The sequence below is a fragment of the Stenotrophomonas sp. NPDC077421 genome, assembly GCF_049545505.1.
Classification (GTDB): domain Bacteria; phylum Pseudomonadota; class Gammaproteobacteria; order Xanthomonadales; family Xanthomonadaceae; genus Stenotrophomonas; species Stenotrophomonas nematodicola.
This window is the reverse complement of record NZ_JBMWDP010000016.1, coordinates 1-54,489: the sequence shown is the minus strand read 5'-3', so window position 1 is coordinate 54,489 and position 54,489 is coordinate 1. Positions and strand designations below refer to the sequence as shown.

The window sequence follows — 54,489 nt, the reverse complement described above, 5'->3', positions numbered from 1 at the left end:
TGTTTTTCGAACGGGCTGTTGTACAGCTCGTTGTCCTGCAACAGCAAACCCAAACCCTTGAACAAAGCGATCATGACGTGCTCCTTCTGGAACGTGCGGCAGCGCATTGGACGAACTTGAGGCGGATTCAGTTCTAGCACTTCCAGCGGCCGGTGCAATGGGGAGAACGCGAAGGGCGGCCGACCGTTTTTCTGAATGCGGGTGGCGTGATGCAGTGCATCATTGCGCGCGCAGCCTGCGACAAGATGTCGCAGGGTGATTCATGTTGCGGGTGCACATGAAACGCGCGGTGACCGGGGTGGGTCGCCGCCCCGGCCGGGATCGGCCAGAATCGAGGCCGACCGCGCAGCCAGCGGTCGTTTCTCCCGCCGACCGGACCTGCGATGCCGCCGCTGCTCAACCGTCTCTCCCGCCCCATTGCGGCGCCCATCCGACGCTGGGTCCTGGACGCGTTCCCGCGCGGCCAGAGCAACATCGATTACGACCATCCGCAGGGCGATCCGGGCTGGTTTGGCCCGGACAGCGCCACTTGGCGCGTGCATGCGGAGCTGCCCGGGATGCTCGCCGGCGGCCTGTGCGCGCTGATGCTGCAGACCCTGCACCCGTTGGCCCTGGCGGGGGTGTACGACCACTCCAACTTCCGCGGCGACCTGGTCGGCCGGCTGCGCCGCACCACCGCTTTCGTGGCGGGCACGAGCTATGCCCCCGCCGGCGAAGTGGAGACGCTGGTTGCCCGGGTCAAACGCATTCATGCGCAGGTGCGCGGGCATACCCCGGACGGGCAGGCCTACGCCGCCGACGATCCGGATCTGCTGACCTGGGTTCACGTCACCGAGGCGTACGGCTTCCTGCAGGGCTGCCGCCGCTATTGCCGTGAGGTACCGGCGTCGGTTGCCGACCGCTATTACGACGAGTACCGCCGCGTGGCCGAGGCATTGGGGGCGACCGCAGTGCCGGCCTCGGAAGCGGAGGTGGCGGCGTACTTCGTGCGGGAGCTGCCGCGGTTGCGCTTCGATGCGCGCTCGCGCGAGGTGCTGGCGGTGCTCGCCGGCATCCGACTGCCGGTGCCGATGGCGGGGCTGTCGCGTGATCTGTTCCTCGGTGCGGGCGCCGCGTTGCTGCCGCCGTGGGCGGTGTCGATGCTGGAACGCACTGCGCTGCAACGGGCGCAGGCGCAGACCTCGGCCCGCCTGTTGCGTGGCATGGCGCCGCTGTTCCGCCGCGCGCTGCCGGATGGTGTGGCCACCCGCGCCTGCGCCCGCGTCGGTGTGCCGGCCAGCGTGCTCACGAGGTGGTGACAGAGTGGCGCGCATAAAAAAACGGGCGCGGAAGCGCCCGTTTTCCGATCATCGCACCGCGATGATCACCACACTTTGACCCGCTTGTCCGGGGCCAGGTACAGCTTCTGGCCTTCCTTGACGTCGAACGCCGGGTACCACGCGTCCAGGTTGCGCACAGTGAGCGCGCGGAACTGGCCGGGGGCATGCACGTTGGTCAGCAGCGCGTTGCGCAGCGCCTGCTCGCGGGCCTTGCTGCGCCAGGCCTGGGCGAACCCGAGGAAGAAGCGCTGGTCCGGCGTGAAGCCTTCCAGCGTCTGTGCCGGCTTGCCCTGCAGCGAGAGCTGGTAGGCATCGTAGGCGGTGGCCAGACCGGCCACGTCGGCGATGTTTTCGCCCAGCGTCAGGCGCCCGTTGACCGACACACCCGGGAAGGGCTGGTAGCTGCTGAACTGCGCGGCCAACGCGTCGCCGGCGGCGTTGAACTGCTTGAGGTCATCGGCAGTCCACCAGTTGTCCAGCTTGCCGGTTTCGTCGAACAGCGCACCGGCGTTGTCGAAGCCGTGGCTGATCTCGTGGCCGATCACCGCGCCGATCGCGCCGTAGTTCACCGCGTCGTCGGCGGCCCCGTCGAAGAACGGCGGCTGCAGGATCGCGGCCGGGAACACCAGGCGGTTCTCCAGCGGCACGTTCATTGCATTGATGGTCTGCGGCAGCATCGCCCACTCGGTGTGGTCCACCGGCTTGCCCAGCTTGGCGATGTTGCGCTGGTACTCGAACAGCTCCGCACGCGCGGCATTGCCCAGCGCATCGTCGCGCTTGACCTCCAGCCCGCTGTAATCGCGCCAGGTGTCCGGGTAGCCCATGCCCACGGTAAGGCCGGCAACCTTGGCCTTGGCGCGGGCCTTGGTCTGCGGCGACATCCATGCCAGCGCATCGATCCGCTTGGCGAAGGCGGCGATGATGTTCCTGGCCATCTCGTCGGCGCGTGCCTTGGTGGCCGGGTCGAAGTGACGCTCGACGTACAGCTTGCCGATCGCTTCGCCGACGGCGTGGTTGCTGTCGTCCACCGCGCGTTTCCAGCGCTCGCTCTGCTGCGGGGTGCCGTTCAGCGCGGTGCCGTGGAAGGCGAAGCGCGCGTCGGCGAATGCCTTCGGCAGGTAAGGCGCGGCGCGATCCAGGGCATGGAAGGCGAGATAGTCCTTCCACACTTCCAGAGGCTCGGTGGCGACCAGGCGCGAGATGCCCGCCACGGCCTTGGGCTGCCACACGATGAAGTCCTGCTGCCCGCCCAGACTGGCGCCGGCCAGGAACGCGCTCCAGTCCATGCCCGGCGCCTTGGCGCTCAGGTCGGCCTGCGTCCAGGCGTTGGCGCCCTTGGCCACATCGTTGGTTTCTTCCTGGGTGGCGTGCGCCTGGGCGATCCGCGTTTCCAGGGCGAGGATGCGCTGTGCCTTGCCGGCGGGATCGGCAACGCCGGCAAGCTGCAGCACCTGGGCGATGTAGGCCTGGTATTGCTTGCGCAGTTCGGCCATGCGGCCGCCCTGCAGGTAGAAGTCGCGGTCCGGCATGCCCAGGCCGCCCTGCACCAGGTACGGTGCGGTGCGGTCCGGCTGCAGCAGATCCACCGAGACCCACACGCCGAACAGGCGGTCGGTGTAGAAGTTGGTCGCGTTCAGCAGGTCGACGTCGGCGCGCAGGGTGCCGCCCAGGGTGGTGGCCAGCGCGGATTTGTCGGCAACGGCGGCGATGGCATCCAAGGTGGGCTTCACCGGGGCCAGGCCCCGCGACTCGATGCCCGCTTCGTCCATGTAGGCCGCGTAGTAGTCACCGATCAGCCTGGCTTCGCCTTCGGCCTTGGCATCGGCGGCAGCGCCTTCGAGGATCGCGCGGGTGTCGGCCAGGGTCTTTTCGGCGATGACGTTGAAACTGCCATAGCTGGAGCGGTCGGCGGGGATCTCGGTGGTCCTCACCCAGGTGCCGTTGGCGAAGCCGAAGAAGTCATCGCCTGCGGCGAGGCTGCGGTCCATGCCGGCGATATCGAAACCAAAGCTGCCCAGCTGCGGCTTGGCCGGGGCGGGCGCGGCGGCGGTGTCCGTGGCGGGGGAGGCCGGCGGTGCGGCCGGTTCACGGTCGCAGGCAGCCAGGCTCAGCGACAGGCTGGCGGCAATGGCGAGCATCAGGGTGGGGCGGCGCAGCTTGGACATGGACCTTCTCAGGCAACGGAAAGAACCTAGTTTAGTCCTCCGGCGCAGGTCGGATCGGGCCGCATGCCCGATCGCCCATTGGCCAGATTCCGCTCTTCCCGCACGGCTGCCGCTGGTGCATGCTGGGGCCGGCAGGACCGTTCCGCGCCAGGGTGCCAGGGGAGGCATCGCGTGGACACGATTGCAGGCGTCAAGAAACGGGGGCTTCGGCCGCTCAGGTTTGGGGGAAACCAGGAAGCGTTTGCGCATGAAGTCAGCCCGCTATGAAGGGAGCCGTTTGCGATGCCCGCGTTGAACCGTGTGATGGCTCGGCCACTGCGGACGATCGTCTGGTTGGGCAGTGCGCTGGCCGTGCTGCTGGCCGCTGCGTTGGGCGTCATGCTGGCCAACGACTACCAGCGGCGCCTGGAAGCCGCGCAACGCCAGAGCTCCGCGCTGGCGGCGGGCTCGCAGCGCCTGTTGCGATTGGAACTGCGCAACCTGGAACGGGCCATGCTGGGCATTGCCGACGACGGCGCCAAACTGTTCCAGCGCGTGCCGGAGCAGGCGCCGGAGCTGCTCGATGACGCCATCGCCGGGGTGCTGCAGCGGCATGCCGAGCTGGACAGCATCGTGGTGGTGGACCAGCACGGGCGCGCGCTGACCAGCGGCAGCGGTGATCTGCACCTGCCGTTGTGGGCGATGGAGTCCAACCGGGGCACCGGAAGCGCGCTGTACATCGGCCCGCCGCAGGCATTGGACGGCTATCGCTGGGTGCTGCCGCTGGCGCTGCGCATGGGCGAGGACCGCTGGCTGCTCAGCCGCCTGCACACCGACGAGCTGACCTCGATCATCAGCGGCCTGGACACCGGCGAGTACGGGGTGATCTCGATCACCGACGCCCAGGGCTATGTGCTGGCACGCAGCCCCGACCCGCTCGGGGCCACCGGACAGCGCTTCGGCCTGGCCCGGCGCGAGATGCTGCGCACCGATGCGGTGACGCCACTGGGCATCGAAACCAGCGCGGTGGACCAGATCGAACGCATCTCCACGCTGACCACGCTCGGCCAGTATCCGCTGGCGGTCTACGCCGGCCTGGGCCGTCGCGATGTGCTGGCACCGTGGTGGCCCTACGCGTACGCATCGATGGGCGTGTACCTGGCGTACTGGGTGGTCTTTCTCGGGGTGTACTTCAGCCTGCGCCGCGCCAGCGTGCACCAGGATGTGCTGACCGAGGAACTGCGTACCGGCCACGCCGAGCTGCGCCTGGCCCACCAGGTCGGCAAGGTCTGCACCTGGTACGTGGACGAGGATGCGTGCGTGCTGCGCTGGTCACCGTTGGCGCGCGAGATCTTCGGCGTGGAGATCGACAGCCTGCCGGTTGCCGATTTCTTCGCGCGCGTGCACCGCGACGACGCACCGCGCATGCAGGCCGCCTTCGACGCCGCCTTCGCCGGTACGGCGGTGCTGGATGAAATGTTCCGCGTGGTGCTGCCTGGCGGGGCCGTCCGCTGGGTGTCCGCGCGCGGCCAGCGGGTGGCGGTGGTGGATCGGCAGCGGCGCATGATCGGCGCGCTCACCGATGTCAGCGAGCGCGTGCAGGCGCTGGCACGGGTACAGCAGGCCGAGCGCCAGTTCCGCCTGCTGTTCGACCGCAATCCGGCACCGTTCTGGGTGTTCGACCCCGATACGCTGCGCTTCCTGGAAGTGAACGAGGCCGCGGTACGCCAGTACGGGTTCAGCCGTGACGAGTTCCTGTCCATGAGCATTCTCGACATCCGCCCGCGCGAAGGCTGGGATGAGATCCGTGGCGCCATCGCACAGGCGCGCATCGGCGATGTGCAGGACGCCACGGTGCGCATGCACCGGCGCAAGGACGGCACTGTGTTCGAGGTCCGCGCCCACCTGGCACGGCTGGACTTCGACGGGCGCCAGGCGTGCCTGGTCCTGGCCGAGGACGTCAGCGAGCGTCTGGCCTACGAGCGCGACCTGGCCTACCACGCCACCCACAACCCGGCCACCGGCCTGCTCAATACGCGTGCGTTGGCCGAACAGTTGGACGCCGCCGGCGGCGGCTACACCATCGCCTATGTGCAGTTCCGCGGGTTGCAGCTGGTGGCCGATACGCTGGGCCGCGAAGTGGGCGAGGTGGTGCTGCAGGCGATGGCCAAGCGCCTGGGCGGGCTCGGTGCGCGTTATGGCGCGCTGGCGTTCCAGCCGGCCGAGGACTTCATCTTTGCCATCGACGACGGCCACGACCGCCAGTCGGCGCTGGACACGCTGGTGCAGACCGTGTCCGAACCGGTACGCGGGCAGGATTGGCTGCACCAGTTCGAGCCGCGCATCGGCGTGGCGGTGAAGTTCGACGGCGATGTGCTGCCGGCCGAACAGGTGATCGGCATGGCCGCGCAGGCCGCGCACGCGGCGCGCGACGAAGGCAGCGTGATCGCCTGGTACGACAACACGGTCAGCTCGCGGCTGGCCGAGCGGCTGCGCCTGGCCGGTCGCATCCACAGCGCGATCGATGCCGAGTTCGAGCTGTACTTCCAGCCCATCTGCCATGCCAGCGACGGCACCCCGGCCGCGCTGGAGGCACTGCTGCGCTGGCCGCAGCCGGATGGCAGCTTCATTCCCCCGGGCGAGTTCATCCAGCTGTGCGAAGACACCGGGTTGATCCTGGCGCTGGGCCGCTGGGTGATCCGTGCGGCGGCACAGGCGCAGCGGCAACTGGTCGATGCCGGCTGGGGCGTGCTGCCGATCGCGGTGAACGTCTCGGCGGTGCAGTTCTTCAACAGCGACCTGGTGGCCGAGTTCACCCGCGCCAGCCAGGAGTTCGGCCTGGCGCGGGGCGCGCTGCAGGTGGAACTGACCGAGAGCAGCCTGATGCGCAAGCCGGCGCAGGCCAAGCAGACCATGCAGCGCCTGCACGAGCAGGGCATCTGCATTTCGCTGGACGATTTCGGCACGGGTTATTCCAACATGTCCTACCTGCAGCATCTGCCGCTGGACATTCTGAAGATCGACCGCAGCTTCGTGGCCGATGTGGAAACCAATCCGCGCAACGCCTCGATCTGCCGTGCGCTGTTGTCGCTGGGCCACAGCATGGGGCTGACCATCATCGCCGAAGGCGTGGAAACGCCCGGGCAGCACCAGTGGCTGGCCGCGCACGGCTGCGACCAGGTGCAGGGCTACCTGCTGGGCCGGCCGGCGCCGCTGTGCGAAGTGATCGCGCGGCTGGAGACCGCCGACGCGGTGTAGCGCCGCGCGCTGCGCTTCACGCGGTTCAGGCCAGCGCTTGGACCAGGTAGTCGATGAAGCTGCGCACCTTCGGTGCGAGGTGGTTGCGGCTGGTGTAGACCGCATGGATGCCGACGGGCGGCACTTCCCAGTCGGGAAGAATGCGTTGCAGTCGGCCATCGGCCAGCGCATCGTCAACCAGGAAATCCGGCTGCAGGATGATGCCCAGGCCGGCGATCGCCGCGTCGCGCAGCACATCGCCGTTGTTGGCGCGGATGCCGCCGCGGATGGCCACGCTGACCTCGCCGCGCGGGCCGCGCAGCTGCCAGGCATCGCCGCCGCCCCAGTAGCTGTAATTCAGGCACTGGTGACCGGCCAGGTCCTCCGGCTGCTGCGGGTGGCCATAGGCGGCCAGGTAGGCCGGTGACGCGCACAGGGTGATGCGGGCGTCGGCGAGTTTGCGCGCGATCAGCGTCGGGCCCGGCTGCCGGGTGATGCGGATGGCCACGTCGAAGCCCTCTTCGACCATGTCCACCAGGCGGTCGGACAACGACAGATCCAACTGCACCTGCGGATACCGCGCGCGGTAGCCGGCCAGCAGCGGGCCAAGCCGGGCGATGCCGTAGCTGACCGGCGCGTTGACCCGCAGCAGGCCGGAGGGCTCCAGCGCCTGCGCGCCGATGCTGGCCTCCAGTGCGTCGAACTGCGCCAGCAGCTGCACGCATTGGGCGTAGTAGGCCGCGCCGGTGCTGGTCGGGCTCACCCGGCGGGTGGTGCGGTTGAGCAGGCGCGTGGACAGGCGCTGTTCCAGCGCCGCGATCTGCCGGGTGACCCCGGCCGTGGACATGTCCAGCGCCTGCGCGGCGGCGCTGAACCCGTTGCGCTCGACCACGGCCACGAACACGCGCATTGCATCCAGAGTGTCCATTGTTGCGGTTCCGGTAATAAACAGCGTCGGGTGATCGTATTTATTGGTGCTGGTGTGCGCAATAACCTGTCCACACCGCACTCCGCCGAGGTTTCCCATGCACGCCCCCGCCCACCGTACCGCCTCCCTGGCCCCCTATGGCGCGACCGCGCTGCGCTGGGTGCTGGGGGCGCTGTTCCTCGTCCACGGGCTGACCAAGCTGCTGGTGTTCACCCCGGCCGGCACCGCCGCCTATTTCCAGTCGCTGGGCCTGCCCGGTGCCTTGGGCTACGCCACCATCGCCCTGGAGCTGACCCTCGCCGCCGCGCTCCTGCTGGGCCTCTTCGCGCGCTGGGTCGGCCTGATCGGCGTGCCGCTGCTGCTGGGCACCATCGTTACCGTTCACGGCGCCAACGGCTTCAGCTTCGCCAACGCTGGGGGCGGTTGGGAATACCCGGCGTTCTGGGCGCTGGCCCTGCTGGTGCTGTTCTGCATTGGCGACGGCAAATGGACGTTGGCCTCGCGCTGAATCTGCCCACGCCCCCCGCCTCTTACTGGAGCTTCCGATGACCCGTCTGCCGTCGCTGTACATCTCGCACGGTTCGCCGATGACCGCGCTCAACCCCGGCCTGGTCGGTGAGCGCCTGGCCGACCTGGCCGCCACGCTGCCGCGCCCGCGCGCGATCGTCATGGCCTCGGCCCACTGGCTGACCCGCCAGCCGGCGGTCGGCGGGCACCCGCGGCCGCCGACCATCCACGATTTCGGCGGCTTCCCGCAGGCGCTGTTCGACCTGCAGTACCCGGCGCCGGGCGATCCGACGCTGGCCCGCGAGGTTGCCGAGCGGCTGGGGGCGGCCGGACTGCCGACGGTGATCGATGCCGCTCGTGGCCTGGACCACGGCGCGTGGGTGCCGCTGCGCTTCCTCTACCCGCAGGCGGACATTCCGGTGGTTCCGCTGGCGATCCAGCCGCTGCTCGGGCCGGCCCATCAACTGGCGCTGGGCCGCGCGCTGGCACCGTTGCGCGAGCAGGGGGTGCTGGTGATCGGATCGGGCAGCATCACCCACAACCTGCATGACTGGGGCCACTACCAGGACGGCAAGGACGCACCCTATGTGCGGCCCTTCATCGACTGGGTGGAGCAGCGGCTGGCGGCCGACGACAGCGCCGCGCTGCTCGACTACCGCCGCCAGGCACCGTATGCCGAGCGCGCGCATCCCACCGATGAACACCTGCAGCCGCTGTACGTCGCGATGGGCGCGGCCGGTGCGGACACGTTGGGCGCGCAGCGCATCGATGCCGGTATCGATGCCGGTTTCCTGGCGATGGACATCTACCGCTTCGATGGCGGTGATGTCGCCCGGCCGGCTTCAGCCAGTGCGGGACCATGAGCCCCGGCATCGCCACGCGTGATGTGCAGGGCCACCCGGTGTGCGGCATGCGGCAACGGACTATCCGATGGACCACGCAGCATCGGCTGTCCCTCCACTGAGCCGACGCGCACGCGCGCGTTCGCGCGACGGCAGGGGTGTGGTACGTTTTTTCCGTTTCCGGCGCCGGCTGTCCGCAGCCTCCCCCCGCGCTGCCCACTGGAAAATGCATGCATACCATTGAAGTCGTCCTGGCGATGCTGGTGGCCGTGGTGGCCAGCGGCTACCTCGTCCGGGTCCTGCCGCTGTCGCTGCCGTTGCCGCTCGTGCAGATCGGCCTCGGGGCGGTGATCGCCGGCGTGTTCAACCGCGGCCACGCGCTGGAACCGGAGATGTTCTTCCTGTTGTTCCTGCCGCCACTGCTGTTTCTGGATGGTTGGCGCATTCCCAAACAGGGCCTGTTCCGCGACAAGGGCGTGATCCTGGAACTGGCCTTCGGGCTGGTGGTGTTCACCGTGATCGGTGCGGGCTTGCTGATTCACTGGATGATTCCGGTGATGCCGCTGGCGGTGGCCTTCGCATTGGCCGCGATCATCTCGCCCACCGATCCGGTGGCGGTCGGGTCGATCGCCGCGCGTGCGCCGATTCCCAAACGCCTGATGCACATCCTGGAAGGTGAGTCGCTGCTCAACGATGCGTCCGGACTGGTCTGCTTCCGCTTCGCGGTGGCGGCGGTAATGACCGGAACGTTCTCGCTGGCCAGCGCCTCGCTGACCTTCCTGTGGGTGGCCGTGGCGGGCCTGGCGATCGGCGTGGCGGTGACGCTGGGCGTGTCCACCTTCCAGCGCTGGCTGTGGCGGCGCTTCGGCGAGGAGCCGGGCGCGGCGCTGCTGGTCAACCTGCTGATTCCCTTCGCGGCCTATCTGCTGGCCGAAGAAGTCAATGCCTCGGGCATCCTGTCGGCCGTCGCCGCAGGCATCACGATGAGCTATGTCGAGCTGACCGGCCGCGTCTCCGGCAGCATGCGCGTGCAGCGTGCCGCGGTGTGGGGGATGCTGCAGTTCAGCTTCAACGGCATCATGTTCGTGCTGCTCGGCGAGCAGCTTCCGGGCATCGTCGAGCGCGCGATCACCACCGTCAGCGAGAGTGGCCATCACAGTCCGTGGTGGCTGCTGGTGTACGTGGTGGTGATCAACCTGGCGCTGGTGGTGCTGCGCCTGGCCTGGGTATGGTTGTCGCTGCGCTGGAGCCTGCTGCGTGCGCGCCACCGTGGCGAAGTCCAGCAGGGCACGCCGTGGCGGGTGGTGGTGGCAACGTCGGTCGCCGGCGTACGCGGCGCGATCACCCTGGCCGGCGTGCTGACCCTGCCGCTGTTCCTGCCCGATGGCAGCGCCTTCCCGGCGCGCGATCTGGTGATCTTCCTGGCGGCGGCGGTGATCCTGGTGTCGCTGATCGGCGCCAGCGTGGCCTTGCCGCGTCTGTTGAAGGGACTGGAGCTGCCCGCCGATTCGGGTGACCGCAAGGCCGAGGACCTGGCCCGCAAGCTCGCTTCCAAGGCGGCGCTGGCCGGCGTGGAGCGCATGCGCCAGCAACTGGTGCAGAACCAGACCACCGAGAACGTGCAGCTCTACAACGATGCCGCCTCGCGGGTCAGCCTGCTGTACCAGCGCAACCTGGAGAAGGACAACGGACCCGATGCCGATCCGGAAAAGGTGAAGCGGATGGAGCAGGGCTACCGGCAGCTGCGCACCGCCGGTCTCACCGCCGAGCGTGAAGAGCTGTTCCGCCTGACCCGGCGCGGCAAGATCTCCGATGAGGTCTCGCGCCGGCTGATCCGCAACCTGGATCTGCTGGAAACCCGGCAACGGGATTGACGGCCCAGCCGCCAATCCCGGGCAGCCACCGACCGCGGGCCGGTGGACCGGTTACTCGGCCTTCTGGTCCAGGTAGTAAGCCACCACGGTGCCCTTGACCTTGATCGTCATCGGGTTGCCGCGGCGGTCACGCGCCTTGCCGGCCTGCACGCGGATCCAGCCTTCGCTGACCGAATACTCCTCGACGTTGTCGCGCTCGACGTCGTTGAAGCGGATGCCAACCCCGCGCTCCAGCGCGGCGGCGTCGTGGAAGGGGCTGGCCGGGTTGATCGCCAGGTGATCGGGAGGGGTATCGCTCATGGTCATCGGGTACTGACGGCCACCACGGCCATCTTCTGCCGTACAGGATAAACCGCAGCGGCGCCCAGGCCGAATTTCGCTTCCTGCCAACGCCATCCCACGGCAGAATGCGCCCCTGCCTCCAGGAATACCGGTCATGCCCGACAACAGCGATTATTTCGACTTCGAAGAAGAAGAACGCGATTTCGACGAAGACGACTTCGAGGCGCGCATCTGGAACCTGTTCGTCCTGATCAACCCGGGCGACGAGGAACTGGCGTTGCAGCAGTTCAACCGCTGGCGCGAAACGCTGCTGGAAAGCGGCGAGGAGATCGATGAAGAGGCCGAGTGGCTGCCCCCGCTGCTGACGGCCATCGCCTGGCAGTCCGGCTTCGAGGTCGAACGCGGCGATGCCGATGCGCTGATGTCGGCGGTCAACGAACTGTCCGCGCGCTGGAACCTGCAGCTGGACTGGGGCGGCGACCTGGACGACGAAGACTTCGCTGCCGGCGTGGACGCCCCGCAGCTGATGGCCACGGCGTACGACCGCCTGCGCGAGCACAACTATTCGTTGTGGAGCGTGGATGCCGGTACCGATGGCCTGGCCGGCTGGATGGCGCTCAGCCGCGACGATGACGCGATGCTTGCGCTGTGCTCGCTGCTGGGCGTGGAAGTGCGGCCGGGCAGCGATCCGTTCTGACACCAGCGGAGGTGCCGGCTGTGGGGCGGCCGAGTGTGGCCGGCAACCACGCGATGGGGGTCAGGGCGCGTACTGCGCGCGGGCGTTGGCGATCACTGCTTTGACCAGGGCGCGGTCGGTGTGGCGCGAAATCGGCCGCGCGCCCAGTGCGATGGCCTGCAGGCGCATCGGGGCGGTTACGTCGTAGTGCGCGCCGCTGCGGCGGTTCTGGAAGGCCCGCCGCGGAATCCCGAGCTGCGCCGCCAGGGCGTGCAGCTCGGGCAGGGTGTCGGCCATCAGATGCGCCCAGCGCTCGCCGCGCCAGGGGTGTACCGCATCGTCCACATAGACCGTCACCGGGGGCCGCAATCAGCCCTTGGGCTGCGCGTCGGCGTCGGCCGGGGTGGCGTCGGCAGCCGGAGCGTCAGCGGCATCGGCAGCCACCTCGGTGCCGGCATCGGCGTCGCCGTCGGCGGCTTCGTCTTCACCGTCCACACCTTCGAACTCGGACACCAGCTGGGCCAGGTACTCGTCGGCGGTCTTGCCTTCTTCGGCGGCCAGGTCGTCGATCATCTGCTGCATCTGGGTCGAGTATTCCAGAGTGACCTTGCGGCCTTCCTTCTCCTGGACATTGGACAGGTGCTTGAGCATGGCCAGCATCGGGATCGGGTTGTCCGCGTTGCCCATCGTCTGGCCACCGATGGCCAGCAGCCATTCGGTGCCTTGCAGGCCGATCGCGGCAACCACCTGGCCTTCCTCGTTCTGCAGGACGGCGTGGTTCTGCACCGGCTGCTGGGCGTTCAGGCGCTGGATCGGACGCTTGGGCTGCTGCTTCTTGCGCTTGTCGCGCTTGGCCTTGGACTGCTTGGACATGGGAACGGTCTATCTGTACGGGAAAGACCGTCATTGTAGTGCCGGCCGTCGGCCGGCTCCACGGATTCCACACCCGCGTCGCCGGCCAGCCCGTCTCAGGGCGAGACGGGCGCCGGTACCACCGGTGCTGCCGGCCGCGCCGGCACGCCCTGGGTCGCCTGGATGTCGGCGTCCTGGGCGGTCGGCGACAACGCCACTTCCTGGCCCGCACCGGCCAGCGCCGCTGCCTCGGCGGCCTTGGTCATCACCACGATACTGATCCGGCGGTTGATCGGATTGTCCGGCTGGGTCTTGTCGAACAGCACCGACGACGACAGCCCGACCACGCGGGTGACCTTGTCCTCGGTCATCCCGCCATCCAGCAGCGCGCGCCGGGCCGCATTGGCGCGGTCGGCACTGAGCTCCCAGTTGCTGTAGCCATGCACGGCGGTGTACGCGGTGGTGTCGGTATGGCCGGTGATGCTGATCCGGTTCGGCACGTGGTTGATGAACTGCGACAGCTCGCGCAGGATCTCGCGCGTGTACGGCTTGAGCGCGGCACTGCCCATGTCGAACATCGGCCGGTTCTGCTTGTCCACGATCTGGATGCGCAACCCCTCCGGGGTGAGATCGAGCAGCAGCTGGTCCTTGAACGGCTCCAACGCCTGGCTCTTGCTGATCGCCTCCTCCAGCTCCTTCTTCAGCGCTTCCAGCTGCTGCTGTTCCCGTTCGCGCTCGGTCTGCGGAACCGGCTTGGCAGCCTGCTGGTCATGGAAGGGATCGTTGCTGTTGCCGCGCGAGATGTCGGTGGCGCCGCCCAGCTTGATCATCGAGGTGCTGGCGCCGCCAGGGCCGGCCATGCCCGGCGCTGGCGTGGCGCTCTGGCCGGCCAGCGGACTGGGATTGCGGAAGTACTCGGAAATGGCGGCGCGCTCGGGCTTGGTGGTGGCCGCCATCAGCCACAGCACGAGAAAGAACGCCATCATCGCGGTCACGAAATCGGCGTACGCCACCTTCCAGGCACCCCCGTGATGGGCGGCGTGGCCGGCCTTCCTGACCCGGCGGACGATGACGGTGGGTTTGTTCTCGGCCATGAGGATGCCTTACTTGACCGTCTTGAGATGCTGCTCGAACTCGCTGAAGCCCGGACGCACGTTGGACGGCAGGGTCTTGCGGGCGAATTCGAGGGCGATCTTCGGGTTGTAGCCACGCAGGCAGGCCAGCAGCGCGGTCTTGACCGACTCATAGATGCGGCTGTCCTGCTCGGCGCGGGCCTCCACGGCCGCCGCCAGCGGGCCGACGAAGCCGTAGGCCAGCAGGATGCCCAGGAACGTACCGACCAGTGCGCCGGCCACGTGTGCGCCCACTTCGGTGATCTCACCACCGATCGAGCCCATCGTGATCACGATGCCCAGCACGGCGGCCACGATGCCGAAACCGGGCAGGCCGTCGGAGACCTTGTTGAGCACGGCCGCAGGCTGCATCGCTTCGGCATGGTGCTTTTCCAGCTCCATTTCCAGCAGCGGCTCCAGTTCGTGCGGCTCGATGTTGCTGCCGATCATCAGGCGCAGGCAGTCGGTCATGAAGTCGACCAGATGGTGATCGGCCTGCACCTTGGGGTAGTTAGCGAAGATCGCGCTCTCGGCCGGCCGCTCGACATGGTCTTCCAGCGCCATGAAGCCTTCGCGACGGGCCTTGTTGAGCAGTTCGTAGAGCAGGCTCAGCACATCGATGTAGTCCTGCTGCTTGTAGCGCGGGCCCTTGAACACGCCCACCGTGGCCTGCAGGGTCTGTTTGACGGTCTTGATCGGCGTGCCGATCAGGAACGCGCCCAGCGCCGCGCCACCGATGATGACCAGTTCATAGGGCTGCCACAGGGCAGCCAGTTTGCCGTGCGCGCCGACATAGCCGCCAAGCACGCTGAGGATGACGACGAGGAGTCCAACGATGATGAGCATGGGGCGGACGCGGGGAGGGGATACCTCCATGTCGGCCCGGCCCCCGCTTTTCTGAAGGGGGGCGTTGGTTGGACGTCACAGTTTTCAGGACGCGGAGATCCTCGCCGCCACCCCGGGTCCGTCAGCTGGCGGGGCCGGCCTCGGCACCGCCCCGCCGCAGCGGGTCCGGATACGGCGTGCCATTGGGCGTGAACGACAGCGAGACCGAGTTCAGGCAGTGCCGCTCATGGGTCGGCGGCGGGCCGTCCGGGAACACATGGCCCAGATGGCTGTCACACCGCGCGCAAACGATTTCGGTCCGGATCATGCCGTGACTGATGTCACGGATTTCGCGGACATGGGCCGGGTCGAACGGCGCGAAGAAGCTCGGCCACCCGGTCCCCGAGTCGAATTTCGTGCTGGAGCGGAACAGCGGCAGACCGCACAGCCGGCAGCCGTAGACGCCGTGCTGCTTGTTGTCCAGGAAGACCCCGCAGAACGGGGCCTCCGTGCCGTGGTGCAGCAGCACGCGCTGCTCGTCGGCACTGAGCCCGGCAATCAGTGCCTGGCGCTGGTCGGCGCTGGGCGGGGCAAGGTCGAAAGCGGTCATTGGCGGTTCCTCGGGGGCGTACCGGCAAGATTGGGCCGGCGGGCAGGGCGTTCAAGCGGCTGCGTTCATCGTGCTGATACCCGCGCGGGCGCAAGGTGACGTCCTGTCCCCCCAACCAGGAGCCCGCCATGAACCGCCCACGCCGCCTCGGTGCCGTGCTGCTGCTTCTGCTGCCGCTCCCGGCATTGGCGCAGATCGGCCCCCCGCCATCACCCACCGCCACCCGACCGGTGGTCGCGCCGCAACCGGCCCCGGCGCCGCTGCCCACGCCCGTGCGCCCCGCACCGGCCGACAGCCTTTCGGGCGAGTTGGCCCCGGTGAAGTCCAACAGCCAGGTGCAACAGCAGCTGCGCACCCATCCCATCCAGAGCAAAGGCCCGGCCGGCACGGCCCCCCTCCGGGGCCCCGCGTTGCAGCCCAAGGTCTACGACCGTCACGGCCGCATCATCCCCGGCGCCAGACAGGTCGGCCCCAACCGCGTGCTGGATACGCGCACCGGCAGGTATTACGACTCGGTTCCCAGCGCTGGCGGACAACAGATCCGGCCATAGAGCGTCGCAGACTGCGTGGGAGCGAAGCAGCGCACGCCCGTACGTGCGCACACCGTCATCCTGATGGTCGCGCACGGCCCCTGCGGCAATCCCGGACCCTGGGTTCTGGTTCCGATGCGGTGTGCATGCGTGCACGAGTGAGTGAGCAGGCCAGCGCATGAACGCTTCACAACCGCGTCCCCCAGTCATCCGCATCAACGCGCAAGCTCACCGCTTTTTCGCCTGCGATTAACCGTTTTTCACGGACGCTGTGCGTGCGCCGCACTACACAGCGCATCTCCCAGGCATTTCGAGAAGAGTGCAATCATGGCTAACCAGCAGAACCGCAATCCCGGCAAGGCACCGCAGGAACAGCAGGGTCAGCAGCAGAACCAGAAGGCGGGCCAGCAGAACCAGCAGCAGTGGGATCAGCAGAACCAGAAGGGCGGCAAGCAGCAGGACCAGCAGCGCCACCCGGACTCGAAACAGCAGCGCTGACGCGTTACACGCAATGATCAAGGCGGTGCGCACCCTGCGCGCCGCCTTCTGCGTCTGTCAGTCGGGAATCGGCAGCGTCAGCGTCTCTTTCACTTCTTCCATCACGATGTAGCTCTTCGACTCGCGCACGTGCGGCAGTGTCAGCAGCGTGCTGCCCAGCAGCTTGCGGTAGGAGGCCATCTCGCTGATCCGTGCCTTCAGCAGGTAGTCGAAATCGCCGGACACCAGATGGCACTCAAGCACGTTCGGCAGCTTCAGCGCCGCCCGTCGGAACTCCTCGAAAATGTCGCCGGATTTGTACGCCAGGCTGATTTCCACGAACACCAGCAGGCTCGCCTTGAGGTAGTGCGGATCCAGCTTGGCGTAGTACCCGGTGATGGCCCCGTCGCGCTCCAGCCGACGTACCCGCTCCGTGCAGGGCGTCGTCGACAGGCCCACCCGCTCACCCAGCTCGGTGAAGGAAATCCGGCCCTCGGCCTGCAGAATGCGCAGGATCTTCCGGTCGATCTTGTCCAGCTCGCGCGCGCGTACGGCCATCGTGTCAGCCTCTCGAGGATGTTTGCAGGACAATATCCTGCCTCAACTCCCAAAAACAGGCGAATTGATTGGTTTCGGCTGACTATACTTCCTCAATTGTGGTCCCGGCACGCTTATGTGCAGGGAATGATCGGGTTGGAGAAGTGTCATGCGCGTTCTAGTCCTTGGCAGTGGGGTAATCGGCACCACCAGTGCCTGGTACCTTCGGCAGGCCGGGTTTGAAGTCACGGTCGTCGACCGCCAGCCCGGTCCGGCGCTGGAAACCAGTTTCGCCAATGCCGGCCAGCTGTCATTCGGCTACACCTCACCGTGGGCCGCCCCCGGCGTGCCGCTCAAGGCGGTCAAATGGCTGTTCTCCGAACATGCCCCGCTGGCCATCCGGCCCGGCCTGGACTGGCACCAGTACCGCTGGCTCGCCCAGATGCTGCGCAACTGCACCCACGCGCGTTACGCCATCAACAAGGCGCGCATGGTGCGCATGTCCGAGTACAGCCGCGACTGCCTCAATGAACTGCGCACCCAGACCGGCATCCAGTTCGAAGGCCGCGACCTCGGCACCACCCAGCTGTTCCGCACCCAGCAGCAGCTGGATGCCTCGGCCCAGGACATCGAAATTCTCGCCCGGTACGACGTGCCCTACGAAGTGCTGGACCGGGCCGGCATCATCGCCCACGAACCGGCGCTGGCTGCCGTTGCCGACACCCTGGTCGGCGCGCTGCGCCTGCCCCGTGACCAGACCGGCGACTGCCAGCTGTTCACCCGTCGCCTGGCGCAGATGTGCGTCGATGCCGGTGTCGAGTTCCGCTTCGACCAGGACATCGCCGGCCTGCAGACCCAGGGCGACCGTATCACCGGAGTGCACATCGACGGCGCGCTGGAAACCGCCGACCGCTATGTGGTCGCGCTGGGCAGCTATTCGCCGGCCCTGGTCGACCCGCTCGGCCTGCGCCTGCCCGTGTACCCGCTGAAGGGCTACTCGCTGACGCTGCCGATCACCAACCCGGCAATGGCGCCTACCTCGACCATCCTGGACGAAAGCTACAAGGTGGCCGTGACCCGCTTCGACGACCGCATCCGCGTCGGCGGCATGGCCGAGGTCGGCGGCTTCGATCTGTCCCTGTCGCCGCGCCGCCGCGCCACCCTGGAGAAGGTCGTGCGTGACCTGTACCCGGAGGGCGGCGATCTGAGCCGCGCCGAGTTCTGGACCGGCCTGCGCCCGGCCACGCCCGATGGCACCCCGGTGATCGGCGCCACGCCGTACCGCAACCTGTTCCTCAACACCGGCCACGGCACCCTCGGGTGGACGATGGCCTGCGGCTCCGGCCGTTACCTCGCCGACCTGATGAGCGCGCGCCAGCCGCAGATCAGCACCGAAGGCCTGGATATCTTCCGTTACGGCCACGCGGCCGCATCCGTACGTCATAGTGAGCCTGAAGCATGCGTCCCGCCCGCGCGTTGATCGACCTGGATGCATTGCGCTCCAACTACCGTCTGGCCCGTGAACTCGGTGGCGGCCGCAAGACCCTGGCCGCGATCAAGGCCGACGCCTATGGCCACGGTGCCGTGGCCTGCGCGCGCGCGCTGCAGGACGAGGCCGCCGATGCGTTTGGCGTGGCCTGCATCGAAGAGGCGCTGGAACTGCGCGAGGCCGGCATCACCACCCCGATCGTGCTGCTGGAAGGCTTCTTCGACGCCGACGAACTGCCGCTGATCGTCCAGCACGACCTGTGGTTCGCCGTGGCGGCGCCCTGGCAGGTCGACGCCGTCGCCGCGTTCCAGACCACGGCCACGCTGAGCATCTGGCTGAAGCTGGACAGCGGCATGCACCGGCTGGGCCTGTCGCCGGCCGACTTCCGGGCCGCGCACGCCCGTCTCGGCGCGCTGCCGCAGGTCGGGCCGATGGTACTGATGAGTCACATGGCCCGCGCCGACGAACTGGACAGCCCGCGCACCCGCGAGCAGGCCGCCGTCTTCGCGGCCGCCATCGAGGGGCTTGCCGGTGAGACCAGTCTGTGCAATTCGCCCGCGCTGCTGGGCTGGCCGGATGTGCGCAGCGACTGGGTGCGCCCGGGCCTGATGCTGTATGGGGCCAACCCGTTGCCGGTCGCATCGATGGCGACCGAACGCCTGCGCCCGGTGATGACGATGGAATCGAAGATCTTCGCCGAGCGCTGGATCGAAGCGGGCGAGCCGGTCGGCTATGGCGCCCGTTTCGTCGCCGAGGAGCGCACGCGGGTCGGCGTGGTCGCCCTGGGCTACGCCGATGGGTACCCGCAGTTCGCCCCCAATGGCACCCCGGTGCAGATCGATGGCCAGCCCGGCCGGGTGATCGGGCGGGTGTCGATGGACATGCTGACCGTGGACCTCACCGATCTGCCGCAGGCCGGCATCGGCAGCACCGTGACCCTGTGGGGCGCGTCGCCGCGGCTGGATGTGCTGGCGCCGCTGTGCGGGGTGAGCGCCTATCAGCTGCCGTGTGGGGTCAAGCGCGTGCCGCGCCGTTTTCTGCACGCCTGAGCCGCAGCGCCGGCCCGGTAAAAAAAAGGCGGCACCCGCAGGGGCGCCGCCTTTTTCCGGTGTGCCACGCCCGTTCAGCGGCTGGCAGTGGCCGGCGCGCGCACGTCACGCTGGATCCAGTCGTCCAGCAGCTTCTTCTCGTACCGCAGCGGGTCGGTATCGCTCTGCAGGCCGATGTTGTGCAGGTAGCCGGTATCCACCAGCGTGCGCTCGCCCTGGGACACCACCGTACCCTGCGCATCCTTCAGGGTGAATGTCAGCGAGATGCGCGGCGGGTAGATGTCGCGCATGATCCGCACGTCGCTGGCGCGCGGGCCGTGCCACGGCTCATAGTCGCCGGCGCGCTTGATGTCGGTCAGCGTCACATCCAGCGTCTGACCCGGCTGCAACTGCTTTCCGGCGGCGGTCTGCACGTACTGGCCCAACTGCTGCACCCAGTTCCCGCGCTCCGCATCAAACCGATTGGTGCTCTTGCGGATCTCGGTGAACTGCGCCGGATCGGTCCACTGCACGCGCACCGGGCCATCGCCGCTCAGCGCCCGCGGGGCCTGCGGGTCCGTCACGGTCCTTGGGCCCGCGGCCTGGGCCGCCCCCATCGCCAGCACGCACGCCAGCGCGGTGCTGATGATCATCGAACGTTTCATGGCATGTCCTCCTGCGTCATTGAGACAGGGAATACGAAAGGCAGTGTGATCCTGATCCGGGTGAGGGACAATCCTTCCACCGCGCCCGCTCCACCGGCGTTGCCGCCAATTCATCGGCGTCAATCCCACCCTTGGCGCTTGACGCTGCGAATACGCGCTCTGGAACATCCTGTGTCCCTCTGTTACGCCAGTTGCCCACTTGACGCCTTTGTCCAGCCTGCCCCCTACCACCCTGGAACGTCCCCCGGTCATGATCCCGGCGTCTGACCCCGTCCTGCACCGCGGGGTGCTGGAACGGATGAATGCCGGGTTCTGCATCATCCAAGTGCTGTTTGATGGCGATCATGCGGTGGATTACCGCTTCCTGGAGGTCAACGACGCCTTCGAGCGCAATACCGGTATCACTGATGCCGTCGGCAAGCGCATGAAGGCGCTGCAGCCGCAGCATGAACCGGAGTGGTACCGGCTGTACGGGCAGGTGGCACGCACCGGCACACCGCTGCAGTTCGAGCTGGAGGCCCGCGCGCTGTCACGCTGGTATTCGGTGGAAGCGGTGCGGGTGGGCGATCCGGCCGATCACCACGTGGCGGTGCTGTTCTTCGACGTGACCGCACGCAAGCAGATCGAAGTGGAGCTGGCCGAAAGCGAGGCGCGCTTCAGCGCGCTGGCCGATGGCCTGCCGATGCCGGTATGGGTGCTGGACGAGCGTGGCCACGCCCGCTTCGTCAACAGTGCCTTCACCGAGTTTTTCGGCGGCGACGAACAGCGTGTGCCCGAGGATGTCTGGCGCGGCCTGGTGCACCCCGACGATGCCTCCGTGTTCGAGTACGAACTGCAGGAAGCGCTCAAGGCGCAGCGGTCGATGCATGCACTGGTACGCGCGCGGCGCGCCGATGGCCAGTGGCGCTGGCTTGAAATGAACGCGCGCCCGCGCTTCTCGCGCATGGGTCGTTTCATCGGCCTGGCCGGCAGCAGCCCGGACGTGACCGAACGGCGTGAAATCGAAATGGCGCGCGAGGAGCTGCTGCAGTCCGAACGCGCCGCGCGTAGCGCCGCAGAGAACATGGCGCGGGTCAAAGATGAATTCCTGGCCACGCTGTCGCATGAGCTGCGCACACCGCTGACCACCATCCTGGGCTGGAGCGAACTGCTGCTCCAGCGCATCGATGAGACCAGCCCGATGTACAAAGGGCTGGGCGTGATCGCCAACAGCGCAATGGCACAGAAGCGCCTGATCTCGGACATGCTGGACCTGAGCAGCATGCTGCTGGGCAAGGTGCAGCTGGAAGTGGAAGTGCTGGACCTGCGCGCGCAGCTGATCGAGGCGATGCGCGCCCAGGAGCTGGTAGCCGAGGGCAAGGCGCTGAACACCAGCCTGGTGCTGCCCGACGACCCGTGCCTGGTGCTGGGCGATGCCACGCGCCTGCAGCAGATACTGTGGAACCTGCTCTCCAACGCAATCAAGTTCACCCCCGCCGAGGGCACCGTCGCGGTGACCTTGGCTGCCGATGCCGGGCACTGGTCGATCACCGTGACCGATTCCGGCGACGGCATCGCCCCCGAGTTCCTGCGCCACCTGTTCGGCCGTTTCCGTCAGGCCGACGGCACCACCACCCGCCGGCATGGCGGCCTGGGCCTGGGCCTGGCGATCGTGCAGCAGCTGGTGGAACTGCATGGGGGTGCGGTGGCGGCCAGCAGCGATGGTCAGGGCCACGGCGCAACGTTCACCGTGCGTCTGCCACGTTACCAGCCGCAGGCCGACGGGCGCCCGCTGCGCGAGGTGTTCAGTGGCCCGATCAACGAGCAGATCATCGAGCCCTTCCCGCTCAAGGGCCTGCACCTGCTGGCCGTGGAGGACCAGCCGGAAGTGCTGGAGTACCTGCGGCGACTGCTCGAAGAGCAGGGGGCCCAGGTCACGGCGGCCGCCTCGGCCGGCGAGGCCTTGGTCCTGCTCGATGCGGGTGGACACACCGCGATTGACGTGCTGCTGACCGATATCGGCATGCCCGGCATGGATGGCTACGGCCTGGTGCGGACCCTGCGCGAGGACATCGGCGTGGACGCCCAGGTGCTGCCCGCCGTGGCGGTCACGGCGCTGGCCCGTGCCGACGACCGCAAGCGGGCATTGGCCTCCGGCTTCCAGGAGCACGTGGCCAAGCCCTATTCGGTGGCGCAACTGGTCTCAGCGGTACGGACGGTGCTGGCCGCGCGCTAGCCGCGTTGCCGGGCCGTATACGCCCGGCTTGGCACACTGGGCTGCCGTAGTCCGGAGAACGCCATGTCCCGCCTTGCCCCCGCCGTGCATACCGACCCCGCCGACATCGCCGCGTTGGAGGCGCTGCTGCCGCAGCTGCGTGGCCAGACCCAGGTGGAGCTGACCCTCGTCGATGGCCGTCGCCTGCTCGGCACGGTGGCGGTGCAGCCCACCGTGCAGCAGTACCGCGACGCCGCGGAGAACGAAGGCAGCAATGGCCAGTTGCGCCTGGATGACCTGGATGCGCCGGTGCAGCAGCACCTCGTATGGCTTGACAGCATCGCCGCCGTACGCCAGCTGCCGCCGCGCGAGTGAGCCTGCGCCCGGCACCGCAGTGCCGGGCACCGCGTCGTTCAGTGCGTGAAGACCTCGGCTTCGGCCTCGAAACGGCGCGCATAGGCGCGTTCGTCGGCGATCCTGCCTACTTCGTCATCGGCCATGTCCGGCGCGCCGTACACCGCATATGCCACGGTGCCATCGGCGGTCTTGCCCACCTGGTGCAGCCGGTAGCGCGAATGGCCGCCGCCGGTGTCCTCGGGGTAGTGCACCGGCGGGTGGTTGCCCTCCAGGTCCATTTCGCTGTTGTCCACCACGCCGCCGACAAACAGTGCACGCATGAGTCATCTCCATCTCGAGGGGAGCCTCCACCCTGACGGCACGGGTGTTGCCGTGGCATCAACGGGACGTTGAATAAACGCAAAACCGGGCCGTACGGACGAACCGGTAGAATGGCCCCCTCTTTTGACGATGTGCCCCCCTGCATGGCTGCCCAGCACGACGCCCCCCTGGAAACCCTGTTCCTGCCGTTCGCCAACGGCGCGCTGTCCTGGCCCGCCGGCCCGGTGCTGTTCCTGCGCGCCCGCGACGGCTGGCCGCTGCGCGAACACGCCCAGCCGGCGCAGCTGGTCTGCGAGCAGAGCTTCCGCCCCTTCGCCGATGCGCTGGAGGCCAGTGGCTGGCAGGTGCGCGATGAGCAGCAGCTGATCGATGACACCACCCGCTATGCGCTGGTGCTGGTGCTGCCGCCGCGCCAGCGCGAGGAGGCACGCGCCCTGTTCGCACGCGCGCTGGCGCTGGCGGCGCCGGGCGGCACCGTCGTGGCCTGCCAGCACAACAACGAAGGCGCGCGCTCCGGCGAAAGCGATCTGCAGTCGCTGGCCGGTCTGGGCGGAAAACTCACCAAGAACCATTGCCGTGCCTACTGGACCGCACCGCTGAACGGCCAGCACGACGTGGCGCTGGCACAGCGCTGGGCCAGCCTTGACGCACCGCGCGCCATCCTCGGCGGGCGCTTCCAGAGCCGCCCGGGCATCTTCGCGTGGGATCGCATCGATCCGGCCTCGGCGCTGCTGGTCGAGCAGCTGCCGGCCGACCTGGCCGGCGTCGGCGCCGATCTGGGCAGCGGTTTCGGTTACCTCTCGGCCGAAGTGCTGGCCCGCTGCCCGGGCGTGACCGCGCTGGACCTGTACGAAGCCGAAGGCCGCGCGCTGGCACTGGCGCGCGCCAACCTGGCCGCGCTGGGCAAGCCGGCCGCGCTGAACTACCACTGGCACGATGTCACCGCCGGCATCGAAGGCCGGTACGACTTCATCGTCACCAATCCGCCGTTCCACACCCCGTCCCGTGCCGACCGCCCCGACATCGGCCAGCGGTTCATCGCCGTGGCGGCGGAGGCGCTGCGCCCGGGCGGGCGCATGTGGCTGGTGGCCAACCGCCACCTGCCGTACGAGCAGATCCTCAATGAGAGCTTCGGCCAGGTGCGCGTGGCGGCCGAGCGCGACGGTTTCAAGCTGATCGAGGCCACCAAGGCCAGCAGGAGCCCCACCCCCGTCAGGACCCCGCGCAGCACCGAGCCGACGTGGGGCCGCGGAGGCCGCGCATGAAGCTGGTCAAGCTGTTGGCGAACCTCGGCTATGGCAGCCGCAAGCAGGTGCAGGGGATGTTCCGTGCCGGGCTGATCACCGACGCTGACGGCGAGGTGCTGTACGCCGACGACGTGGTTGCGCATGAGGCGATCCGTGTTGAAGGCGAGCCGCTGGACCCGCCGCAGGGGCTGACCGTACTGTTGCACAAGCCGCGCGGTTACACCTGCTCCACCAAGGACACCGGCCGGTTGATCTACGACCTGCTGCCGCCGCGCTTCCGCGAGCGGTCGCCGGTGCTGTCCTCGGTGGGCCGGCTGGACCGCGATACCAGCGGGATGCTGCTGATGACCGACGATGGCGCGCTGCTGCACCGGATCGTCTCGCCGAAGTCGCGCCTGGACAAGGCCTACGAGGTGACCCTTGCCGAGGACCTGCGGGGCGATGAAGTGAGCCGGTTCGCCAGCGGCACGCTGCTGCTGGAATCGGACGACAAGCCCTTGCTGCCCGCTGAACTGGACGTGCGGTCACCGCGCCAGGCGCAGCTGGTGCTGCATGAAGGTCGTTACCATCAGGTGCGTCGCATGTTCGCCGCCGTCGGCAACCATGTAGAAGCGCTGCACCGCAGTCGCATCGGCGGGTTGTCGCTGGGCGACCTGGCCGAAGGCCAGTGGCGCATGCTCGATGCCACCGACCTGGACACCCTGTTCGACGTCCCATGACCGCCATTGCCGCGCTGCCGTTCCTGCCCGACGCCGTCATCTTCGATATGGATGGCCTGATGATCGACAGCGAACGCGTGTCGATCGCCTGCTGGTCGGCGGCGGCGCGGGAGCTGCAGCTGCCGTTCGCGGAGGACTTCTGGCTGGGGATGGTCGGCCTGGGTGACCGTGACTGCGAGCGCCTGCTGCTGGAGCACATCCCTGCCGGGCAGGTCGCCGCGCTGTTCGCGCGCTGCCACGCTCTGTACGAGGCGCGTACCCAGGCGGGCCTGCCGCTGCGGCCGGGCATCGTGGACATCCTTCAGTTGCTGCAGGCGCATGACATTCCGCGCGCGGTCGCCACCTCCACGCGGCAGCCGCGTGCGTCGCGCAAGCTGCACGCGGCGGGGCTGCTGCCGTTCTTCGAGGTGGTGGTCACCAGCAGCGACGTGGCCCATCCCAAACCGGCGCCGGACATCTACCTGCTGGCCGCGCAGAAGCTGGGCAAGGCACCCGCGCGCTGCCTGGCCCTGGAAGATTCGCCGGCCGGCATCCGCGCCGCGGTAGGCGCCGGCATGACGGCCATCCAGGTCCCGGACCTGGTGCGCCCTGACGACGCGCTCCGCGCCCTGGGTCACCGCATCGTCGACTCGCTGCTCGACGCCCGCACGCTCCTGCTGCCTTTGCTGCCCACCAGGTAGAGCCGACGTCCAGTCGGCTGCGCTGCGCCGCGCGACCAGCCGACCAACGGTCGGCTCGACCGGTGCACGCGGATGGCCCCCACCTGGCCGCGCAGAAAAAAGCCCGGCGCTTGGCCGGGCTTTCCTTCGCGCGTGGTCCGCCTGGATTCACACCCGGCCGAACACCAGCGCAGCGTTGGTGCCGCCGAAGCCGAAGCTGTTGGACATCACCGTGTTCAACTGTGCATTGTGGCTTTCGCGCACGATCGGGAAACCTTCCACCAGCGGGTCCAGCTCGCCGATGTTGGCCGAGCCGGCGATGAAGCCGTCGCGCATCATCAGCAGGCAGTAGATCGCTTCGTGCACGCTGGCGGCGCCCAGCGAATGGCCCGACAGCGCCTTGGTCGACGACAGCGGCGGCACGTTTTCGCCGAACACCTCGCGCACCGCCTTCAGCTCGGTGACATCGCCCAGCGGGGTCGAGGTGCCGTGCGTGTTGAGGTAGTCGATCGGGGCGGACAGATTGGCCATTGCCATGTTCATGCAGCGCACCGCGCCCTCACCCGACGGTGCCACCATGTCGGCGCCATCGGAGGTGACGCCATAGCCGACCAGCTCGGCATAGATGCGTGCGCCACGCGCAACGGCATGGTCGTAATCCTCCAGCACCAGCATGCCGCCACCACCGGCGATGACGAAGCCGTCGCGGTCCTTGTCGTACGGGCGCGAGGCACTGGCCGGGGTTTCGTTGAAGCGGGTGGACAGTGCGCCCATCGCATCGAACATCACGCTCATCGACCAGTGCAGGTCTTCGCCGCCACCGGCGAACATCACGTCCTGCGCGCCGTGCCGGATCAGGTCCGCGGCGGCGCCGATGCAATGTGCCGACGTCGCGCAGGCGGCCGACAGCGAATAGCTCAGGCCCTTGATCTGGAACGCGGTGGACAGGCATGCCGACACCGTGGAGCACATCGTGCGCGGCACCATGTACGGGCCGACCTTGCGCACGCCGCGCGCGCGCAGGATGTCGGCCGATTCGACCTGCCACTGGCTGGAGCCGCCGCCGGAACCGGCGATCAGGCCGGTGCGCGGGTTGGCGACCTGGTCGGCCTCCAGGCCGGCATCGGCGATCGCATCGCGCATGGCGATGTACGCATACGCCGACGCGTCGCTCATGAAGCGCTTGAGCTTGCGGTCGATCTGCGCGTCCAGGTCCAGTTCGATGTTGCCGCCCACGTGGCTGCGCAGGCCGGCGTCAGCGTGGTCGGGCAGAGTGCGGATGCCGGCGCGGCCTTCACGCAGCGCGGTGGACACGGTGTCCAGATCGTTGCCCAGGCACGAAGTGATGCCCATTCCGGTAATGACGACGCGACGCATCAGAAGTTCTCAGTGGAAGTGAACAGACCCACACGCAGGTCCTTGGCGGTGTAGATTTCGCGGCCGTCCACCAGCATGCGGGCGTCGGCCTGCGCCATCACCAGCTTGCGGTTGATGACGCGGGTGATGTCGATTTCATAGCTGACCTGCTTGGCCTCGGGCAGCACCTGGCCGGTGAACTTCACCTCGCCGCAGCCCAATGCACGGCCGCGGCCGGGAGCGCCCAGCCAGGTCAGGTAGAAGCCGGTGAGCTGCCACATCGCATCCAGGCCCAGGCAACCGGGCATCACCGGGTCGCCGATGAAGTGGCACCCGAAGAACCACAGGTCCGGGCGGATATCCAGTTCCGCGCGTACCAGTCCCTTGCCGTGTGGGCCGCCGTCCTCGCGGATATCGGTGATGCGATCGAACATCAGCATCGGATCGTTGGGCAGGCGACCGCTGCCCGGGCCGAACAGTTCGCCGCGGGCGCTGGCCAGCAGCTGTTCGCGCGAGAACGCGTTGAGACGAGTCATGAAAAGCGCAATCCTGAAGTTGTCATCGGGTACATCCGAGCGCCGCTCGGCTGCTCTTGATAAAAGACAAGTGTTCAAGAGTGCAGAGGAAAATCGTTTCAATCAAACGTTTTAACCGTACGCCAGCGTAGTGTTTTCAGGTTCAAAAACGCATGTTGTTGTTATGAAAAGACCATACTCAAGCGTGTGGCTGTAATCTTGTTCATCTGACCCGAGTCCGTCACGCCGTGCCCGCCCTTCGCAAGATCATCCACGTCGACATGGACGCGTTCTACGCGTCGGTGGAGCAGCGCGACGACCCCGCGCTGCGTGGCCGGCCGGTGGTGGTGGCGTGGAAAGGCGCGCGCTCGGTGGTGTGCGCGGCGTCGTACGAGGCGCGGGTGTTCGGCATCCGCTCGGCGATGCCGGCGCTGCGTGCCGAGCGGCTGTGTCCGGACGCGGTGTTCGTGCCGCCCGACTTCGCCCGTTACAAGGCTGTGTCGCGCCAGGTGCGTGAGATTTTCCTGCGGCATACCGACCTGGTCGAACCGCTGTCGCTGGACGAGGCCTACCTGGACGTGACCGTGCACAAAGGCGGCATGACGGTGGCGACCGAGATCGCGGCGATCGTGCGGGCGCAGATCCGCGAGGAAACGCAGTTGACCGCGTCGGCCGGGATCGCGCCGAACAAGTTCCTGGCCAAGATCGCCTCGGACTGGCGCAAGCCGGATGGCCAGTTCGTGGTGCCGCCGCATCGAGTCGAACAGTTCCTTACGCCGTTGCCGGTCAAGCGGGTACCCGGCGTGGGCAAGGTGATGGAAGGCAAGCTGGCCGAACTGGGCATCGTCACCGTGGGCGATCTGCGCGCGTTGCCGCTGGAGGTGCTGGAAACGCGTTTCGGCAGCTTCGGCGCCAGCCTGTACCGGCGCGCACGCGGCATCGACGAGCGCCCGGTGGAACCGGACCAGCCGGTGCAGTCGATCTCCTCGGAGGACACCTTCGCCGAGGACCTGCCGCTGGATGCGCTGGACGCGGCCATCGTCGAGCTGGCCACGAAGACCTGGCAGGCAACGCGCAGAACCGAGCGGGTCGGGCATACGGTGGTGCTGAAGCTGAAGACCGCGCAGTTCCGCATCATCACCCGCAGCTTCACGCCGGAGTCGCCGCCGGACACGCTGGAAGAACTGCGCGATATCGCGCTGGCGCTGCGCGCGCGCGTCGACCTGCCGGATGACACGCGCTATCGCCTCGTTGGCGTCGGGCTGGGGGGGTTCCGCGAGCGCGAACCGGTGCGCCAGCCCGGCCTGTTCGATCACCTCGACGAGGCGTGACCGCCGCTTACGGCCAGCGCATCTCGCCTTTGGCGACCTTGGCACTCAACGCCAGTGAATCCACTCCCTGCAGGCGCGGGTAGCGCGTTTTCATCGCCGCGACCAGGGCATCGGCGTCGGCACTGCGCGCGGCTTCCGCATCGAAGGCACGGATATAGGCTGCGGTGAAGTCCAGCGCGCCGACATCCAGCGCCGCGCCCGTGGCGTAGTGCCCGGGAATGACGCGTACCGGTTTGAGTGCCTTGATCTTCGCCAGGGTCGCCAGCCAGTCCGCGTGCGACTGCGCACTCTGCGTATCGGCCATCCAGACATGCTCGCCACTGACCACGGGAATGCCGCCGAGCACGGTCCGCAGCGCGGGAATCCACACCACGGTCCGGTCCGGGGTGGGGCCGTCCAGCCCGATGATCTGCAGCGTCTGCCCGTCCAGTGTGAGGGTGTCGCCGTCGAGGACCTGCGGCACCACGATGCGCGCAGGCGCGTCGGCACCCATCTTCGGCCCCCAGTAGGCGAGCTTGCCGGCCTGCGTCGCCTGGATGTGGGCCACCGTCTGCGCGGTGGCAACGATCCGGGCGTCGGGGAAGGCGTCCTGCAGGGTGGCCAGGCCGAAGTAGTAGTCGGGGTCGCCGTGGCTGATGTAGAGGGTGGTCAGGCGCTTGCCGCTGGCGCGGACACGCTGCACCAGGTGTGCCGCATCGGACGCCGCGAACTGGGCGTCGATGAGGATCGCGTCGTGCTCGCCGGTGACCAGGCTGGAGGACACCTGGAACAGCGCCTTCGCGCCCGGATGGTAAGGCTGCACCTGCAGCGGGGCGCGTTGCGTGGTGGCAGGGGCTGCATGGCTGGCCGCAGGTGCAGCCACGCCGAGTGCGGCGCCGACGGCCAGCGCCAGCAGCAGCGGGGCGCGCGAAAGAGGGGGCATGGTGTGGGGTCCTGTGCGACAGGGCCCCGGCGGCATGCCGGGGCCTGGTGGAGCCGGGGCGGGTCGGGCCGTTCGTCAGTACGCGACGGTGGCGATCTGGCGCAGGTACCGCGGCGTCTCGATTTCGTTGACGAACGCGTCGGCGTAGTCGGCGTAGCTGATCCGGCTGTGGCCGTCGGCACTGGCCAGGAAGGCCTTGGCCTGGGTACGGAAGCCGCCCTGCTGCGGGCCCGGGCCGATCTCGGCGGCGGGAGAGTAGAAGGTCCAATCCAGATCATCGATGCCCTGGTAGACCTTGAAGGCCTCTCGGTGCGCCAGCGCGATCGGCTTGTAGGCGTCGGGGAAGGTGGGGGTGTCCACCAGCTGCACGCCTGGCGCGACCTCCAGACTGCCGGCACCGCCGACCACCACCACCCGGCGCACGCCGGCCTGGCGCGCGGCCCCGGTGAGGTGGGTAGCCACGGCGGCCACGTCGGCCGGGGCGTCACCCGGGCGCGGGCCGTAGGCGCTGGCGAGTACGTCATGGCCGGCGATCACGGCGGCCAGGGCATTGGTGTCGTCCAGCGCGGCGACGGCCAGCGTGGCGCCGTCCAGTTCGGCAGGCAGCGCGGTGTCGCGGCGCACGATGGCCGTGACCTGGTGACCGCGGGCGAGGGCCTGGCGGGCGATTTCACGGCCGATGTTGCCGGTGGCACCAACAAGCGCGATTTTCATGGGGCGAGATCCGTTGCGGGAGGAAGGCCAGCATATGCGCCTGAAATCGTCCGAAAAACCGCGTATAACGGCCTAATTTGTTGCGTAGAACGATCAAATGGACCGCATGACCGCCATGAACGTGTTCGTCGAGGTGGTCGAGCGCGGCAGCCTGACCGCCGCCGCCGAGGCGCTGGAGATGTCGCGGGCGATGGTCACCCGCTACCTGGCCGAGGTGGAGCGCTGGCTGGGCGCCCGCCTGCTGCATCGGACCACGCGCCGGATCAGCCTCACCGCGCCGGGCGAAGCCGCGTTGCTGCGCTTCCGGCAGATGCTCGCGATCGGCGAGGAACTGCACGGCGAACTGGCCAACGACAATCCAGAACCGCATGGCCTGATCCGGGTCACGGCCAGTGTCTCGTTCGGGCAGATCCACCTGGCAGCGGCGGTGGCGGACTTCGTGAAGCGGCATCCGTTGACGCGGGTCGAACTGCTGCTGGTGGACCGCGTGGTGAACCTGGTCGAGGAACGCGTGGATATCGCCGTGCGCATCTCGCGCGCGATCGATCCGGCGCTGATCGCGCGGCGCCTGGCGCCGTGCCGCTCGGTGCTGTGCGCGGCACCGTCGTACCTGGCCGAACGCGGCGCGCCGACGACTGCCGACGCGCTGGCCTCGCACAACTGTCTTACCCACCACTACGTCGGCAAGAGCGTGTGGCACCTGAAGCGCGACGGCCGTGCGATTGCCGTGGCCGTGGGTGGCAACATCAGCGCCAACGAGGCGTCGCTGCTGCTGGAAGCGGTGCGCGCCGGCGCCGGCATCGCGATGCTGCCCACCTACCAGATCGGCCCGCTGCTGCGCAGCGGCGAACTGATCGAGGTACTGCCGGACTACGAGGTGGAGGGCCTGGGCATCCACGCGGTGTATGCGTCGCGGCGGCAGTTGCCCACGATCATGCGCAGCTTCCTGGATTTCCTCGTGGAGCGCTTCTCCAGCCCGGCGTTTCTGTCGCGGATCTGAGCGCAGGGCGCCGCGTACAATGGCGTTCCCACGTCGTTGAAGTGAGCCACGCCTTGTCCTGTCCGTATCCGTTGGTGGTGTTCGATCTGGATGGCACGCTGGTCGACAGCGCGGCCGATATCGCCGAAGCGCTGAACCGCACGCTCGAAGACTGGCAGTTGCCGCGGGTTCCCGAGGCCACGGTGCTCACCTGGATCGGCGACGGCGTGCGCCGGCTGGTGGAGCAGGCGTTCACCGCGGCGGGCAGTGATGCCGATCTGGACGCGGTCATGCCCGGCTTCATGCGCCACTACGAGGCCTGCCTGCTGCGCAGCCCGCGTCTGTTCGAGGGTGTTGAAGCGGCGCTGCAGGCGCTGCGCGAGCGCAACGTGACGCTGGCGATCTGCACCAACAAGCCGTCAGCGTTGGTGGCGCCTCTGCTGCGGCATTTCGGCCTGCAGGATCTGTTCGCGCTGGTGCTCGGCGGTGATTCGCTGGCCGAGCGCAAGCCCAGCGGCGTGCCGTTGCGGCATATCGCCGCCCACTTCGGGCTGGCACCGCAGGCGGCGCTGATGGTGGGCGATTCGATCACCGATTACCGTGCTGCCGTGGATGCGGGCATGCCGGTGGCGCTGGTGCGTTACGGCTATCCGCGCGGGCTGGACCTGGAGACGGTCGAGGCGGTAGCGGTGGTGGATGATCTGCGCGATCTGCCGGGGGTGTCCGCGCGCGGGTGAGGGAGGCGCCGACCCACGGTCGGCACCCACCGGATGCCTGTCTGCACCCCTGCGTGCGGGACGGCGGCGATGCCGCCATCCCGGTGCCTCAGTTCGGCTGGTAGCGCACGCTCAGGCGGTACTCGCGGCCGGGCTGGTTGTACCAGGCCACCGTTTCGTAGTCGCGGTCGAACAGATTGCTCACCCGGCCAAGCACCGACCAGTCGCGGCTGATCGCGTACTCCAGACGCAGGTCGACGGTGCCATAGCCGCCCAGGCGCACGGTGTTGGCGGCATCGTCATAGCGCTTGCCCGCCCCATTGGCGGTAATGCCGGCGCGGAAGTCGCCGAAGCGGCGGTCGATGTCCAGGCGCGCGGTGTTCTGCGCGCGGCGCGCCAGCCAGTTGTCGAACTGCGCGCTGCCGTCGGTGCGGTTGCGCGGATCGGTGTGGCTGAGCTGGGCGCTGATATCGACGCCGGCCACGGTGATGGCACCGGTCAACTCGGCGCCGCGGATGCGCGCCTTCTCCACCTGCGACATCATGAAGGTGGTGGCGTCGTAGGTGATCAGGTCGTCAATGCGGGTCTCATACACATCCAGGCCCCATCGCCAGCCATCGCCCTGCTGGGCAATGCCGAGGTTGGCGCTCCGGGAGGTTTCCGGGTCCAGCGTCGGCACGCCGCTCCACGGGTCGTACAGGTCGCTGAAAGTCGGTGCCTTGAACGCGGTGCCGTAACTGGCGTTGAGGCGGAAGCCGCCATCCAGTTCCATGCCCCAGCCGAGGCTGCCGGTGGTGTGGTTGCCGAACTGCTCGTTGTCGTCGTTGCGCACGTTGGCCTGCAGGTGGTGCGCGCCGAAGCGGCCCTGGTACTGCACGAACACGCCGGTGTTGTCGCGGCTGTCGACACCGTAGCCGGCGCTGCTGCCGTCCAGGTTGTCCTGGCTCCAGTCCACGCCTGCGCTGAGCAGCTGGCCTTCGGCCACGCCGATGTCAGCCTGTACCGACGCGGTGTCGCGGTGGGTCTGCGCCGCGCCCAGCCAGGTGCTGCCGTTGTAGTTCTGCGACTCGTTGTCAGCCCGGCCGGCACTGACGGTCAGGTTGAAGTGCGCGCCCGGGGTGTAGCGCACCTTGCCGCCCAGCACCTGCTGCAGCGTTTCCGAATAGTTGTAGTAACCGTCGTAGTGGTTCTCGCCTTCGGCGCGCAGCGCGGTGCCTTCCACGTGCCAGGCATCGCCCAGCGCGTAGCCGCCACGCAGGCTCATCGACAGATTGCGGTAGCCGTCGCGGTCGGGCTCGTCGGCGCCGCAGCCGGCGAACGTGATCGGGTTGCCGCGGCAGGCATTGATGCCGTCGGTGTGCTGGTAGGCGATGTCGGTGCCGAACCAGCCGCGCTCGCCGCTGCCACCGAAGCCGCCACTGGCCTCGCGCAGGCCGTTGCTGCCGGCGCCCAGCTGCAGGTGCGGGGCGAACTGGCCGGCGTTGCGGCGGGTGAATATCTGGATCACGCCACCGATCGCATCAGCGCCGTACAGGCTGGACTGCGGGCCGCGCACGATTTCCACGCGTTCGATCTGCGCCAATGGCAGGTCCTGGAGCATGGCCAGGCCGAGATCGCCGGTGTTGATGCGCACGCCGTCCACCAGCACCAGGGTGTGGGCCGAGTTGGTGCCGCGGAGGAACAGCGAGCTCTGCTTGCCCAGGCCGCCGCTGTTGTTGAGGTTGATGCCGGCACGGCCGCGCAGCAGGTCCTGCAGCGACGGCGCCTGGCTGCGCTCGATCTCCGCGCGGTCGATCACCTGCGCAGGCGAGATGCTGTTCTGCAGGGCGATCGGCGTGCGCGTGGCGGTGACCAGGACCTGGTCCAGTGCGGTTGCCTCATCCTGGGCGGCCGCCATCAGCGGCAATGTCGACAGCACGGCCAGGGAGAGAATTCGGGTTTGCAGCTTCATCGTGGACTCCGGGTGCCGCGCACGCCCGCGCGGCAAAGGGTGGGGAAGGTCGCGACACGTCGCGATCCGTCGTCTCCCAGGCCGGTCTCCGGACTTGCGGGTGGATGGCAGCGCCATCCCACCAGGCGCCTTCCCATGCCGAAGCACAGTGGCGTACTGCCTGGTGTCTCCACGCTTACCGTTGCGGGGGCAGTGCCGGAGTGGCGGACAGGCATTGCCTGACGCGTCACCGGCTTCCCGTTTCAACCTGCCGGCATACGCCGCAGGTCACCTGAAAGTGGGCGAAGTCTAAGCCATCGGCCCGGGCCGATGGGACGCAGCGGTTAGAATGCGCCTCGTCTTTTCGATGTGATCCTCATGACCCCACTGTGGTTGCAGCACCCATGTGCGGACGCCCGTGCGTACCGCCGGCCCACCGCAGCGCCGGGTACAGGGGGCATGGCGTGATCCTCGACCTGATCCGCCACGCCAGCACCGGCCGCGACAACCACCTGGATGGCCGCACCGATCCGCCGCTGGACGCGGACAGCACCGTGGCCCTGTGCGAGCGCTACGCGTCGCTGTCCTGGCAGCGCGTGCTGAGCTCACCACGCACGCGTGCAATGGGCACCGCCGACGCACTGGCCGTGCCGCGCGGGCTGCACGTGGAGGCGCACGAGGAGTGGGAAGAACTCGACTTCGGCGACTGGGACGGGGCGGCACTGGACGCCTTGCCGATGGAGGCCGTGTCGGCCTTCCACCTGGACCCGCACGCCAATCCACCGCCGCATGGCGAAAGCTGGGGACACTTCGAGCGCCGCATCGCGCGTGGCCTGCACCGCCTGCTGGATGATCCGGAGCCGGTTCCCACCGTTGTCGTCAGCCACGGCGGGCCGTTGCGGATGGTGCTGTCGCAGGTGTGTGGCCTGCCACTGGCGATGTGCTGGGCATTGCGCATCGATCACGGCACGCGGCTGCAGCTGCGCGTGGAGCGCGACGAGGATCGCCTGTGGGGCGAGCTGCTGGAACTGCAGCAACCCTAGCGGTCGTCCTCGTCATCCTGCGGCTCGGGCGTGCGGTCGTAGACCGGCCCGGACGCTGGTGGCGCCTTCTTCAACGGGTTGTCGGCGATGATCGCGTCGTAGGCGGCAACCAGTTCAATCCGCCGCGCCTCCGGCAGTTCCTGCCAATGGCAGTCCTGCAGCGCGCCTTCCAGCGAGTACAGCAGGTTGAGGCTGGGCTTGAAGCCGGCGCGCTTGACCTTCACGAACGCGCCCACCGCACCGGCGGCGATCAGATCCTCCGGGGTGCGCAGCCCGACCTGACGCAGCCAGGCTGCGCTTTTGGGGCCGATGTTGCGCAGTTTGGCACTCATCCCAGCGCCTCGACGAACACCGCGGCGATCGCTTCCAGACCGGCCTGGTCCTCGGCGTCGAAGCGGGCCAGCGACGGGCTGTCCAGGTCGAACACGCCGATCAGCGTGTCGCCCTTGACCAGCGGCACCACCAGTTCCGAGCGCGAGGCCGAATCGCACGCGATGTGGCCGGGGAAGGCATCCACGTCCTCGATCCGCTGGGTGCGTCGCTGCGAGGCGGCCGCGCCGCACACGCCCTTGTCCAGCGGGATGCGCACGCAGGCCGGCAGGCCCTGGAATGGCCCGACCACCAGCTCGGTGCCGTCGTAGAAATAGAACCCGACCCAGTTCAGGTGGGGGAGCGCGTGGTAGACCAGCGCCGACAGGTTGGCCGCGTTGGCGATCCGGTCGCGCTCGCCGTGCACCAGGGCGCGTGCCTGGGCCAGCAGCTGACCGTACTGTTCCGGCTTGCTGCCGGTGAGCGTGGAAGTGTCGAACATGCCCGCAGTCTAGCAAGCAGGGCCGTCGCCTGCGCCGGGCGCAGTGCAACGCAGCGATGCGCCGTCGCGGCGGACGGCGGCAGGCCGATAATGGGCGCTTTCCTCCCGGAGACGTCCATGTCCCTGCCCGTGTCGTTGCCCGCTGCCCTGTACGTGACCGGTACCGATACCGGGATCGGCAAGACCTTCAGCAGCTGCGTGCTGCTGCACGCGCTGCGCCAGCGTGGCCGGCAGGCCGTGGGCATGAAGCCGGTGGCCAGCGGCTGCATCCGCACCGCCGAGGGCCTGCGCAACGAGGATGCGACCGCGCTGATGGCGGCCAGCGACCCGATGCCGTCCTATGACGATCTGAACCCGTTCGCGCTGGAGCAGCCCCTGGCGCCGGAGATCGCCGCCGCCGAGGCCGGCGTGACGCTGTCGCTGGGCCCGATCGAGACGGCGTTCGCCCGCCTGCGTGCCAGCGCCGACACCGTGGTGGTGGAAGGGGTGGGGGGCTGGCTGGCACCGCTGTCGGGCACGCTCGACCAGGCCGACCTGGTGCAGGCCCTGCAGCTGCCGGTGGTGATGGTCGTTGGACTGCGGCTGGGCTGCCTCAACCACGCGCGCCTGACCGCTGCGGCGATCCAGTCCAGCGGGGCCACCTGCATCGGCTGGATCGCCAACGAAGTGGACCCGTCAATGGCGCGTCGCGACGAGAACATGGCCCTGCTGCGTGCGCGCCTGCCGATGCCGTGCTGGGGGCGCCTGCCGTACGCGCCCGGGGCCGACCCGGCCACGTTGGCCGCGCGGTTGGCCATCTAGCTAGCCGCGCGCGGCCGCCTGCAGGGTGTGGGCGATGCGGCCGAGCGTAGCGATCGCACCGACGTAGCGCTCATCCAGCTCCTGGCAGCACGACAGGCGCAGGCAGTGGCGGTAGCGCGCACCACGTGAATACACCTGGCCCGGCATGAACACCACGCCCTCGGCCAGCGCCAGGTCGAACAGCGTCCCGGCCTCGATGTCGACGGGCAGCTCCACCCACAGCAGAAAACCGCCGGTTGGCTGGGTGGCGCGGGTGCCGGGGGGGAAATGCTGCGCGATCAGGCTGCGCACGCGGCCGACCTGCTCGCTGTACAGCCGCCGCAGTCCCCGCAGGTGGTGTTCGTAACTGCCCGCTTCCAGGAACGCGGCCACGGCCTCGCCGAGCAGGCGCGATTCGGCGCCGGTGGACTGGAACTTGAGCAGTTGGATGTCCGCGGCGAAGCGACCGCCGTCCAGCCAGCCGATCCGGTAATCCGGTGCCAGCGTCTTGGAGAAACTGCTGCACACCATCACCCAGCCTTCGTCATCGAAGGATTTGAGCAGCGGCGCGAGCGGTTCCTGGTACTGCAGCTCGGCGTACACCGCATCCTCGATCAGCGGGATGCGGAACTGATTGACCAGCGCGGCCAGCCGCTGCTTGGCAGCGACCGGCATGGTGCAGCCCAGCGGGTTGTGCACGCTCGGCATCGCCACGATCGCGGCCAGCGCGCGGTGCTGCAGCTGTGCCTCCACCGCGTCCACGTCCAGGCCGTGGCGCGGATCGGTGGGCAGTTCGATCGCCTTCAGTCCCAGGCTGCCCAGCAACGGGTACAGATTGAAGTACGAGGGGGCTTCGATACCGACCGCATCGCCGGGGCGCGTCACCGCGCGCAATGCCAGCTGCAGCGCCTCCATCGCGCCGTGGGTCAGCACCAGCCGCTCCACGCTGGTGTGCAGGCCCAGGCGTGGACCACGCCGCACGATCTGCTCCAGCAGCCGCGTGGCCGCATTCGGGCGCGCATAGGTTTCGACCATGCCCGCCGAACGCCGCAGCACCTGCGCGGTGCTGCGCGCCAGCTTCGCACCGGGATAGAAGCGTTTGCCGCGCGGGCCGGCAAAGGCCAGGTCGACGACGCCCGGCTGCTGCTGGGCGGCCAGTACGCGGGCCATCATCACCTGCTGCGCCGGGGCGGTCGCCAGTGACGGCGCCTGGCGCAGCGAACGGGTGGGCTCGGGCAGGCGCGGGCTGACCACGAAGCCGGCCTTGGGCCGCGGCATCACCAGCCCGGCGTCTTCCAGTTGACGGTAGGCGGCGATCACGGTGTTCAGGCTCAGCCTGCGCTGCGCGGCCAGGCCGCGCAGCGAGGGCAGGCGTGCACCGGCCGGCAACCGGCCGCTGTGGATCGCATCGGCCATTTCATCGGCCAGGGACTGGTAAAGGTTGGCTGCCATGCGGGCTCATCCACGGAAATCTGTATCCATCCGGATGCAGCGACTCTGGCGCTGTATCCGCTGGTCCGCGCAGCCTAGCATGGCCTGGCCAGCCCGGCGGACGTCACCCGCCGCGCATCCCGTACTTCCCTCGCGCACGGCGGTGCCGTGTTTCGCCGTGCGCTTTTTTCCCGTTCCCTCAGCGCGCCGACAGCGTCGATACCAGGCGCGGGGTGTCGCGGTACAGCGCCGGGTACTGGCGCTTCAGCGCCTCGACCTTGGGCAGGTCGTTGATGCGGATGTACAGCGATTCCGGGTGCAGGGTGAGGTAGTTCTGGTGGTAGTCCTCGGCCGCGAAGAAGCGCTTGCCGCCATCGACCTGGGTGACCACCGGCGCGGCCCACACCTTGGCTTGTTCCAGCTGGGCGATGTAGGCGCGGGTGGCATCGCGCTGTGCCGGGTCGTCGATGTAGATCGCCGAGCGGTACTGGGTGCCCTGGTCGGGGCCCTGCCGGTTGAGCTGGGTGGGATCGTGCACCACCGAGAAGAACACCTGCATCAGCTGTGCGTAGCTCACCTGGCTCGGATCGTAGGTGACCTGCACCGCCTCGGCATGGCCGGTGGTGCCGCTGCCCACGCGCGTGTAGCTGGCTGTGCCGGCGTTGCCGCCGATGTAGCCGGACACTGCGTTGTTGACGCCCTTGATGTGCTGGAACACCCCCTGCACGCCCCAGAAACAGCCCCCGGCGAACACCACCTGCGCACGCCGGCTGCCCGGCTGCGCAACGTTGGCCGGCCCGCTGGGCGCCGGGGCGCTGACCATCGCGGCCGCCGCATGGGCGGGACGATCCAGGCTGACCACGGCGGTCACGGTCAATGCCGCAATGACACCGGCAATCCCGCCGGCCACCAGTTTGTCGATAGTGAGCTTCATCGAAGGCCTCCCGGCTCAACCGAAGGTGAAGGCGTAGGCATGGACACCCGGATCGAGGAACTCGATCTCGAAGGTGCGTTCACGCACATCGCCGGATTGGCGGATCAACTGGTACAGGCGGTGCTCGCCGACCTGGCCGCTGCCATCGGCGGATACGTCGCCGCCGGCGGCCGCGCCCGGCGGCTGTCCATCCAGGCGCACGCGGTAGCGCACCGGCTTGCCGTCCTGCGCGGGGGCCAGCACCAGGTGCAGGTCGCGCGCGTGGAAGCGGAACGCGATGCGGCCGCCGGCCTGCGCCAACTGCGCGTCCTCATCGCCGATCGTCCAGCGCCCGCCCAGCGCCCACTCGTTGAGCGCCAGCGAGGCGGGCAGTGCGTAGGCGGCCTGGCGGTCGGGTTGCTGGCCATCCGGTGAGGCGAAATGCTCGGCGCGCGCATGGCCCAGGTAGGTCTCGGGCGATTTGAGGTTGCGCATGTCGGCCTGGCGCTCCACGCCCTCGCGTGCCGTGGCCGTCATGGCCTGTGCCGGTTCGCCGGGCAGCGTGTTGCCGGCCTCGCGCAGCAGTTGGCGGATGATCTGCTCGGACTGCGCATAGTTGCCTTCGCCGAAGTGGTGCGCGCGGATGCGGCCTTGGGCATCGATGAAGTAGTGCGCCGGCCAGTAGCGGTTGTTGAAGCCACGCCAGATCGCGAAGTCGTTGTCGATCGCCACCGGATAGGTGACCTGCAGATCCCTGACCGCGCGCTGCACGTTGCCGAGGTTGCGCTCGAAGGCAAATTCCGGCGCGTGCACGCCGATGACCACCAGCCCGTGGTTGCGGTAGCGCTCGGCCCATTCGCGCACATAGGGCAGGGCACGCAGGCAGTTGATGCAGGAATAGGTCCAGAAATCGACCAGCACGACCTTGCCGCGCAGCGACGGCCCATCCAGCGGTGGACTGTTCAGCCAGCCGGTGGCGCCGGCGAGCGAGGGCAGTGTGCCTTCAACCGGCAAGTCGCCATCGACCGCGCGATCGGCGGCCCGCATCATCATCGCTCCGCCTGCCGGCGGCGACTGCGCCGGCAGCGCATCCAGCAGGCCCTGCTCAAGCCGCGCGGTACTGACCGTGGACAGGCGCGTCAGCACGCCGGTATCCCAGCCCATCGCGATGGCCACCACCGCCAGCAGCGCGGCAATGCCCAGTCCGCGCCGCACCCATTCCCCTACGCCGAGACGCTGCTTGAGGGCGGCGAATACGCGCCCGCCGATCCAGATCGCCAGCGCCAGCGAGGTGGCCGCGCCCAGGGCATAGGCCAGCAGAAGCGTGCTGGTGCCCACGCTGGCGCCCTGCAACGCCGCGCCGGTCAGGATTAGGCCCAGGATCGGGCCGGCGCACGGTGCCCACAGCAGGCCGGTGGCCACGCCGATCAGCAGCGAGGTACCCACCCCGCCGCGTCCGGCATCGCTGGCCGCGTCGGCCGACGCACTCAGTCGCGCACCCAGGCGCTGGAACGGCGACAGCAGCCGGTTGGCCAGGGTCGGCCACAGCAGCGCTACGGCAAACACCGCCATCACCACCAGCGCGATCCAGCGGCCCACCTGGTTGGCCTGGGCCACCCACTGGCTGCCGACCGCCGCCAGGCTGGCGACCACCGCGAACATCAGCGCCATGCCAACCAGCAGCGGCAGACCACTGCGCAGGAACGGCCGGTCCGAACGCGCGAACACGAAGGGCAGCACGGGCAGGATGCAGGGGCTGAGGATGGTCAGCACGCCACCCAGGTAGGCCAGCACAAGCAGGAGCATCGGAAAGTCCTTTCAGGAAGGGGGGAAGGCCGGGCAGGGGCCGGGGGTCAGGTGCTGTCGTCGGCGCCGCGCGGCACGAACTGCATCGCGACACCGTTCATGCAGTAGCGCAGGCCGGTGGGACGCGGGCCGTCATCGAAGACGTGGCCGAGGTGGCCGCCGCAGCGCCGGCAATGCGCTTCCACGCGCACCATGCCGAAGGTGGTGTCGCGATCCTCGCCGACGGCGTCGTGCAGCGGCGCCCAGAAGCTCGGCCAACCGGTGCCGCTGTCGAACTTGGTGGACGAGGAGAACAACGGCAGCGCGCAGCCGGCACAGGTGAAGGTGCCGCGCCGGTGCTCCTTGTTCAGCGGGCTGCTGAACGGACGTTCCGTGCTTTGCCGGCGCAGCACTGCGTACTGCGCCGGGGTGAGCTGCGCCCGCCATTGCGCATCGGTGCGCATCACCTCGAACTGGCGCACCGGTGCGGCAGGCGCGGCAGGTGCGGGGCCACTGCAGGCGGACAGGCCGAACAGGCCGGCGGCAGCGGCCATGCCGCCCATGCCGAGCACATTGCGACGGGTGTAACGCATGGCCGATCTCCAGGGAGGGATACGATGCGGCCATGCTGCGCCCGGCCCGGTCAACGAATCCTCACGCAGGGTTAAATTTTCCGTGACACATTCAGGTGCGGATCGGTCGACAATGCGGCCATGTCCCTTGCCGATCGCCCCGTACCGATGAGCAGCGCCAAGCGTGTCCTGATCGTCGAAGACGATGTCCACATTGCCACCCTGCTGCGCATGCACCTGCGTGACGAAGGCTATGACGTCACCCATGCCGCCACCGGTGATGAGGGTCTGGCCCTGCTCGAAGCGCAGCCGTGGAGCGCGTTGGTGCTGGACCTGATGCTGCCGGGCGTGGATGGTCTGGAGATCTGCAAGCGCGCGCGTGCGATGGCGCGCTATACCCCGATCATCATCACCAGCGCGCGGGCCAGCGAAGTGCATCGCATCCTCGGGCTGGAGCTGGGGGCAGACGACTACCTGGCCAAACCGTTTTCGATGCTGGAGCTGGTGGCGCGGGTCAAGGCCCTGCTGCGCCGGGTGGAGGCGATGGCGCTCAATGCCCGCATCGATGCCGGCGAGCTGGACGTGGCGGGCATCCGCATCGATCCGGTCGCGCGCACCGCGCAACTGGAGGGCCGGGCGCTGGACCTGACGCCGCGCGAGTTCGACCTGCTGTATTTCTTCGCCCGGCACCCGGGCCAGGTGTACTCCCGCATGGACCTGCTCAACCAGGTCTGGGGCTACCAGCACGACGGCTACGAACACACCGTCAACACGCACATCAACCGCCTGCGCAACAAGATCGAACGCGATCCGGCCACGCCGCAGCGCATCCAGACGGTATGGGGGCGCGGCTACAAACTGGTCGATGGCAGCGAGGGCGCACCGGCATGATCCGCCTGACCCTGTCCCAGCGCCTGTCGGTGGTGTTCTGCGCGCTGCTGCTGGTGTGCTGCGCGGCGCTGGTGATGATCCAGATGCGCAGCACCGCGGTGCACGAGCAGGAAACCGTGCAGCGGCTGTCGCGCGGCCTGGCCGAGCACATCGCGCGCAGCGGCGAACTGATGGATGCACGCGGCATGCGTGGCGGCGAAGTGCGCGCGCTGTTCGGCAAGCTGATGGCGGTCAATCCGAGCGTGGAGGTGTACCTGCTCGACGACCAGGGCCGCATCCTCGGCCACGATGCGCCGGACGGCCATCTCAAGCGCAGCCGCGTGGATCTGGCGCCGGTGCGTGCGCTGCTGCGCGATGAACCGCTGCCGATCCTCGGCGACGACCCGCGCAGCACGACCGGACGCAAGGTGTTCAACGCGGCGCCGCTATGGGTGCAGGGGCGCCAGGCCGGCTATATCTACGTGGTGCTGGTCGGCGAACAGCGTGAAGCCCTGGCGGCCAACATCGCCGCCAACGCCACGCTGCGCACCACGTTGTGGTCACTGGCGATCGTGGCCCTGGTCGGCCTGCTGGCCGGCGTGGTGGCGTTCCGCTGGGTCACCCGACCGCTGCGCCAGCTGACCCGGCGCATCCAGGCGTTCGACGTCGACGGTGCGGCCCCCGGCACGGTGCCGCCGCCGACCCCGCTGCGACCGGGAGAGCGCGACGAACTGGCCATCCTCCAGCACAGCTTCGGGCACATGGCCCAGCGGCTGGGCGAGCAATGGCAGCAGCTGCGCCAGCAGGATCTGCAGCGGCGCGAGCTGGTCGCCAACATCTCCCACGACCTGCGCACACCGCTGTCGTCGCTGCATGGCTACCTGGAAACGCTGGCGCTGAAGGATGCCACGCTCGGTGCCGACGAGCGCCAGCGTTATCTCGGCATCGCACTGGCGCAGAGCCGCAAGGTCGGTGCACTGGCCCAGGCGCTGTTCGAACTGGCGCGGCTGGAGCACGGTGGAGTCACGCTGGATCGGCAGGCGTTCTCGCTTCCGGACCTCCTCCAGGACGTCTTCCAGAAATTCGAACTGTCCGCGCAGGCGCGCCGGCAGACACTGACTGCCGACATCCCGCCCGGGCTGCCGACGGTGGTGGGCGACCTGGGTCTGATCGAGCGGGTACTGACCAACCTGCTCGACAACGCGATCCGCCACACCCCCGAAGGCGGGCGCATCGAGGTGGTGCTGCGGACCGAGGACGGCGAGGTGCAGGTCAGCATCGCCGACAGTGGTCCCGGCATCCCCATCGAGCGGCGCGCGACGCTGTTCACCACGCCGCCCGCGCTGGGCAGTGCACGCCCGGACAGTGGCGGGCTGGGTCTGTTGATCGTGCACCGCATCCTGCAGCTGCATCAGCGCGACATCCACCTGCTCGACAGCCGCGAAGGCGCCTTGTTCGCCTTCACCCTGCCGGCGGCGCCGGCGCGCTGACCCGCGAGCCAGGACAAAAAAAGACCCGACAGAGGGAGGGTTCTGTCGGGTCTGGGATTGCGTGGGGGGAGGGACCCACGCAAATGCGATGTCGATGGGGTTCAGCGGCGGCCGGTACCGGCAGCGCCTGCGAACGGTTGCCGCGCCAGTTCGCCGAACGCCTCGGAGGCCTTCAGCCCCAGGCCAACCACTTCCTGGTGGGCACTGGCCCAGCGCGCGAGGTTGTCGCGGGCCAGCTGGGCGCCCTTGGGCAACAGCGTGCCCGGTTCCTGTGACTGCACGATTTCACCGAAGAACCCGCTGGTGGCGGTGATGTTCTTCTCCAGCGTCTTCAACTGCACGCCGAACATGCTTTCGGCATTCTCCAGTGCGAGCCGGTTGGCACGCGTGGCCGTGGCAGCCAGCTGGCGGGTGTAGTCGCTGAAGGAATCGGTGAACGCGGACGTCATGGCAGGACGGCTCGAGAACGTTGATGCAATGCAGCATACGCCGAATTTATTGCGATGCAACAAATTCCTGCCCGTTACGGTCCGGGTTCAGTCAAACCACTTGCAGATCAATGGGTTGTCTTGCCGATTGCGGTGTTCATCGGGCGGGTCGCCGGCCAGTGGCCGGCCCTGCTGCCGCGTTCCAGGCCTCAACCGCGGTAGCGGCAGCCCGAGGTGCAGGTCTCGTGCACGGTCACTTCGCTGAGCTGGGGCAGCGCCGGCTTGAGCTCGTCCCAGATCCAGATCGCCAGCCGTTCGCTGGTCGGGTTGTCCAGGCCGGGAATGTCGTTGAGGTAGTGGTGGTCCAGGCGGTCGTAGATCGGCTGGAAGGCGGCTTTGACGTCGCCGAAATCCATGATCCACCCGGTCTGTTCGCCTGGCTCGCCTTCCACCTTCAGCTCCACACGGAAGGAGTGGCCATGCAGGCGCGCGCACTTGTGGCCCGGCGGCACGTTGGGGAGGCGGTGCGCGGCCTCGAGGGTGAAGACTTTGAAGATTTCCATCGGCCCATTGTACTGGGCTCACTGGCCGTGGGTGGGCGCGAGATGCCACGTCGCCCTCGCAAAAACATTTCCATCCGGATGAAGAGATGTTAGTTTCTCTTATATCCGTATGAAGAGATGTTATTGGCCGCCCCCCGGCCAGGCATGGACTACTGCGGAACTTGTCGTCCACCACCCCACTGAAGTTCATGCCCAAGCACACTCTTCTTGTAGCGGCTCTTTCCGCTGCACTGGCCACGCCTTTGCCTGCGCTGGCGTATTCCTCCGCCGATACCGCCGCTGCCGATGCCGCCGGCGAGAGCACGACGCTCGCCGCGGTGCGGGTCACCGGCTCCAACATCAAACGTACCGACACCGAAAGCGCCAATCCGGTGCAGGTGATCGACCGCCAGCAGTTGGAGGAGACCGGCAAGGCCACCGTCGCCGACCTGCTGCGCTCGATCTCGGCCAACACCGGCAATGCCACCAACGAAACCACCAACAACGGCTGGGCGTCCGGTTCGGCCGGTATCGGCCTGCGCGGCCTGTCGCAGAAGAACACGCTGGTGCTGCTCAACGGGCGCCGCCTGGCCAACTACGGCTTCCCGGCCGGCGGCCTGTCAGACACCTTCGTCAACCTCAACGCGCTGCCGCTGGTGGCGGTGGAACGCATCGAAGTGCTCAAGGACGGCGCCTCGGCGGTGTACGGCTCCGACGCGGTAGCCGGTGTGGTCAACATCATCACCCGGCAGAACTTCCAGGGCGCCGACCTCGGTGGCAGCCTCGGCACGGCCGACCAGGGCGGGCTGGACGAGCAGAACCTGAAGTTCATCGGCGGCATCGGCGACCTCGACACCGATGGCTACAACATCCTGGTGAGCCTGGAAGGCTACAACCGCGAGCGCCTGGACCAGGACCAGCGCGACCTCACCAGGTCCGGCATCTATACCGACACGCCCGGCGGCCGCTGGAACGGCTGGTCGGCCAAGGGCGCGCGCTATCTGATCAACGGCGCTTCGGTGCCGATGCTCGATGCCAGCGGCAACTGCCCGGAAGGCACCACGCTGGTGGCCAGCGCGCCGATCGACGGCCTTGCCGGCAACACCTGCGGCTTCAACCAGGCGCCGTACACCACGCTGATTCCCTCCACCAAGCGCTACCAGGCCTACGTCAACGGCACCTTCCGCGTGAACGATTCCGTCGAAGCCTTCGGCGAAGTGCTGTACAGCGACATCAAGGGCGTCTCCTGGTTCGGCAGCAGCCCGTTCTTCACCCTGGAAAGCGGCCGCTTCGCTCTGAATGCCGATACCGGCCTGGCCGAGCCGGTGTCGTCCAACCTGCCCGCCAGCAGCCCGTACAACCCGTATGGCCGCGCGGTGCCGATCGAGTACACCTTCTTCAACCTTGGGCCGACCATCAAGACCAACCGGTCGCAGGCCTACCGCGGCCTGGTCGGGGTGCGCGGCAGCCTGCAGAACTGGGACTGGGAAGTGGGCGCGTTCGGCGCACGCAGCAGCGAGCGCGAAACCGTCTCCGGCGGCTTTGCCAACCGCTATGCGCTGGCTGCGGCGCTGGCCGATGGCAGTTACAACCTGCTCAACCCGTCCGCAACCGCACCGGACGTGCTCAACGCCATCAACATCAGCACGCTGCGGCCGGCCGAATCGGTGCTGCAGGGCGTGGATGCCAGGATATCCGGTGCGCTCGGCCACACCTGGGCCGGTGAGATCGGCTTCGCCGCCGGTGCCGAGTGGCGCCGCGAGAAGCTCGACTCCAACAACCCGTGGCAGATCGATGCCGGCCTGCAGATCCGCCCGGCCATCGCCGAGGTGCACGGCGAGCGCAAGGTCACCGCAGCCTATGCCGAGGTCAATGTGCCGCTGGCCGAGCGGCTGGAACTGCAGGCCGCCGCGCGTGCCGACCATTACAGTGATTTCGGCGATGCGTTCTCGCCCAAGCTGAGCCTGCGCTGGCAGCCGTGGGACATCCTGCTGGTGCGTGCCGCCGCCTCCAGGGGCTTCCGCGCGCCGTCGCTGTCGGAGAACTCCAACAGCACCAGCATCGCCTACGGCAGCGTGATCGACCCGCGTGATCCGGACGTGCCGGGCTCGCGCCAGAACCCGACCTTCTTCACCGTCGGCAACAACGACCTCAAGCCGGAACGCACCAGGAGCTTCAACGCCGGCATCGTACTGTCGCCGTGGTCCAACACCAGCCTGAGCGTGGACTACTACCGCATCGAGCTGGAGAACCTGGTGGGTACCAACAACACCCAGACCCTGGTGACCGACAACGTGCCCGGCGCGGTCCTTCGCGATGAGCGCGGCAAGCTGCTGGCGGTGTACAACCGCTACCAGAACCTGAGCGAACTGAAGACCTCCGGCGTCGACGTGGAACTGCGCCAGCGCTTCCCGACCGAGCGCGCCGGCGACTTCGGGCTCAGCAGCGCCTTCACCCACGTGCGCAGCTACCGCCGCCCCACCGTGGTCGGTGGGCCGCTGGTGGACTATGCCGGCAGCAACCGGGGCGCCACGCTGCCCAGGAACAAGGCCACCACCACCCTGGACTGGAGCTATGGCGACATCCGCACCGCGCTGACCTGGTACTACACCAGTGGCTATGACCAGAAGGCCAGCGCCGCCGCCACCGCGGTGCAGGATCGTGTGGATGCCTACAGCCAGTTCGATCTGTACCTGGCCTACACCGGGCTGGAGAAGCTGACCCTGTACGCCAAGATCCAGAACCTGGCCGATGAGGAACCGCCGTACGACGCCTCCTTCCCGGGCATCCGCGCGCCGTACGACTTCAGTCAGTACGACCTGCGTGGCCGCTATGTCACGGTCGGTTTCGACTACCGCTTCTGACCACGTCCGTCACCATCGGGGCCGGCATGCACGCCGGCCCCCGTTTCATGGGGAATCGCTGTGTCCTTGCATCGTGTCGTGTCACGTCCCATCGCCTGGCTGGTGGGATCGTTCTGGTTGCTGGCTGCGCCAGCCTTCGCGCAGAGCGCGTACTTCTTTCCGCAGGGCGGTGATTTCGATCCGTCCATTCCCACCCCGCAGCAGTTCCTCGGCTACGAGATCGGCAGCCGCTACACCCGCCACGACCAGCTGGTGGCCTATTTCGACGAACTGGCCCGGCATTCGGACAAAATCAAGGTCGAGCGCATCGGCACCAGCTACGAAGGCCGCCCCCTGCTGATCGCCACGGTCACCTCGGCGCAGAACCATCAGCAGTTGGAGACCCTCCGCCGCCAGCACGTCACCCTGGCCGATCCGGCACAGCCGCTGTCGGCGGCCGGCAACAGCCCGGTGGTGGTCTGGCTGGGCTACAGCGTGCACGGCAATGAAACCTCCAGCGGGGAGGCGGCACTGCTGACTGCCTACTACCTGGTGGCCAACCGCAGTGCCGACACCGCCCAGTGGCTGGATCGGGCGGTGGTGCTGTTCGATCCCGCGCAGAACCCCGACGGCCGCGACCGCGCGGCAAGCTGGCACAACGCCTACGCGTCGTCGCCGGCATCGGCCGATCCGGCCGACAAGGAACACGTCGAACCGTTCCCACAGGGACGTACCAACCACTATTTCACCGACCTCAACCGCGACTGGCTGGCGCTGACCCAGCAGGATACGCGGCCGAAGATCGCCTACTTCCATCGCTGGTATCCCAACGTCCAGATCGACTTCCACGAGATGGGCAAGGACAGCACCTACTACTTCGAGCCGTCGCCGGCGAGCATGCACAGCCCGCTGATCCCGGCCGCGTCGTACGCGTTCAACAGGACCCTGGCCAGGTACCACGCACAGGCGCTGGATGCGCTGGGCTCGCTGTACTACACCGGCGAGAACTTCGACAACTTCTCGCCGGTGTACGGCTCCACCTATCCGGACTTCCACGGGGCCGTCGGAGTGACGGTCGAGCAGGCCAGCTCGCGCGGGCGCGTGCAGGAGTCGGTCAACGGCCTGCTCACGTTCCCCTTCACCATCCGCAACCAGATGGCCACCGGCCTGGGCACCGTGCGCGGTGCGGTCACCGAACGCGACGGGCTGATTGCGTTGCAGAAGGATTTCTTCCAGTCCGCGCTGACGCAGGCGGGCCAGCAGCCGGTGAAGGCATTCGTGTTCGGCGACGCGCATGATCCCGGCCTGACCGCCCGACTGCTCGACCTGCTGTTGCAGCACCGGATCACCGTGCAGCCGCTGACCGCGGCGGTGACCGTGGACGGCCAGCGCTTCCTCCCCGGGAGTGCATACGTGGTGCCGACCGCACAGCCCCAGTTCCGACTGGTGCATTCGATCTTCGCCGACACACCGCCGATCAAGGGCGACGTGTTCTATGGCAGCACGTCCTACGCCATCGCGCCGGCCTACGGGGTGGCCTTTGCCGGCAGCCGCAGCCGCCTCGACGGCGGTCCGCGCATCACCGCAGTGGCACCGGCACAGGGGGGCGTGAGTGGCGGCCAGGCCGGCTTCGCGTACGTGCTCGACTGGCGCGACTACAACGCCAGCCAGGCGTTGTACGCGCTGCAGGTACGGGGGCTGAAGACCCGTGCCGCCTTCCAGCCGTTCACGGCGGCCACCGCCGACGGCGAGCAGTCGTTCGCGCGCGGCAGCGTGGTGATTCCGGTAGCCGGCCAGCCGCTGGCCGGAGGGGAACTGTTGGCGGCGGTCGAGCAGATCGCGCGCGACAGTGGTGTGCGCCTGTACGCGGTGGACAGTGGCCAGAGCCGCAGCGGTATCGACCTGGGCAGCGACAGCGTGAAATCGCTGCGCACACCGGCAGTGGCGCTGGTGATGGGCGAGGGCGTCAGTGCCACCGAGATCGGATCGGCGTGGTTCCTGCTTGACCAGCAGGTGCGGCTGCCGGCCAGCAAGCTGGACCCGGCCCAGCTGGGCAAGGTCACGCTGGACCGTTACACCACGATCGTGCTTGCCGGCGGCACCTATGCCGGTGTCGACGCGGCCGCAGTGGCGGCGCTGAAGCGCTGGATCAACGCCGGTGGATCACTGGTCACCTATGGCAGCGCCGCGCGCTGGGCGATCGAGCAGAAGCTCGCCGACGAAGTGCTGGGCGCAGAAGAAACGCAACCGGATGCCTCGCGCCGGGCATTCGGCGACCAGCGCGACATCGCCGCGATCGAGCGGGTGAGTGGCAACATCCTCAGTGCCGATGTGGACACCAGCCATCCGCTGGGCTTCGGCCTGCCACGCACGGAACTGGCGGTCAACAAGGAGAACGGCATCAGCTTCAAGCCGAGCCGCAATCCGTTTTCCACGGTGGTGCGCATCGACGCCACGCCGCGCGTCAACGGCTATCTGTCCGAGGCCAACCGCAACCGCGTGGCGGGCTCGGCATGGCTGCTGGTCTCGCCGCAGGGGCAGGGCAACGTGGTCCTGTTCGCTGACGATCCGGCGCACCGCAAGTACTGGCACGGCACCGAGCGGCTGCTGTTGAACGCGATCTTCTTCGGCAACCAGCTCAACCCGGCCAAGCAACGCGGGTAGAGCCGGGCTCTGCCCGGCGGCCCTCCACGCCAACCCCGGCCCCCCGCGCAATGAAAAAGGGCGACGCAATGCGTCGCCCTTTTTCTGTTTCAGCACTCCGCGAACGGATCAGCCCGCGCGGCTGCCGCCACCCGGACCGCGGCCACCACTGCCACGGCGCTGGCCCTGCGGCTGGCCGCCACGCGGCGCACCGCGGCCGGCACCATCGCGCTGGCCGCCACCGGCCTTCTTCGGGCCGGCATGGGCGTGGCGCGGGGCCTCGCTGTGCGGACGACGCGCGTGCTTGCGCGGCGAACGGTCGCCACCGGGCTGCTCGGCCTTGCCCGGCGCGCTGTTGCCCCAGCGGATCGGCGTCTGCGGCTCGAAGCCCGGCACGTCGCGGATGTCCATGTCCTTGTCCAGCAGGCGCACGATCTGGCGCAGCAGCTTGGCCTCGTCCTGCGCCACCAGCGAGATCGCCTGGCCGGTCGAGCCGTTGCGGCCGGTACGACCGATGCGGTGCACGTAATCTTCGGCCACCATCGGCAGGTCGTAGTTGATGACCTTCGGCAGCTCGTTGATGTCGATACCGCGTGCGGCGATGTCGGTGGCCACCAGCACGGTCACGCGGCCGGCCTTGAAGTCGCCGAGGGCACGCAGACGCTGGCCCTGGCTCTTGTTGCCGTGGATCGCCGCGGTCTTGATGCCGGACTTCTCCAGGAACGTGGCCAGCTTGTCGCAGCCGTGCTTGGTACGGCCGAACACCAGGGTCTGCTCACGGCTGTCCTGGGCCAGCAGGTGCAGCAGCAGTTCGCGCTTGCGCGCGCCATCGACCGGGTGCACGCGGTGGGTGATGGTTTCGGCGACGGTGTTCTTCGGCGTGACCTGGATCTGTTCCGGGTTGCGCATGAACTCCAGCGCCAACTGCTTGATGCTCTCCTCGAAGGTGGCCGAGAACAGCAGGGTCTGGCGGTTCTGGCGCGGCAGCTTGGCCAGGATCTTCTTGATCGACGGCAGGAAGCCCATGTCGAGCATCCGGTCGGCTTCGTCCAGCACCAGCACTTCGATCCCGGACAGGTCGACGCTGCGACGCTCCAGGTGGTCGATCAGGCGGCCCGGGCAGGCCACCAGCAGGTCCACGCCACGGCGCAGCACGTCGAACTGGTTGCCCATGCCGACGCCGCCGTAGATGCAGGCGCTCGGAATGCGCAGGTACTTGCTGTAGCCGCGCAGGCTGTCATGCACCTGGGTGGCCAGCTCGCGGGTCGGTGCCAGCACCAGCGCACGCGGCTTGCGCGGGCCGTTGACGGCCTGCGGGTTGGTGGCCAGATGCTGCAGCAGCGGCAGGCCGAAGGCAGCGGTCTTGCCGGTGCCGGTCTGGGCGCCGGCCAGCAGGTCGCGGCCGTCCAGGGCCAGCGGGATGGCCTGTTCCTGGATCGGGGTAGGGGTGTCGTAACCCTGCTCGGCCAAGGCACGCAGCAGGAAGGGCGCAAGGCCCAGCGATTCAAAAGACATCGGGTGGAAGCTCCAAAAACGAAGTAACGCCAGGCCGAATGGCCGGACGTGAGGCAGATCATTGAGATCGGCTGACTCGGAGCGTTCCCGTAAACCGCGCTGCGAGAATTGGGTGCAGCCGGCGCGGTGCGCAGACTGGAATGCATGACGAATGGCGTCGGAGTGGGGGCGGGCGACGGATCGTTGATCCATATCGCCGGCGATCCCGAAGGGAAACGGACGGCCGCTGCAGACCCGCCTAGTCTAACGGATGTTTGAGATCCATACCAAATCGACCTGTTCAGTTATGGGCCAAGGGCAGGGAAAGGCCGACGAGCGCGGGGCGCGCCTGCCTCTGGAGGACATGGCCCCCCGATCCTGAGCGCGGGGTGGCGCCGTGGCGCGCAGAACGGAGGGCCGTTGCCGCACGGGCCCGGCCAGCACGGCGGGGGGGTATCGTTTATGGTGGATTTCTGTCGCAACGCAGCTTGGCTGCGCCGCGCATTTGATTACACTTGAAACCTATTTTCAGCGATCCCGGATACCCACCCATGAAGCTTGGTTCTTTGAAGGAAGGCGGCCGCGACGGCACCCTGATCGTCGTCTCGCGCGACCTCGCCCACGGCGTGCGCGCCACCGGCATCGCCGGCACGCTGCAGCAGGCCCTGGAAGACTGGAGCCACGTGGCGCCGCGCTTGAACGCGCTGTATGAGTCGCTCAACGACGGCAGCGCCGACGGGGTGTTCGACATCGACATGCAGGCGCTGGCCGCACCGCTGCCGCGGGCCTATGAATTTGTCGACGGCAGCGCCTACCTGCCGCACGTCGAGCGCGTCCGTCGCGCCCGTGGTGCCGAGGTGCCGGAGAGCTTCTACACCGATCCGCTGATGTACCAGGCCACCAGCGCCGGCTTCTACGGCCCGCGCGATGCGGTCAAGGTGGTCAGCGAGGACTATGGGATCGACCTGGAAGCGGAGATCGTGGTGATCACCGACGACGTGCCGATGGCAGTCACTCCCGAGCAGGCCGCCGGCCACATCCAGCTGGTGGGCCTGGTCAACGACGTCTCCCTGCGCAACCTGATCCCGGGCGAGCTGGCCAAGGGCTTCGGCTTCCTGCAGTCCAAGCCGCGCTCGGCGCTGTCGCCGGTGTTCGTCACCCCTGACGAGCTGGGCGAGGCCTGGCAGGACAGCAAGGTGCACCTGCCGCTGGTCACGCATATCAATGGTGTCTGGTTCGGCGCGCCGGAAGCGGGGGTGGACATGCAGTTCAACTTCGCCCAGCTGGTTGCCCATGCGGCCAAGACCCGCCCGCTGGGCGCCGGCGCGATCGTCGGCTCGGGCACCATCGCCAACGAAGACACCAGCAAGGGCGCCTCGTGCTTCGCCGAGCAGCGCACCGTTGAAACCCTGCGCGACGGCAAGCCGAGCACGCCGTTCATGTCCTTCGGCGACGTGGTCCGGATCGAAATGCTGGATGCCGCCGGCAAGAGCATCTTCGGTGCGATCGAGCAGCGCATCGAACAGGCAGTCAAGCCCTGAACGCACGTTACGGAGCGCACATGGACCGCATCGAGCTGTACAGCTACTGGCGCTCCAGCGCGGCCTACCGCGTGCGCATCGGCCTGAACCTGAAGGGCCTGCCGCACCAGATCACGCCGGTGCATCTGGTGCGCGACGGCGGACAGCAGCACACCGCCGCCTATGCCGCGCTCAATCCGCAGGAGCTGGTACCGACCCTGCGGCATGGCGAACGCGTGCTGCAGCAGTCGATGGCGATCCTGGAGTACCTCGACGAGGTGTTCCCGGACCCGGCGCTGCTGCCCGACGACGCTGAAGGACGGGCGCGTGTGCGGGCGCTGGCCCAGCTGGTGGCCTGCGACATCCATCCGCTCAACAATCTGCGGGTGATGCAGTTCTTCAGCGATACCTGGAGCGTGCCGCAGCCCGAGCGCGACGACTGGACCCGGCACTGGATCCGGGTGGGGTTCGACGCGATGGAGCGGATGCTGGTCGAATCGGTCGATACCGGCCGGTTCTGCCACGGCGACATCCCGACCCTGGCCGACTGCTGCCTGGTACCGCAGATGTACAACGCGCGCCGCTTCAAGCTGGACCTGGAGCCGTACCCGACCCTGGTCCGCATCGATGCGGCGTGCCTGGCCCTGCCGGCGTTCGCGGCGGCCAAGCCGGAAAGCCAGGCCGACGCGTCGGCCTGACGAAGGCGTACCGACCAACGGTCGGTACCCACCGGCGCCGGATCAGAACCCGTGCGTGATCGCGGCCGGGGTGGCGGCCGAATAATCGGCGTAGGGGTCGTGCTCGCCGCTGCCGCCTTCGGACAGGCGGAACTTCAGCGCCAGGCCATCGCGCGAGTCGGCCGCGCGCAGCGCTTCCTCCTGCTCGATGATCCCCGACTTGGCCATCCGGAACAGGCACTGGTCGAAACTCTCCATGCCTTCCTCCAGCGAGGCTTCCATCGCTGCCTTGATCTCGTGCACCTGGCCGCGGCGCAGCAGGTCGCGGATCATCGGGGTGTTGATCAGCACTTCGGTGGCTGGCAGACGGCGTCCGTCCTTGCCCTTGACCAGCCGCTGGGAGACCACTGCGCGCAGGTTGAGGGAGAGGTTCATCAGTACGTTGCGGTGTGCGCTCTCCGGGAAGAAGTTGAGGATGCGCTCGATGGTCTGGTCGGCGTTGTTGGAGTGCAGGGTGGCCAGGCACAGGTGCCCGGTCTCGGCGAAGGCGATCGCCGCCTCCATCGTCTCCGCATCCAGGATCTCGCCGATCAGGATCACGTCCGGCGCCTCGCGCATCGCGTTCTTCAGCGCATTGTGGAAGGCGTGGGTGTCCAGGCCGACCTCGCGCTGGTTGACGATGGACATCTTGTGCTTGTGCAGGTACTCGATCGGGTCCTCGATGGTGAGGATGTGCCCGGTCGTGGTGCTGTT

General features: G+C 68.2%; 53 protein-coding genes and 1 riboswitch (1 of these 54 only partly in view). Of the genes, 26 read left to right on the top strand and 27 right to left on the bottom strand.

The window, feature by feature from the left end:
• On the bottom strand, window positions 1-74 hold the beginning of the coding sequence (locus ACPEH1_RS10725; protein WP_313241833.1) for a hypothetical protein. 541 nt of this gene lie to the left of the window's left edge; 74 of the gene's 615 nt are visible here — the first part of the coding sequence; its start codon is at window positions 72-74; its stop codon lies off the left edge, out of view.
• A gap of 309 nt (window positions 75-383) precedes the next feature.
• On the opposite strand from ACPEH1_RS10725, the gene ACPEH1_RS10720 reads away from it, so the two are divergent.
• Window positions 384-1,298, top strand: coding sequence for an oxygenase MpaB family protein (locus ACPEH1_RS10720; protein ID WP_153164945.1), 915 nt, complete (start codon window positions 384-386; stop codon window positions 1,296-1,298).
• A gap of 65 nt (window positions 1,299-1,363) precedes the next feature.
• On the opposite strand, the gene ACPEH1_RS10715 is transcribed toward ACPEH1_RS10720, so the two are convergent.
• The gene (locus tag ACPEH1_RS10715; protein WP_136003516.1) at window positions 1,364-3,484 is read right to left on the bottom strand and encodes a M13 family metallopeptidase; all 2,121 of its coding nucleotides are present in this window, start codon (window positions 3,482-3,484) and stop codon (window positions 1,364-1,366) included.
• A gap of 303 nt (window positions 3,485-3,787) precedes the next feature.
• Here ACPEH1_RS10715 and ACPEH1_RS10710 point away from each other — a divergent pair, with 303 nt between their 5' ends.
• The gene (locus ACPEH1_RS10710) at window positions 3,788-6,721 is read left to right on the top strand and encodes a bifunctional diguanylate cyclase/phosphodiesterase (RefSeq protein ID WP_243746311.1); all 2,934 of its coding nucleotides are present in this window, start codon (window positions 3,788-3,790) and stop codon (window positions 6,719-6,721) included.
• A gap of 25 nt (window positions 6,722-6,746) precedes the next feature.
• Here the strand turns inward: ACPEH1_RS10710 and ACPEH1_RS10705 are convergent, their stop codons facing one another.
• Window positions 6,747-7,628 carry a LysR family transcriptional regulator gene (locus ACPEH1_RS10705; RefSeq protein ID WP_017356516.1) on the bottom strand — a complete coding sequence of 294 codons (882 nt, stop codon included), beginning with the start codon at window positions 7,626-7,628 and terminating at the stop codon, window positions 6,747-6,749.
• A 97-nt stretch (window positions 7,629-7,725) separates the two neighbouring features.
• Here ACPEH1_RS10705 and ACPEH1_RS10700 point away from each other — a divergent pair, with 97 nt between their 5' ends.
• The 3 genes from ACPEH1_RS10700 (at window position 7,726) to ACPEH1_RS10690 (ending at window position 10,851) form a co-directional block, all read left to right on the top strand.
• Entirely contained in the window at window positions 7,726-8,136 is a 411-nt protein-coding gene (locus ACPEH1_RS10700) for a DoxX family protein (protein WP_017356515.1), read from the top strand.
• 37 nt (window positions 8,137-8,173) lie between these two features.
• Window positions 8,174-8,998: a dioxygenase gene (locus tag ACPEH1_RS10695; RefSeq protein WP_017356514.1), complete on the top strand. Its 825-nt coding sequence runs from the start codon at window positions 8,174-8,176 to the stop codon at window positions 8,996-8,998.
• 209 nt (window positions 8,999-9,207) lie between these two features.
• Window positions 9,208-10,851: a Na+/H+ antiporter gene (locus tag ACPEH1_RS10690; protein WP_423715750.1), complete on the top strand. Its 1,644-nt coding sequence runs from the start codon at window positions 9,208-9,210 to the stop codon at window positions 10,849-10,851.
• A gap of 51 nt (window positions 10,852-10,902) precedes the next feature.
• Here the strand turns inward: ACPEH1_RS10690 and ACPEH1_RS10685 are convergent, their stop codons facing one another.
• Window positions 10,903-11,151, bottom strand: a complete 249-nt coding sequence (locus ACPEH1_RS10685; protein WP_026070836.1) for a DUF3297 family protein — start codon at window positions 11,149-11,151, stop codon at window positions 10,903-10,905.
• Window positions 11,152-11,287: 136 nt separating this feature from the next.
• Between ACPEH1_RS10685 and ACPEH1_RS10680 the strand changes: the two genes are divergently transcribed.
• Window positions 11,288-11,830 carry a DUF6630 family protein gene (locus ACPEH1_RS10680; RefSeq protein ID WP_017356511.1) on the top strand — a complete coding sequence of 181 codons (543 nt, stop codon included), beginning with the start codon at window positions 11,288-11,290 and terminating at the stop codon, window positions 11,828-11,830.
• Window positions 11,831-11,890: 60 nt separating this feature from the next.
• Here the strand turns inward: ACPEH1_RS10680 and ACPEH1_RS10675 are convergent, their stop codons facing one another.
• The 5 genes from ACPEH1_RS10675 to msrB (ACPEH1_RS10655) all read right to left on the bottom strand — a co-directional run bounded on the left by ACPEH1_RS10675 (window position 11,891) and on the right by msrB (ACPEH1_RS10655) (window position 15,208).
• Entirely contained in the window at window positions 11,891-12,166 is a 276-nt protein-coding gene (locus ACPEH1_RS10675; protein ID WP_017356510.1) for a DUF4031 domain-containing protein, read from the bottom strand.
• Between the two features lie 12 nt (window positions 12,167-12,178).
• Entirely contained in the window at window positions 12,179-12,682 is a 504-nt protein-coding gene (locus tag ACPEH1_RS10670; RefSeq protein ID WP_287248189.1) for a hypothetical protein, read from the bottom strand.
• A 95-nt stretch (window positions 12,683-12,777) separates the two neighbouring features.
• Window positions 12,778-13,755: a flagellar motor protein MotB gene (gene motB / locus ACPEH1_RS10665; RefSeq protein ID WP_017356508.1), complete on the bottom strand. Its 978-nt coding sequence runs from the start codon at window positions 13,753-13,755 to the stop codon at window positions 12,778-12,780.
• 9 nt (window positions 13,756-13,764) lie between these two features.
• Window positions 13,765-14,619, bottom strand: coding sequence for a flagellar motor stator protein MotA (gene motA / locus ACPEH1_RS10660; RefSeq protein ID WP_017356507.1), 855 nt, complete (start codon window positions 14,617-14,619; stop codon window positions 13,765-13,767).
• Window positions 14,620-14,740: 121 nt separating this feature from the next.
• Window positions 14,741-15,208, bottom strand: a complete 468-nt coding sequence (gene msrB / locus ACPEH1_RS10655; RefSeq protein ID WP_017356506.1) for a peptide-methionine (R)-S-oxide reductase MsrB — start codon at window positions 15,206-15,208, stop codon at window positions 14,741-14,743.
• A gap of 128 nt (window positions 15,209-15,336) precedes the next feature.
• Here msrB (ACPEH1_RS10655) and ACPEH1_RS10650 point away from each other — a divergent pair, with 128 nt between their 5' ends.
• Both ACPEH1_RS10650 and ACPEH1_RS10645 read left to right on the top strand, forming a co-directional pair.
• On the top strand, window positions 15,337-15,759 hold the full coding sequence (locus tag ACPEH1_RS10650) for a hypothetical protein (RefSeq protein WP_017356505.1): 423 nt from the start codon (window positions 15,337-15,339) through the stop codon (window positions 15,757-15,759).
• A 306-nt stretch (window positions 15,760-16,065) separates the two neighbouring features.
• Window positions 16,066-16,236, top strand: a complete 171-nt coding sequence (locus ACPEH1_RS10645; RefSeq protein ID WP_017356504.1) for a hypothetical protein — start codon at window positions 16,066-16,068, stop codon at window positions 16,234-16,236.
• Window positions 16,237-16,293: 57 nt separating this feature from the next.
• On the opposite strand, the gene ACPEH1_RS10640 is transcribed toward ACPEH1_RS10645, so the two are convergent.
• Window positions 16,294-16,773, bottom strand: coding sequence for an Lrp/AsnC ligand binding domain-containing protein (locus ACPEH1_RS10640; RefSeq protein WP_017356503.1), 480 nt, complete (start codon window positions 16,771-16,773; stop codon window positions 16,294-16,296).
• 148 nt (window positions 16,774-16,921) lie between these two features.
• Here ACPEH1_RS10640 and ACPEH1_RS10635 point away from each other — a divergent pair, with 148 nt between their 5' ends.
• Both ACPEH1_RS10635 and alr read left to right on the top strand, forming a co-directional pair.
• The gene (locus ACPEH1_RS10635; protein WP_017356502.1) at window positions 16,922-18,232 is read left to right on the top strand and encodes a D-amino acid dehydrogenase; all 1,311 of its coding nucleotides are present in this window, start codon (window positions 16,922-16,924) and stop codon (window positions 18,230-18,232) included.
• Window positions 18,211-19,290, top strand: a complete 1,080-nt coding sequence (gene alr, locus ACPEH1_RS10630) for an alanine racemase (RefSeq protein WP_166472573.1) — start codon at window positions 18,211-18,213, stop codon at window positions 19,288-19,290. The genes ACPEH1_RS10635 and alr overlap by 22 nt, the downstream gene beginning before the upstream one ends.
• A gap of 74 nt (window positions 19,291-19,364) precedes the next feature.
• Here the strand turns inward: alr and ACPEH1_RS10625 are convergent, their stop codons facing one another.
• On the bottom strand, window positions 19,365-19,934 hold the full coding sequence (locus ACPEH1_RS10625) for a DUF3016 domain-containing protein (RefSeq protein WP_017356500.1): 570 nt from the start codon (window positions 19,932-19,934) through the stop codon (window positions 19,365-19,367).
• Window positions 19,935-20,184: 250 nt separating this feature from the next.
• Here ACPEH1_RS10625 and ACPEH1_RS10620 point away from each other — a divergent pair, with 250 nt between their 5' ends.
• Together ACPEH1_RS10620 and ACPEH1_RS10615 are read left to right on the top strand one after the other, a co-directional pair.
• Entirely contained in the window at window positions 20,185-22,149 is a 1,965-nt protein-coding gene (locus ACPEH1_RS10620) for an ATP-binding protein (RefSeq protein ID WP_423715749.1), read from the top strand.
• Window positions 22,150-22,212: 63 nt separating this feature from the next.
• Window positions 22,213-22,503 (top strand): DUF3247 family protein, encoded by a 291-nt coding sequence (locus ACPEH1_RS10615; RefSeq protein WP_017356498.1) that lies wholly within the window; start codon window positions 22,213-22,215, stop codon window positions 22,501-22,503.
• 38 nt (window positions 22,504-22,541) lie between these two features.
• Here ACPEH1_RS10615 and ACPEH1_RS10610 read toward each other — a convergent pair whose 3' ends face one another.
• A complete protein-coding gene (locus tag ACPEH1_RS10610; RefSeq protein ID WP_017356497.1) occupies window positions 22,542-22,805 on the bottom strand; it encodes a hypothetical protein in 264 nt (87 codons plus the stop codon).
• Between the two features lie 144 nt (window positions 22,806-22,949).
• Between ACPEH1_RS10610 and ACPEH1_RS10605 the strand changes: the two genes are divergently transcribed.
• Genes ACPEH1_RS10605 through ACPEH1_RS10595 form a run of 3 tightly spaced genes read left to right on the top strand, consistent with a single transcriptional unit; the run spans window position 22,950 to window position 25,452 of the window.
• Window positions 22,950-24,071: a class I SAM-dependent methyltransferase gene (locus ACPEH1_RS10605; protein ID WP_166472574.1), complete on the top strand. Its 1,122-nt coding sequence runs from the start codon at window positions 22,950-22,952 to the stop codon at window positions 24,069-24,071.
• Entirely contained in the window at window positions 24,068-24,772 is a 705-nt protein-coding gene (locus ACPEH1_RS10600; RefSeq protein WP_017355691.1) for a pseudouridine synthase, read from the top strand. Before ACPEH1_RS10605 ends, ACPEH1_RS10600 begins: the two co-directional genes overlap by 4 nt.
• Window positions 24,769-25,452 carry an HAD family hydrolase gene (locus tag ACPEH1_RS10595; protein WP_017355692.1) on the top strand — a complete coding sequence of 228 codons (684 nt, stop codon included), beginning with the start codon at window positions 24,769-24,771 and terminating at the stop codon, window positions 25,450-25,452. Before ACPEH1_RS10600 ends, ACPEH1_RS10595 begins: the two co-directional genes overlap by 4 nt.
• Before the next feature lie 147 nt (window positions 25,453-25,599).
• Here ACPEH1_RS10595 and fabB read toward each other — a convergent pair whose 3' ends face one another.
• Together fabB and fabA are read right to left on the bottom strand one after the other, a co-directional pair.
• Window positions 25,600-26,808, bottom strand: a complete 1,209-nt coding sequence (fabB, locus tag ACPEH1_RS10590) for a beta-ketoacyl-ACP synthase I (RefSeq protein WP_136003535.1) — start codon at window positions 26,806-26,808, stop codon at window positions 25,600-25,602.
• A complete protein-coding gene (fabA, locus tag ACPEH1_RS10585) occupies window positions 26,808-27,323 on the bottom strand; it encodes a 3-hydroxyacyl-[acyl-carrier-protein] dehydratase FabA (protein ID WP_017355694.1) in 516 nt (171 codons plus the stop codon). The genes fabB and fabA overlap by 1 nt, the downstream gene beginning before the upstream one ends.
• A gap of 227 nt (window positions 27,324-27,550) precedes the next feature.
• On the opposite strand from fabA, the gene dinB reads away from it, so the two are divergent.
• Window positions 27,551-28,633: a DNA polymerase IV gene (dinB, locus tag ACPEH1_RS10580; protein ID WP_017355695.1), complete on the top strand. Its 1,083-nt coding sequence runs from the start codon at window positions 27,551-27,553 to the stop codon at window positions 28,631-28,633.
• A 7-nt stretch (window positions 28,634-28,640) separates the two neighbouring features.
• Here dinB and ACPEH1_RS10575 read toward each other — a convergent pair whose 3' ends face one another.
• Window positions 28,641-29,555, bottom strand: coding sequence for an MBL fold metallo-hydrolase (locus ACPEH1_RS10575; RefSeq protein WP_017355696.1), 915 nt, complete (start codon window positions 29,553-29,555; stop codon window positions 28,641-28,643).
• 75 nt (window positions 29,556-29,630) lie between these two features.
• A complete protein-coding gene (locus ACPEH1_RS10570; protein ID WP_423715748.1) occupies window positions 29,631-30,269 on the bottom strand; it encodes an NAD(P)-dependent oxidoreductase in 639 nt (212 codons plus the stop codon).
• A gap of 97 nt (window positions 30,270-30,366) precedes the next feature.
• Between ACPEH1_RS10570 and ACPEH1_RS10565 the strand changes: the two genes are divergently transcribed.
• On the top strand, window positions 30,367-31,269 hold the full coding sequence (locus tag ACPEH1_RS10565; protein ID WP_017355698.1) for a LysR family transcriptional regulator: 903 nt from the start codon (window positions 30,367-30,369) through the stop codon (window positions 31,267-31,269).
• A gap of 53 nt (window positions 31,270-31,322) precedes the next feature.
• On the top strand, window positions 31,323-31,985 hold the full coding sequence (gph, locus tag ACPEH1_RS10560) for a phosphoglycolate phosphatase (RefSeq protein ID WP_153164938.1): 663 nt from the start codon (window positions 31,323-31,325) through the stop codon (window positions 31,983-31,985).
• Window positions 31,986-32,073: 88 nt separating this feature from the next.
• Here gph and btuB read toward each other — a convergent pair whose 3' ends face one another.
• A complete protein-coding gene (btuB, locus tag ACPEH1_RS10555) occupies window positions 32,074-33,915 on the bottom strand; it encodes a TonB-dependent vitamin B12 receptor (RefSeq protein ID WP_017355700.1) in 1,842 nt (613 codons plus the stop codon).
• A gap of 62 nt (window positions 33,916-33,977) precedes the next feature.
• Window positions 33,978-34,205, bottom strand: a riboswitch (cobalamin riboswitch).
• Between the two features lie 153 nt (window positions 34,206-34,358).
• Here btuB and ACPEH1_RS10550 point away from each other — a divergent pair.
• Window positions 34,359-34,937 carry a histidine phosphatase family protein gene (locus tag ACPEH1_RS10550; RefSeq protein ID WP_026070723.1) on the top strand — a complete coding sequence of 193 codons (579 nt, stop codon included), beginning with the start codon at window positions 34,359-34,361 and terminating at the stop codon, window positions 34,935-34,937.
• Here ACPEH1_RS10550 and ACPEH1_RS10545 read toward each other — a convergent pair.
• Window positions 34,934-35,269 carry a TfoX/Sxy family protein gene (locus tag ACPEH1_RS10545; protein ID WP_017355702.1) on the bottom strand — a complete coding sequence of 112 codons (336 nt, stop codon included), beginning with the start codon at window positions 35,267-35,269 and terminating at the stop codon, window positions 34,934-34,936. The genes ACPEH1_RS10550 and ACPEH1_RS10545 overlap by 4 nt on opposite strands.
• The gene (locus tag ACPEH1_RS10540) at window positions 35,266-35,748 is read right to left on the bottom strand and encodes a GAF domain-containing protein (RefSeq protein ID WP_153164936.1); all 483 of its coding nucleotides are present in this window, start codon (window positions 35,746-35,748) and stop codon (window positions 35,266-35,268) included. Before ACPEH1_RS10540 ends, ACPEH1_RS10545 begins: the two co-directional genes overlap by 4 nt.
• Before the next feature lie 117 nt (window positions 35,749-35,865).
• Here ACPEH1_RS10540 and bioD point away from each other — a divergent pair, with 117 nt between their 5' ends.
• Window positions 35,866-36,549 carry a dethiobiotin synthase gene (gene bioD / locus ACPEH1_RS10535; protein ID WP_153164935.1) on the top strand — a complete coding sequence of 228 codons (684 nt, stop codon included), beginning with the start codon at window positions 35,866-35,868 and terminating at the stop codon, window positions 36,547-36,549.
• Here bioD and ACPEH1_RS10530 read toward each other — a convergent pair whose 3' ends face one another.
• From ACPEH1_RS10530 to msrB (ACPEH1_RS10515), 4 genes are all read right to left on the bottom strand, one after another.
• The gene (locus ACPEH1_RS10530) at window positions 36,550-37,980 is read right to left on the bottom strand and encodes a PLP-dependent aminotransferase family protein (protein WP_136003547.1); all 1,431 of its coding nucleotides are present in this window, start codon (window positions 37,978-37,980) and stop codon (window positions 36,550-36,552) included.
• 178 nt (window positions 37,981-38,158) lie between these two features.
• Window positions 38,159-38,893, bottom strand: coding sequence for a peptide-methionine (S)-S-oxide reductase MsrA (gene msrA / locus ACPEH1_RS10525; protein ID WP_166472582.1), 735 nt, complete (start codon window positions 38,891-38,893; stop codon window positions 38,159-38,161).
• A 15-nt stretch (window positions 38,894-38,908) separates the two neighbouring features.
• Window positions 38,909-40,678 carry a cytochrome c biogenesis protein DipZ gene (locus ACPEH1_RS10520; RefSeq protein WP_423715747.1) on the bottom strand — a complete coding sequence of 590 codons (1,770 nt, stop codon included), beginning with the start codon at window positions 40,676-40,678 and terminating at the stop codon, window positions 38,909-38,911.
• A gap of 47 nt (window positions 40,679-40,725) precedes the next feature.
• The gene (gene msrB / locus ACPEH1_RS10515) at window positions 40,726-41,250 is read right to left on the bottom strand and encodes a peptide-methionine (R)-S-oxide reductase MsrB (RefSeq protein WP_017356826.1); all 525 of its coding nucleotides are present in this window, start codon (window positions 41,248-41,250) and stop codon (window positions 40,726-40,728) included.
• Between the two features lie 147 nt (window positions 41,251-41,397).
• Between msrB (ACPEH1_RS10515) and ACPEH1_RS10510 the strand changes: the two genes are divergently transcribed.
• Window positions 41,398-42,120 carry a response regulator transcription factor gene (locus ACPEH1_RS10510; RefSeq protein ID WP_153165015.1) on the top strand — a complete coding sequence of 241 codons (723 nt, stop codon included), beginning with the start codon at window positions 41,398-41,400 and terminating at the stop codon, window positions 42,118-42,120.
• Complete coding sequence (locus tag ACPEH1_RS10505) at window positions 42,117-43,589, top strand: sensor histidine kinase (RefSeq protein ID WP_017356824.1); 1,473 nt, start codon at window positions 42,117-42,119, stop codon at window positions 43,587-43,589. The genes ACPEH1_RS10510 and ACPEH1_RS10505 overlap by 4 nt, the downstream gene beginning before the upstream one ends.
• Before the next feature lie 101 nt (window positions 43,590-43,690).
• On the opposite strand, the gene ACPEH1_RS10500 is transcribed toward ACPEH1_RS10505, so the two are convergent.
• Both ACPEH1_RS10500 and queD read right to left on the bottom strand, forming a co-directional pair.
• The gene (locus ACPEH1_RS10500; protein ID WP_136003553.1) at window positions 43,691-44,038 is read right to left on the bottom strand and encodes a phasin family protein; all 348 of its coding nucleotides are present in this window, start codon (window positions 44,036-44,038) and stop codon (window positions 43,691-43,693) included.
• Window positions 44,039-44,226: 188 nt separating this feature from the next.
• Window positions 44,227-44,580 carry a 6-carboxytetrahydropterin synthase QueD gene (queD, locus tag ACPEH1_RS10495; protein WP_017356822.1) on the bottom strand — a complete coding sequence of 118 codons (354 nt, stop codon included), beginning with the start codon at window positions 44,578-44,580 and terminating at the stop codon, window positions 44,227-44,229.
• Window positions 44,581-44,768: 188 nt separating this feature from the next.
• Between queD and ACPEH1_RS10490 the strand changes: the two genes are divergently transcribed.
• Both ACPEH1_RS10490 and ACPEH1_RS10485 read left to right on the top strand, forming a co-directional pair.
• Entirely contained in the window at window positions 44,769-47,423 is a 2,655-nt protein-coding gene (locus tag ACPEH1_RS10490) for a TonB-dependent receptor plug domain-containing protein (RefSeq protein ID WP_136003765.1), read from the top strand.
• A 60-nt stretch (window positions 47,424-47,483) separates the two neighbouring features.
• Window positions 47,484-50,066 (top strand): M14 family zinc carboxypeptidase, encoded by a 2,583-nt coding sequence (locus tag ACPEH1_RS10485; protein ID WP_423715746.1) that lies wholly within the window; start codon window positions 47,484-47,486, stop codon window positions 50,064-50,066.
• Window positions 50,067-50,174: 108 nt separating this feature from the next.
• Here the strand turns inward: ACPEH1_RS10485 and ACPEH1_RS10480 are convergent, their stop codons facing one another.
• Window positions 50,175-51,560, bottom strand: coding sequence for a DEAD/DEAH box helicase (locus ACPEH1_RS10480; protein WP_136003557.1), 1,386 nt, complete (start codon window positions 51,558-51,560; stop codon window positions 50,175-50,177).
• A gap of 530 nt (window positions 51,561-52,090) precedes the next feature.
• Between ACPEH1_RS10480 and ACPEH1_RS10475 the strand changes: the two genes are divergently transcribed.
• Together ACPEH1_RS10475 and maiA are read left to right on the top strand one after the other, a co-directional pair.
• Window positions 52,091-53,080 carry a fumarylacetoacetate hydrolase family protein gene (locus ACPEH1_RS10475; RefSeq protein WP_017354726.1) on the top strand — a complete coding sequence of 330 codons (990 nt, stop codon included), beginning with the start codon at window positions 52,091-52,093 and terminating at the stop codon, window positions 53,078-53,080.
• 20 nt (window positions 53,081-53,100) lie between these two features.
• Window positions 53,101-53,757: a maleylacetoacetate isomerase gene (maiA, locus tag ACPEH1_RS10470; RefSeq protein WP_017354725.1), complete on the top strand. Its 657-nt coding sequence runs from the start codon at window positions 53,101-53,103 to the stop codon at window positions 53,755-53,757.
• A gap of 42 nt (window positions 53,758-53,799) precedes the next feature.
• On the opposite strand, the gene ACPEH1_RS10465 is transcribed toward maiA, so the two are convergent.
• Window positions 53,800-54,489, bottom strand: a 690-nt coding sequence (locus tag ACPEH1_RS10465) for an ATPase, T2SS/T4P/T4SS family (RefSeq protein ID WP_423715745.1), incomplete at its 5' end; no start/stop codon positions are given.

What these genes read in the sequence shown, in the direction of transcription:
- ACPEH1_RS10720 (WP_153164945.1), top strand. Translation starts at nt 384, where the DNA reads ATGCCGCCGCTGCTCAACCGTCTCTCCCGCCCCATTGCGGCGCCCATC.
- ACPEH1_RS10715 (WP_136003516.1), bottom strand. Translation starts at nt 3,484, where the DNA reads ATGTCCAAGCTGCGCCGCCCCACCCTGATGCTCGCCATTGCCGCCAGC.
- ACPEH1_RS10710 (WP_243746311.1), top strand. Translation starts at nt 3,788, where the DNA reads ATGGCTCGGCCACTGCGGACGATCGTCTGGTTGGGCAGTGCGCTGGCC.
- ACPEH1_RS10705 (WP_017356516.1), bottom strand. Translation starts at nt 7,628, where the DNA reads ATGGACACTCTGGATGCAATGCGCGTGTTCGTGGCCGTGGTCGAGCGC.
- ACPEH1_RS10700 (WP_017356515.1), top strand. Translation starts at nt 7,726, where the DNA reads ATGCACGCCCCCGCCCACCGTACCGCCTCCCTGGCCCCCTATGGCGCG.
- ACPEH1_RS10695 (WP_017356514.1), top strand. Translation starts at nt 8,174, where the DNA reads ATGACCCGTCTGCCGTCGCTGTACATCTCGCACGGTTCGCCGATGACC.
- ACPEH1_RS10690 (WP_423715750.1), top strand. Translation starts at nt 9,208, where the DNA reads ATGCATACCATTGAAGTCGTCCTGGCGATGCTGGTGGCCGTGGTGGCC.
- ACPEH1_RS10685 (WP_026070836.1), bottom strand. Translation starts at nt 11,151, where the DNA reads ATGAGCGATACCCCTCCCGATCACCTGGCGATCAACCCGGCCAGCCCC.
- ACPEH1_RS10680 (WP_017356511.1), top strand. Translation starts at nt 11,288, where the DNA reads ATGCCCGACAACAGCGATTATTTCGACTTCGAAGAAGAAGAACGCGAT.
- ACPEH1_RS10670 (WP_287248189.1), bottom strand. Translation starts at nt 12,682, where the DNA reads ATGTCCAAGCAGTCCAAGGCCAAGCGCGACAAGCGCAAGAAGCAGCAG.
- motB (WP_017356508.1), bottom strand. Translation starts at nt 13,755, where the DNA reads ATGGCCGAGAACAAACCCACCGTCATCGTCCGCCGGGTCAGGAAGGCC.
- motA (WP_017356507.1), bottom strand. Translation starts at nt 14,619, where the DNA reads ATGCTCATCATCGTTGGACTCCTCGTCGTCATCCTCAGCGTGCTTGGC.
- msrB (WP_017356506.1), bottom strand. Translation starts at nt 15,208, where the DNA reads ATGACCGCTTTCGACCTTGCCCCGCCCAGCGCCGACCAGCGCCAGGCA.
- ACPEH1_RS10650 (WP_017356505.1), top strand. Translation starts at nt 15,337, where the DNA reads ATGAACCGCCCACGCCGCCTCGGTGCCGTGCTGCTGCTTCTGCTGCCG.
- ACPEH1_RS10645 (WP_017356504.1), top strand. Translation starts at nt 16,066, where the DNA reads ATGGCTAACCAGCAGAACCGCAATCCCGGCAAGGCACCGCAGGAACAG.
- ACPEH1_RS10640 (WP_017356503.1), bottom strand. Translation starts at nt 16,773, where the DNA reads ATGGCCGTACGCGCGCGCGAGCTGGACAAGATCGACCGGAAGATCCTG.
- ACPEH1_RS10635 (WP_017356502.1), top strand. Translation starts at nt 16,922, where the DNA reads ATGCGCGTTCTAGTCCTTGGCAGTGGGGTAATCGGCACCACCAGTGCC.
- alr (WP_166472573.1), top strand. Translation starts at nt 18,211, where the DNA reads ATGCGTCCCGCCCGCGCGTTGATCGACCTGGATGCATTGCGCTCCAAC.
- ACPEH1_RS10625 (WP_017356500.1), bottom strand. Translation starts at nt 19,934, where the DNA reads ATGAAACGTTCGATGATCATCAGCACCGCGCTGGCGTGCGTGCTGGCG.
- ACPEH1_RS10620 (WP_423715749.1), top strand. Translation starts at nt 20,185, where the DNA reads ATGATCCCGGCGTCTGACCCCGTCCTGCACCGCGGGGTGCTGGAACGG.
- ACPEH1_RS10615 (WP_017356498.1), top strand. Translation starts at nt 22,213, where the DNA reads ATGTCCCGCCTTGCCCCCGCCGTGCATACCGACCCCGCCGACATCGCC.
- ACPEH1_RS10610 (WP_017356497.1), bottom strand. Translation starts at nt 22,805, where the DNA reads ATGCGTGCACTGTTTGTCGGCGGCGTGGTGGACAACAGCGAAATGGAC.
- ACPEH1_RS10605 (WP_166472574.1), top strand. Translation starts at nt 22,950, where the DNA reads ATGGCTGCCCAGCACGACGCCCCCCTGGAAACCCTGTTCCTGCCGTTC.
- ACPEH1_RS10600 (WP_017355691.1), top strand. Translation starts at nt 24,068, where the DNA reads ATGAAGCTGGTCAAGCTGTTGGCGAACCTCGGCTATGGCAGCCGCAAG.
- ACPEH1_RS10595 (WP_017355692.1), top strand. Translation starts at nt 24,769, where the DNA reads ATGACCGCCATTGCCGCGCTGCCGTTCCTGCCCGACGCCGTCATCTTC.
- fabB (WP_136003535.1), bottom strand. Translation starts at nt 26,808, where the DNA reads ATGCGTCGCGTCGTCATTACCGGAATGGGCATCACTTCGTGCCTGGGC.
- fabA (WP_017355694.1), bottom strand. Translation starts at nt 27,323, where the DNA reads ATGACTCGTCTCAACGCGTTCTCGCGCGAACAGCTGCTGGCCAGCGCC.
- ACPEH1_RS10575 (WP_017355696.1), bottom strand. Translation starts at nt 29,555, where the DNA reads ATGCCCCCTCTTTCGCGCGCCCCGCTGCTGCTGGCGCTGGCCGTCGGC.
- ACPEH1_RS10570 (WP_423715748.1), bottom strand. Translation starts at nt 30,269, where the DNA reads ATGAAAATCGCGCTTGTTGGTGCCACCGGCAACATCGGCCGTGAAATC.
- ACPEH1_RS10565 (WP_017355698.1), top strand. Translation starts at nt 30,367, where the DNA reads ATGGACCGCATGACCGCCATGAACGTGTTCGTCGAGGTGGTCGAGCGC.
- btuB (WP_017355700.1), bottom strand. Translation starts at nt 33,915, where the DNA reads ATGAAGCTGCAAACCCGAATTCTCTCCCTGGCCGTGCTGTCGACATTG.
- ACPEH1_RS10545 (WP_017355702.1), bottom strand. Translation starts at nt 35,269, where the DNA reads ATGAGTGCCAAACTGCGCAACATCGGCCCCAAAAGCGCAGCCTGGCTG.
- ACPEH1_RS10540 (WP_153164936.1), bottom strand. Translation starts at nt 35,748, where the DNA reads ATGTTCGACACTTCCACGCTCACCGGCAGCAAGCCGGAACAGTACGGT.
- bioD (WP_153164935.1), top strand. Translation starts at nt 35,866, where the DNA reads ATGTCCCTGCCCGTGTCGTTGCCCGCTGCCCTGTACGTGACCGGTACC.
- ACPEH1_RS10530 (WP_136003547.1), bottom strand. Translation starts at nt 37,980, where the DNA reads ATGGCAGCCAACCTTTACCAGTCCCTGGCCGATGAAATGGCCGATGCG.
- msrA (WP_166472582.1), bottom strand. Translation starts at nt 38,893, where the DNA reads ATGAAGCTCACTATCGACAAACTGGTGGCCGGCGGGATTGCCGGTGTC.
- ACPEH1_RS10520 (WP_423715747.1), bottom strand. Translation starts at nt 40,678, where the DNA reads ATGCTCCTGCTTGTGCTGGCCTACCTGGGTGGCGTGCTGACCATCCTC.
- msrB (WP_017356826.1), bottom strand. Translation starts at nt 41,250, where the DNA reads ATGCGTTACACCCGTCGCAATGTGCTCGGCATGGGCGGCATGGCCGCT.
- ACPEH1_RS10510 (WP_153165015.1), top strand. Translation starts at nt 41,398, where the DNA reads ATGAGCAGCGCCAAGCGTGTCCTGATCGTCGAAGACGATGTCCACATT.
- ACPEH1_RS10505 (WP_017356824.1), top strand. Translation starts at nt 42,117, where the DNA reads ATGATCCGCCTGACCCTGTCCCAGCGCCTGTCGGTGGTGTTCTGCGCG.
- ACPEH1_RS10500 (WP_136003553.1), bottom strand. Translation starts at nt 44,038, where the DNA reads ATGACGTCCGCGTTCACCGATTCCTTCAGCGACTACACCCGCCAGCTG.
- queD (WP_017356822.1), bottom strand. Translation starts at nt 44,580, where the DNA reads ATGGAAATCTTCAAAGTCTTCACCCTCGAGGCCGCGCACCGCCTCCCC.
- ACPEH1_RS10490 (WP_136003765.1), top strand. Translation starts at nt 44,769, where the DNA reads ATGCCCAAGCACACTCTTCTTGTAGCGGCTCTTTCCGCTGCACTGGCC.
- ACPEH1_RS10480 (WP_136003557.1), bottom strand. Translation starts at nt 51,560, where the DNA reads ATGTCTTTTGAATCGCTGGGCCTTGCGCCCTTCCTGCTGCGTGCCTTG.
- ACPEH1_RS10475 (WP_017354726.1), top strand. Translation starts at nt 52,091, where the DNA reads ATGAAGCTTGGTTCTTTGAAGGAAGGCGGCCGCGACGGCACCCTGATC.
- maiA (WP_017354725.1), top strand. Translation starts at nt 53,101, where the DNA reads ATGGACCGCATCGAGCTGTACAGCTACTGGCGCTCCAGCGCGGCCTAC.